A 57671-nucleotide genomic window follows, 5' to 3' on the forward strand; every position below is an offset into this window, starting at 1 on the left:
TTTTACCATGGTCAACGTGGCCGATAGTACCGACGTTAACGTGGGGTTTTGTACGTTCAAATTTTTCTTTAGACACGGCGATATTCCTTACTCTAATGCTCTCTCCCTATGGAGAGAGCACGGGATTTTATTTTAACCCTGAGGCTTATTTGCCACGGGCTTCAATTACGGCCTGAGCAACGTTGTTAGGCGCATCATCGTACTTCAGGAACTCCATAGAGTAAGAAGCACGACCTTTGGTCAGAGAACGCAGTTGAGTTGCGTATCCGAACATTTCAGACAGCGGAACTTCAGCGTGAATCACAACGCCAGTAACGTTGGACTCCTGACCGCGCAGCATACCACGACGGCGGCTAAGGTCACCGATAACGTCGCCCGTATTCTCTTCCGGCGTTTCAACTTCAACCTTCATGATCGGCTCAAGCAGAACGGGTTTTGCTTTCTTGAAGCCATCTTTAAAGGCGATAGAAGCGGCCAGTTTAAACGCTAGCTCAGAGGAGTCAACGTCGTGGTAAGAACCGAAATGCAGACGCACGCCGAGATCAACCACCGGGTAACCCGCCAGCGGGCCCGCTTTCAGCTGTTCCTGGATGCCTTTATCAACGGCAGGGATGTATTCGCCAGGAATTACACCACCCTTGATGTCGTTGATGAACTCGTAGCCTTTCGGATTTGAGCCCGGCTCCAGTGGGTACATGTCGATAACAACATGACCATACTGACCACGACCACCAGACTGCTTAGCGTGTTTACCTTCGATATCGGTAACTTTTGCGCGAATTGCTTCACGATAAGCAACCTGCGGTTTACCCACGTTCGCTTCAACGTTGAACTCGCGCTTCATACGGTCAACGATGATGTCGAGGTGCAGTTCACCCATACCGGCGATGATGGTCTGGTTAGATTCTTCGTCAGTCCATACGCGGAAAGACGGGTCCTCTTTAGCCAGACGGCCCAGAGCCAGACCCATTTTTTCCTGGTCAGCTTTGGTTTTCGGTTCTACTGCGATGGAGATTACCGGTTCAGGGAATTCCATACGTTCCAAAATGATGACATTGTCTGGATCACACAGCGTGTCACCCGTCGTTACATCTTTCAGACCGATAGCAGCAGCGATATCGCCTGCACGAACTTCTTTGATCTCTTCACGCTTGTTAGCGTGCATCTGAACGATACGACCAAAACGTTCGCGTGCTGATTTTACTGGGTTCAGAACGGTATCACCGGAGTTAACCACACCAGAGTACACACGGAAGAACGTTAAGTTACCCACAAACGGATCGGTAGCGATTTTGAACGCCAATGCTGAAAACGGTTCGTCATCGTTAGCGTGACGCTCAGCCGGCGTATCTTTGCCGTCATCCAAAATACCGTTGATCGCAGGCACGTCAACCGGGGATGGCAGGTAATCGATTACCGCATCCAACATCGCCTGAACACCCTTGTTCTTAAATGCAGAACCACAGGTTATCAGGATGATTTCGTTGTTCAGAACGCGCTGACGCAGAGCTTTTTTGATCTCTTCTTCAGTCAGTTCTTCGCCACCCAGGTATTTCTCCATCAGATCTTCAGACGCTTCCGCTGCGGATTCGATCAGGTTCTGGTGCCATTCGTCAGCCAGATCCTGCATGTCAGCAGGAATATCTTCATAAGTGAAGGTAACGCCCTGGTCGGCATCGTTCCAGTTGATGGCTTTCATTTTCACCAGGTCAACAACACCGGTGAAGCCTTCTTCAGCACCAATCGCCAGTTGCAGCGGAACAGGGTTCGCGCCCAGACGGGATTTGATCTGACCGACCACTTTCAGGAAGTTCGCACCCATACGGTCCATTTTGTTAACGAACGCAATACGCGGAACTTTATATTTGTTAGCCTGACGCCACACGGTTTCAGACTGAGGTTGAACACCACCAACCGCACAGTAAACCATTACTGCACCGTCGAGTACACGCATGGAACGTTCTACTTCAATCGTGAAGTCAACGTGTCCCGGGGTGTCGATGATGTTAACGCGGTGTGGTTCAAACTGCTTAGCCATACCAGACCAGAAAGCGGTAGTCGCAGCCGAGGTGATAGTGATACCACGCTCCTGCTCCTGCTCCATCCAGTCCATGGTAGCCGCGCCGTCATGAACTTCACCGATTTTGTGGTTTACACCTGTGTAGAACAGAATACGTTCTGTGGTGGTGGTTTTACCGGCGTCGATGTGTGCACTGATACCGATATTACGGTAGCGTGCAATGGGTGTTGTACGAGCCATTTGTTTCCTCTATATCCTAGGGCGTTCAATTTCGTTAACCCAAGCGGGTTGGCTTTTTGAAGCGCCCGCCTGGTTAGCATAACTACAGCGAAGGGATTACCAACGGTAGTGAGCGAACGCCTTGTTGGCTTCAGCCATACGGTGAACGTCTTCACGTTTCTTGACAGCAGTACCTTTGTTTTCTGCTGCATCAGAAAGTTCGTTCGCCAGGCGCAGAGCCATGGATTTATCACCGCGTTTACGAGCAGCTTCAACGATCCAACGCATTGCCAGAGCATTACGACGAACCGGACGGACTTCAACTGGTACCTGATAAGTAGAACCACCAACGCGGCGCGACTTAACTTCGACAGTCGGACGCACGTTATCCAGAGCGACTTCAAAAGCTTCCAGATGATCTTTACCAGAACGCTGAGCCAGGGTCTCCAGCGCGGTATAGACAATTGCTTCTGCAGTAGATTTTTTACCATCTACCATCAGGATGTTTACAAATTTAGCCAACAGTTCTGATCCGAACTTCGGATCCGGCAGAATTTTACGTTGACCAATGACGCGACGACGTGGCATGGGAATACTCCGTTGTTAATTCAGGATTGTCCAAAACTCTACGAGTTTAGTTTGACATTTAAGTTAAAACGTTTGGCCTTACTTAACGGAGAACCATTAAGCCTTTGGCTTCTTCACGCCGTACTTGGAACGGGCTTGCTTGCGGTCTTTAACACCTGAGCAGTCCAGCGCGCCACGAACGGTGTGGTAACGCACACCTGGCAGGTCTTTAACACGACCGCCACGGATCAGGATCACGGAGTGTTCCTGTAGGTTATGACCTTCACCACCAATGTAGGAGGTAACTTCAAAACCGTTGGTTAAGCGAACACGGCATACTTTACGCAGTGCGGAGTTCGGTTTTTTCGGGGTGGTGGTATATACACGGGTACATACGCCACGTTTCTGCGGGCAGGCTTCCAGCGCCGGAACGTTGCTTTTAGCAACCTTCAGGGAGCGCGGTTTGCGTACCAGCTGGTTAATTGTTGCCATTCAAAAAGCTCCTGGTTTTTGCTTCGTAAACACGTAATAAATCGTCGCATACTTGCGCAGGGCAAAGTATGAGGACGCAGAATTTTAGGGCTGGCAGTGGAAGGAGTCAAGAAATATACAAAAAATCAGCGCTACCAGGCCAGCTGTTGCGGATGTTGAACCGTCAACTGAACAAACTGATTATAGCCAATTAATACGGCACTGCGTGAAATTCGTGCAGTAATACCCCTGGCTTCGGCATCATTCTGAATAACATACAAAGGGATAGCCGATTCATAGAGACGTTTCTCTATATCCGTTTCGGCCAGTGCAGCAATCACCCCGTCCTGCATTAAGACCAACACATCTCCAGACTTCAGACAGCGCAGAAGTGTATCCATGTCACTGTGATAGGGGGAATGTGAAAGCGTGTGCAACATAAATAAGGACGCCTGTCGCTAAAAGGAGAGAACCGAATGATAATCGGCCAGCTTGTCGTGTAATGCTTCGGGGGCAAGCAATTTGATATCCAGAACCCAATCCGTAGCCATATCGATACCACGCTGCCGTATTGATGTTTCGCACGCGTAGCAATGTTCAATGTCGTAAAGAGGCAGCACACCAAAGGTCGCGATATAGTTGCGCATTAGAATCTTTTCAGGCTGCTGTGCTGGCAAAAGTTGCAACACACCATCACCGATAAAAAATACGCCAATGTCTTCGGTGAGCGCGGACATCGCTAAAAGCGCATCCAACCCTTCACGGCCGGAGGCGCTGCCGTGAGGTGAATGACTGAAAACAAAAGCAATACGTTTCATGACGCAGCCTTAAGGACACATTAAAACTGTATGACCCGATCGCATACCAGTACGGACTGAGCCAACGTTCCCAAGCCGCTCAGCGTAAAGCCGGCTTGCAGGTTGGCGCTACCCAGCTTGAGCTGTTCAGCCTGCTGCCGATCGGTGACACCACGCCGCAACGCGGCAGCAATACATACGTTCAGGGCCACGTTATGTTCCTGCCCCAAACGTCGCCAGGCGCGAACAAGATCAAATTCATCGCTTGCCGGTGACGTCAGTTGATTGGCATTCAGCACACCTTCACGGTAGAAAAACACGCTTTCCAACCGATGACCTTCCGTCAATACTGCTTGCGCGAACTGAAAAGCGCTGCTCGCCTGCTGTGTTCCGTAAGCGGGCCCGGTCACCAACAGACAATAACTCAAACTCAGCATCCGCGATCGTGTCCGCTGAAATCGCCGCTTTTAAACTGGCGAATATAGAGATACACCGTGTGTTTGGAAATATTCAGACGCTCGGCGACCTGGTTAATGGCATCTTTAATGTCAAAAATGCCTTTCTCATACAGGTTCAGCACGATCTGGCGATTTTTGGCATTGTTGGAAACGTTGCGATCGGCATTCACTTCTTCAATGGAGAATTCCAATGTTTGAGCCACGAGATCGTCAACCGATGAGGCAAAATTGACCGACGAAGCCACCTCGTGCATTTCGGGTGGAATGAACGTTTGAACAATCTGAGAAAAAGGCACATCCAGATTCATATTGATACAGAGTAATCCAATCACTCGCTGATCGCGGTTGCGAATGGCAATCGTGACTGATTTCATCAGCACGCCGCTTTTAGCGCGGGTGAAATAAGCCTTGGATACACTGCTGTCCTCTCCGGCCATATCATGCAACATACGCAATGCAAGGTCGGTGATGGGCGAGCCGATTTTCCTGCCAGTATGTTCACCGTTCGCAATCCGCACCGCAGAGCATTTCAGATCTTCGAGCGAGTGCAGAACAATCTCGCAATGCTCACCGATTAGCATGGCCAGACCATCGACCACCGCTTCATACGATTTCAGGATCTCATAATCCGTCTGGCTAAACGGACGTTCATCCAGCAAATCAAGGTCATAAGATTCGCTGGATACAAGCGAATTAGACATGGCAGACACCACCCTCAACGTCATCTATTTATTGTATTGACAGGGGACATAGTCTAGCAAATGTCCACTCTCTCGTCCCCGAATTTAACGGCGTCGTTTCCAGACGTTGAACCCACGCATCTTTATTGAACAGATAAAAAAACCGCAGGCATATAACCTGCGGTTGATACGGCGGCGTCATTCAATCAATGAATTATTGCGCGCTTTTTTCATCAGCAGGTTTTTCTGCTTTAGCATCATCCGCTGCTTTCACGTCAGCTTCAGATTTGATATCCAGCAGTTCAACGTCAAACACCAGTGTAGAGTTGGCAGGAATGCCGGGCACACCGGTTTCACCGTAAGCCAGTTCTGGTGGAATAACCAGCTTGATTTTCCCGCCTTTCTTCACGTGTTTCAGGCCTTCAGTCCAGCCTGGGATGACACCATCCAGACGGAAAGAAAGTGGCTCACCACGTTTGTAGGAGTTATCAAATTCACTGTTGTCCACCAGCGTACCTTTGTAGTTCACCACCACGGTATCGCTATCTTTTGGCGCGCTACCGCTGCCTTCTTTCTCAACCTGATAAAGCAGACCGGATTCGGTTTTCTTCACGCCTTTCTCTTTGGCGAAAGTATCACGATACTTCGTGCCTTTATCCGCGTTATCCTTCGCATCCTGCTTCATTTTGGCTTCTGCCGCCGCTTTTACCCGGCCTTCAAAACTTTGCAGCGTTTTCTCGATTTCTTCATCATTCAGTTTGCTCTTATCGGCAAACGCATCCTGAACACCGGCAATCAGTTGATCTTTATCCAGTTTGATACCCAGCTTTTCCTGCTCCTTCAGGGAATTGTCCATGTAACGCCCCAAAGATGCACCTAACGCGTAAGCAGCGGCCTGTTCATCATTCTTGAATTTGGCCGTCGTCGCCGAATCAGACGCCTGTGCCGTCTCTGCCGCCAGAGCCTGACCGGCGTTCAGCGTCAGAGCCATCGTCGTTGCTAACAGCGTTACTTTAAACAGTGATTTCATCCATTTCTCCAGCATCTGGAGCAACGCGCTCCAGCCATCATTAAAAATAAATTCGCGCCTACTATAACTGTGCGAATGAAGACAACACAACGACACGCGCGACAAACCTTTGATAAAAAAACGTCTGGAACGTTTTTTAACGCCGCGGATGGCGGCCCGAAGGGCGACGGGCAGGATAGTCCGCCGTAAAACATCGCTGCGCTATGTTGACCTGAAGAACAAATCCCACTTACAGGGCCGACCCAAATCCTCAGATAGTCTATTGCTCCCTATTCCGACCGTTTTTACTACCAGAAGTTTCCGCTTTCTGACAAACTCTAAGAGAAGAGAAAGTAAGAGGAATAGCCATGTCACCGTTTTTACTTGAAGAACGGCTCGAACTGTTGGAAAGCCGTCAGGCCTTTCAGGAACTGACGATAGAGGAGCTGAATCAAACCATCGTTCAGCACGAGCGAGAAATTAGTCGGTTACGTGAGCAGATGCGCCTGTTAACGGAGAGATTGCGGACTCAGCAAACGTCGTTAATCGCATCACAATCGGAAGAAACACCGCCGCCGCATTACTGATTTCAGACCGCTCAGCGCATCAATACAAAAATCGTCAGCCATAAAAAAACCTCAGAGCAATAGCCGCTGCTCTGAGGTTATCTATACATCCTTCGCTTTGCGGGCAAAACCAATCTTTATCCGCAAAACGATTTCTGTCGGCCGTCGTTCTAAACGGATTAGTGGCAGCCGCACCCGCCATGTCCGCCACAGCCGCCTTTACCGTGTTCATGGTCATGATCGTGATCGTGGCCATGACCGCCACAGCAGCCGTCACCGTGCTCATGATCGTGCTCGCCGTGGACATGTCCATGAGCCAGTTCTTCTTCAGTTGCTTCGCGGATCGCGATAACTTCAACATTGAAGCTCAGATTCTGGCCTGCCAACATATGGTTGCCATCAACCACGACGTGGTCGTCTTCTACTTCCGTGATTTCAACCGGAACCGGACCCTGGTCGGTTTCAGCCAGGAAACGCATACCGACCTGAAGCTCATCCACGCCCATGAAGACATCTTTAGGAACGCGTTGAACCAGGTTTTCGTCATAGTTGCCGTAAGCATCGTTGGAACCAATGTTCACATCGAAACGCTCACCCACACCACGACCTTCCAAGGCGTTTTCCAGGCCGGAAATCAGCGAACCATGACCATGCAGATAGTCCAACGGCGCACTCACCGGAGACTCATCAACCAATACACCATCTTCTGTACGTACCTGATAGGCCAGACTGACCACCAGATCTTTTGCTACTTTCATGATATCTCCTACCGTTGGAAATCAAACTGGCGCAAATTGTAGCTGAAAAAAATCCCCCTGTACCGTCCGGAATCAAAAATCGTCGGGAACGACTTTTAACACCGCTTACGGTAGCCAACCCGCCATCAATCAGGATGAAAAATGCCGATGATTTCCTGAGCCGGTCGTTCCGGCGCAGCTGGCGGTGTATCCCGTTGACTTTGGTGGTAACCACATTTTACGCAAGTTACAATTTCTGTTTCGTCTTCACGCCCTACGGCCAGCGTATCCAGCGCCTGACATTGGGGACAGACGGCCCCCGCGATAAACCGTTTACGCATTGTTCATGACCTATTGTTCCTGCATTCCGCTATTCCACCTCATCCCAATCGTCGGGCCGACGCCGTTCACGCTGCATTTCCCGCTGGAAAATATCTTCCAGCTCGCGACGCGCCTCTTTGACGCGGGATATCTGGGCAACATCGCTTTGCAACTGCGGCATGAGTTCACGCAGCATACGCATATCCAGACGCCGGAAATGCTGCTGGGCGCGAAATGCCTGATGAGGATGCATCCCTAACGACATCAGCGCCTTGCGGCCCAATTCCAGCGCACTGGAAAACGTTTCACGCGAGAAATGCCTGACGCCGGCCTGCAAAAGCTCATGCGCCTCAACGCGCCCGCGCGCCCTGGCCAAGATTTCCAGATGAGGAAAATGCTGTTGGCACAGACGTACAATCTCCATGGTATCTTCCGGCGCATTACAGGTAATGACAATCGACTGCGCTTTCGCCGCCCCTGCCGCCCGCAATAACTCCAGCTCCGTCGCATCGCCATAGTACACTTTATAACCATAGCTTCTCATCAGGCTCACGGCGCTGATATCGCGCTCTAATACCGTAATCCGCATTTTGTTTGCCATCAACAAGCGGCCGATAACCTGTCCGAAGCGGCCAAATCCCACGACAATGACCTGCGGCTCATCGTCTGCAACGTAGGGCTTCTCGTCGGAGACGTCCTGTAGGTTATAACGACGCGCCAGAATACGGTCAATCGCCTGCATTAATAGCGGCGTCGTCATCATGGATATCGTCACCGTCACCAACAGCAGCGGCAGTTGTTCGCCTTTCAGGACGTTATACGTCGAAGCGGCCGAAAACAGGACAAACGCGAACTCTCCGCCCTGGCTCAAAACACCGGCAAACTGCAAACGCTCCGAACGACGCATCCGGTTGAGCCGCGCCAGGACGTAGAGCACCGTACCTTTGACCGCGACCAAAACCAATACTGCAACCAGCACCTTGATGATATGGGTATAGAGAATCCCCAGATTCAACGCCATCCCGACAGAGATAAAAAACAGTCCCAGCAACAGCCCCTTAAACGGTTCAATGGCGATTTCCAGCTCATGACGATACTCACTTTCCGCCAGTAATACGCCCGCAATAAAAGTACCGAGCGCCATGGAAAAACCCAGCGTTTCCATAAAGAGCGCAGAACCCAACACCAGCAACAGCGCGGCGGCGGTAAAAACTTCACGCACGCCGGACGCCGCAATGAAGCGGAACAACGGGCGTACCAGATAGCGGCCGCCAATCAACATCCCCACAAAGGCTGCGACCTTAAGCCCTATATGGTTCCAGTCATCCACTTCGCCCTGAACCCCGGCCAAAATCGGGATCAGCGCCAGAGCGGGAATCACCGCCAAATCCTGAAACAGCAGCACAGAGAAACCAAGCTGGCCTGATTCGCTGCGGTTCATGCCTTTTTCACGCATCAGTTGCAGCGCCATCGCCGTAGATGACATGGCAAGGCCGACACCGCCGATCAAGGCCGACTGCCAGGAGAAATCCGTCAGGTAAAGCGCGCCCCCCAATATCACCGTACTCAGCCCGACCTGCGCCGCCCCCACGCCGAAAATGGAACGCCGCAGCGTCCACAGCTTGGTCGGATTTAGCTCCAGGCCGATGATAAACATCAGGAAAACCACACCCAGTTCAGAGAAATGCAGGATCGCCTCGACATCCCGGATAAAACCCAGTCCCCAGGGGCCAATGGCGATTCCGGCGATCAAATATCCCAATACCGCACCGATCCCCAATCGTGCCGCAATAGGTACGGCTACCACCGCCACAAATAAAAACAGCACCCCGGCGGTCAGTAGCGCAGAACTCTCCATAATTATCGTTCCTTTTTATCGAGAGGGGATGCCAGCCATTCACCATAAGCCCGGGCGTAACTTGCCAAAACATCAGGTTGCAGACGACGCGCCCAGTAAACAATCATCGGTTGCATCCAGTGCATACGGCACATTCCCGCCGTCAGCTCAAAAGGATGCAGCAGATCCCCGATAGGGAAACGGTTATTACCTTCAGCCCGATAGGCATACTCAGGCTCTCCCGTGGTAATCACCGAACGCCAGTATTTTCCTTCCAGCGCATTGCCGCCGATACCATTGGCAAAACCGCGCGACAAAACCCGATCAAGCCATTCCTTCAGCAAGGCTGGGCAACTATAGGTATAAAGCGGGTGTTGAAAAACAATGACGTCATGCTCACGCAGCAGCCGTTGTTCATGGTGAATATCGATAAAAAAATCAGGATAGTGCGCGTACAGATCGTGCACCGTTACATTATCCAACTGCTGTGCCGGTTGCAGTAAAACCCGGTTGGCTACCGAGTCCTGTGATTCCGGATGGGCATACAGCAGCAAAATCTTCGGTGGCTGCAACATCATTCCCCTCCAAGGCGTCGTCATGGTAAGCGTTTTCCGTTACCATGCAGCGCAACGACTACAAACAGGACGCCGTGAGTCCTGCTATCATGTCCATAATTTAACATACTCTGAACATATGGCGCTTTATGATTGTTTTCTCTTCGCTGCAAATTCGACGTGGCGTGCGCGTTTTATTGGATAACGCGACAGCCACGATTAATCCAGGTCAGAAAGTCGGTTTGGTCGGTAAAAACGGCTGCGGCAAGTCTACGCTACTATCATTACTGAAAGGTGAAATCAGCGCCGACGGCGGCAGTGCCACGTTCCCTCAGAATTGGGCGCTGGCATGGGTGAATCAGGAAACCCCGGCGCTGGATGTCCCGGCGCTGGACTACGTCATTGATGGCGATCGCGAATTTCGTCAGTTGGAAGCCGAACTGCACACCGCCAACGAAGAGAACAACGGGCACGCCATTGCAACACTGCACGGTAAACTGGACGCCATTCAGGCATGGACCATCCAGGCCAGAGCCTCAAGTTTGCTGCATGGACTCGGCTTTTCTCAGGAACAACTACAGCAGCCCGTCAGCGCGTTTTCCGGCGGCTGGCGCATGCGCCTCAACCTGGCACAGGCGTTACTTTGCCGCTCGGACTTGCTGCTGCTGGATGAACCAACCAACCACCTCGATCTCGATGCCGTCATCTGGCTGGAGAAATGGCTGAAAAGTTATTCGGGTACGCTGGTGCTGATTTCTCACGACCGTGATTTCCTCGATCCCGTCGTCAATAAAATCCTGCATATCGAGCAGCAAACGCTGAACGAATACACGGGCAACTACTCCTCTTTTGAACGCCAACGGGCAACCCGGCTGGCGCAACAGCAATCGCTGTATGAGCACCAGCAGGAAAGAGTGGCGCATTTGCAACACTATATTGACCGTTTCCGCGCCAAAGCAACCAAAGCCAAACAGGCGCAAAGCCGGATAAAAATGCTGGAGCGGATGGAGTTGATTGCCCCGGCCCATGTGGATAACCCTTTCCGTTTCAGTTTCCGCCCGCCGGAATCGTTACCAACCCCGCTGCTGCGCATGGAAAAAGTCAGCGCCGGCTACGGTGATAAACTGATTCTTGAGTCAATCAAACTGAATCTGGTACCTGGATCGCGTATTGGACTACTCGGTCATAACGGGGCGGGCAAGTCCACGCTGATCAAACTGCTGGCGGGAACGCTTGCCCCGATACACGGTGAAATCGGCCTGGCTAAAGGGGTAAAACTGGGATATTTCGCCCAGCATCAGTTGGAGTTTTTACGCGCCGATGAATCGCCATTACAGCATTTGGTGCGTTTAGCGGAACGGGAAACCGAACAGCAGCTGCGTGATTACCTCGGCGGTTTCGGTTTTCAGGGCGATAAAGTCACGGAAATCACCGAACGGTTTTCCGGGGGTGAGAAAGCCCGGCTGGTACTGGCGCTCATCGTCTGGCAGCGTCCAAACCTGTTGCTGCTGGATGAGCCGACCAACCACCTCGATCTGGATATGCGTCAGGCACTGACCGAAGCGTTGATCGATTTCGAGGGCGCGCTCGTTGTGGTATCGCACGATCGACACCTGATCCGATCGACGACGGACGATCTTTATCTGGTCCATGACCGTAAAGTCGAGCCTTTCGATGGCGATCTGGAAGACTATCAGCAATGGCTGGGCGGCCTGCAACGTCAGAATAATGCCGCAGACGAAACGCCGAAAGAGAATACAGCCAACAGCGCACAAGCCAGAAAAGAACAAAAACGGCGAGAAGCAGAGCTGAGGACGCAAACGCAGCCGCTGCGTAAGCAGATCGTCAGGCTTGAACAGCAAATGGAAAAACTGGGCGACGCTTTAAGTGCGATCGAGGCACAGCTGGCGGACAGCGAACTTTATGATATCAGCCGCAAAACAGAGTTGACCGATTGTCTGCAACAGCAAACCAAAATCAAAACGGATCTGGAAGAAACGGAGATGGCCTGGCTCGATGCTCAGGAACGGTTGGAGCAAATGAATCAGTCGTTGTCATAGTTGCTCCCGGTTGCGAGCCGGTAAGGCGGTTATCAGCTCGCAACTCTCGTCTCAACAACAGGCGGCTAATGCCAAATCAGTAGTACACAAGCCGCAGTCAGCAGACCCATCGATACATTAAAAATCACCCAGGATTTCTTACTGCGGAGCAGACGGCCAATCAAGGTACCAAATCCCAGCCATATGACGCCCGCCACGGCATTCACCAGTACCATCCCAATGCTGATCGCAATGACTGACTGGTTATATTCCTCGCCCGCCAGACTGAAACTGGCGACGGCACCCAGCGCCATCAGCCACGCTTTCGGATTCAAAAACTGTAGCAGCCATCCCTGATAGAACCGTACCGGCTGAGGCGGCGCAATGGATGTTTCGAGTTTCTCGTAGGCCGCCGTGGCAATTTTCCACGCCAGCCAAAGCAGATAGGTACTGCCGAGCACCTTAAGACCCCAGTGCAAAGAGGGGTAGACCAGAATCAGACTACCGACGCCAAAAGCCACCATCAGCAAAATACTCTGCATCCCCAGCATGATCCCCAGCATCAGCCACATCGAGCGAAGAAAACCAAAGTTGGCGCCAGACGTAGTCAGCAACATATTATTCGGTCCGGGCGTAATCGCAGCAACCCAGAGAAAGCCTAACATCGAGAGAAATAAACTCAGTTCCATGGAGTGGGCGCCCCTCGCCCGACAGCATTGATTTGATACCGTTTTTGGCGTGTGCTTTTCAAGCACCTCAATTTTTAGCAAATCACGATCTTCAGCTTCAACAACTATCGGCTTCACCACATGATGGTTTCTGACAAATAGTCGTTTTTAAAAAAGAGTGATTAACTGGCAGCATCGAAGCTAACAGTGTGATATTGATCGCACAAGATCTGACAACAAGATTTTATTTACATTATGTACGACGTTTTTCGCCCGCTTAGCGGCGCCAGTAACCCTCATATTCAAACGCTGCTGCCAAGGCTGGTGCGCCGCAGAGCATTGCTACAGCCTATCTGGCAACGGCTTGAACTGCCTGACGGCGACTTTGTCGATCTGGCCTGGAGCGAAGACCCGACTCAGGCCCGGCATAAACCCCGAGTGGTGCTGTTTCACGGTCTGGAAGGCAGTTTCCATAGCCCGTATGCGCATGGTCTGTTACATGCCTGCCGACAACATGGCTGGCTGGCCGTTATCATGCATTTTCGCGGGTGCAGCGGTAAGCCCAATCGAATGAAACGCATCTATCACTCCGGCGAAACGGAAGATGCCAGCTACTTTCTGCATTGGTTGCAGACCACGTTTGGCGAAGTTCCTACCGCAGCGATTGGTATTTCTCTGGGCGGCAACATGCTGGCCTGCCTGCTGGGCAAACAGGGCGAGCGGTGTCTGTTATCCGCCGCCGTGATAGTGTCTGCCCCATTGATGCTGGAACCCTGTAGCAGGCGTATGGAACAGGGGTTCTCCCGCATTTATCAGCGCTATTTGCTGCGTTTGCTGAAGCAGAATGCGGCCCGTAAACTGGTCGCTTACCCCGGCACGCTGCCCGTTCAGCTGTCACAGCTGAAAAAAATCAAACAGCTGCGGGAATTTGATGACGTGATTACTTCACAGGCGCACGGATTTAGCGATGCCGCCGATTATTACCAGCGCTGTAGCGCCCTGCCCCTGCTGCCGCAGATACGAAAGCCGCTACTGATTATTCACGCAAAAGACGATCCGTTCATGACCGAAGATGTTATTCCCGATTTTTCCCAGTTACCGTCTAATATTGAATATCAACTGACGGATTATGGCGGACATGTGGGTTTTGTCGGCGGATCGTTTCTGAAGCCGGAAATGTGGCTTGAGCAGCGTATTCCGAGTTGGCTTACCCCGTTTCTGGATAATGTTTTTTCTGGATCTCTTTATTTTGGAAAAGAATCGTGATTATTCCCTGGCAACAACTCGATCCTGAAACGCTGGATAACCTCATCGAATCTTTCGTGCTGAGAGAGGGAACCGACTACGGTGAGGAGGAACGCTCGCTGGCGCAAAAAGTCGCTGACGTACGCCGGCAGTTGGAATCTGGCGAAGTCGTGATGGTCTGGTCTGAATTGCATGAAACCATCAACATCATGCCTCGCGGCCAATTTAACGTCGGTGAGCATCACTCGTATTGAACGAATAAACATGCTAAAAGCCATGTATATAAAACAATGGATATCTGTTCCCTTTTTTGATGACGCTCGGTCTCCGTGACGGAGATGCGGATGAGCGCCGCCATCACGGAGTTACGCGTCTCATGTCACATAAACATCCAATTATTGCTGTCACCGGCTCCAGCGGTGCGGGAACCACTACCACCAGTCTGGCGTTCCGTAAAATTTTTCAGCAGTTAAACATGCGGGCCGCCCAGCTTGAAGGGGATAGTTTTCATCGTTATACCCGTCCGGAAATGGATATGGCCATTCGCAAAGCGCGCGATCTTGGCCGGCATATCAGCTACTTTGGCCCTGAAGCCAATGATTTCAGCTTGCTGGAACAGTCATTCATTGAATATGGCCAGCATGGTCAGGGGCAGACCCGTAAATACCTGCATACCTATGACGAAGCCATTCCCTACAACCAGGTTCCCGGCACATTCACGCCATGGGAACCCATGCCGGCACCGACCGATGTGCTGTTTTATGAAGGCCTGCATGGCGGAGTGGTTACTGACCAGCACAATGTGGCTCAGCACGTTGACCTGCTGGTGGGCGTGGTGCCCATCGTCAACCTCGAATGGATTCAAAAGCTGATTCGTGATGTCAATGAACGCGGCCATTCACGCGAAGCCGTCATGGATTCTGTCGTGCGTTCCATGGAAGACTACATTACCTACATCACGCCGCAGTTTTCACGCACGCATATTAACTTCCAGCGCGTTCCCACTGTGGATACCTCCAACCCGTTTGCTGCCAAGTCCATTCCTTCACTGGATGAGAGCTTCGTCGTGATTCACTTTCAGGGACTGGATAATATTGATTACCCTTATCTGCTCGCCATGTTGCAAGGGTCATTCATTTCTCATATCAATACGCTGGTTGTCCCTGGTGGAAAAATGGGGCTGGCGATGGAGTTAATCATGGCGCCGCTGGTACAACGGCTGCTGGAAGGGAAAAAGATCGAATAAACCCGCGGTGGCACGATAAACGAAACGCATCGCGCCACCACGATCGCAGGCATATCTGTCAGGGCGAATCTTACCCCCCAACTTCATGACTGTGCGTAACTTCAACGGCCTGACCCAACATCAATGCAACAGAGCAGTATTTCTCGGCTGACAGCGCCACGGCTCGTTCTACCGCTTGATCGGTCAGCCCTTTTCCCGTCACGATGAAATGCAGATTAATATGGGTAAACAGACGCGGGGTTTCCGTTCTCCGTTCTGAAGTCAATTTCACTTCACAATCGACAACATCGTGACGTCCTTTCTGCAAAATCGACACGACATCGATCGCGCTACAACCACCAACCGACATCAAAACCATTTCCATCGGACTCGGCGCCTTATCACCCGCATTACCATCCATCAGAATCTGATGCCCTGATGAGGATTCGCCAAGAAACGTTAAGCCGTCAACCCATTTAACCCGTGCCTGCATGGTGCCTCCATTAAAAAATTTTTGAAAATTTATACTGTTACTATACAAAAACATCCAATAACCGGAGCTTTATCATGCTGAAGCGAGACAACACAAGACACTTCCTTCAAGCTGTGTTAAAAACGAGAATAGAATCTGCCTTTTCTGGACAAACTCAGATACAAGGAAGATGATGGCGTCGCCAGATATCAGGTTCCAGTATATTCCCTGACGTCATTCTGCTCACACGGATTTTGATTTTTTAGCAGTAACCACGCCGTACAGGGAACTCTGAGCCCTGTGATTTGCGCAGTGAATTACAACAGAGGATGATAGCGAATGGTTCTCGGCAAACCGCAAACAGACCCAACTCTCGAATGGTTCCTTTCTCATTGCCATATCCATAAGTATCCATCGAAGAGCACGCTTATTCACCAGGGTGAAAAAGCAGAAACGCTTTACTACATCGTGAAAGGCTCTGTCGCAGTGCTAATCAAAGATGAAGAAGGCAAAGAAATGATTCTCTCTTATCTCAATCAGGGAGATTTTATCGGCGAGCTTGGCCTGTTTGAAGAAGGTCAGGAGCGCAGTGCCTGGGTACGGGCAAAAACGGCTTGTGAAGTCGCTGAAATTTCTTACAAGAAATTCCGGCAGCTGATTCAGGTCAATCCAGATATCCTCATGCGTCTGTCCGCACAAATGGCGAGCCGTCTGCAGGTTACGTCGGAAAAAGTCGGTAATCTGGCTTTTCTTGATGTGACAGGCCGTATTGCTCAAACGTTGTTGAACCTGGCGAAACAACCCGATGCCATGACTCATCCGGATGGCATGCAAATAAAAATTACCCGTCAGGAAATTGGACAAATTGTTGGCTGTTCACGTGAAACCGTGGGCCGCATTCTAAAAATGTTGGAAGACCAGAATCTGATCTCCGCACATGGCAAAACGATTGTCGTTTACGGCACTCGCTAAATCATACTTAACCCGACAGACAAAAAAAGCGTGAAGGCAACTTCACGCTTTTTTAATTATTTTCAGGGCAATGCTACATTAACCTGCGGCATTAACCACTTGCTCAACGGCTTTCGCAAACTTCGCCATTCCTTGTTCGATATCCTGATCCTCAATAATCAGCGAAGGTACAAAGCGAATCACATTTGGTCCCGCCATCAGCACCATCACCCCTTGTTCCGTTGCTGCGGCTAAAAAGTCACCTGCCCGCCCATGCCATTCCGGTTTCAGTTCAGCGCCCAACAATAAGCCCATGCCACGAACCTGCTCGAAAATACCGTACTGCTGGTTAATCTTTTCCAACGCACCGATAAATCGATCGTGACGCTCCGCCACCCCCGCCAACACGGCTGGCGTATTGATCGTATCCAGCGCCGCTTCCGCCACGGCGCAAGCCAGGGGATTACCGCCATAGGTCGTACCGTGTACGCCAACCGTCATCACAGAGGCAACGTCTTCGGTCGTCAGCATCGCGCTGATCGGGAAACCGCCGCCCAACGCTTTCGCCGTGGTCAGAATATCCGGCATAATACCGTAATACATATAGGTAAACAGTTTGCCCGTTCTGCCCATTCCACTTTGCACTTCATCAAAAACCAATAGCGCCTTATACCGATCGCACAACTCACGCACGCCTTGCAGAAACTCCGGCGTGGCGGGCATAATTCCGCCCTCGCCCTGCACCGGTTCCAGCACCACCGCACAGGTGTGGTCATCCATCACCGCTTTGACCGCCGCCAGATCGTTAAAAGGCACATGCACGATATCCGCGGGCTTGGGTCCAAAACCGTCAGCATATTTGGCCTGCCCGCCAACCGAGACGGTGAATAACGTTCTTCCATGGAACGCGTTATAAAACGCAATAATCTTGGTTTTGTATGGGCTATGGCGTTTGATGGCATAGTGGCGCGCCAGTTTAAACGCCGCTTCGTTTGCCTCGGCCCCGGAGTTAGCAAAAAATACCCGATCGGCAAAGGTCGCCTGAATCAGCTTGCTGGCAAGACGCAGCGCCGGCTCATTGGTAAAAATATTGCTGGTGTGCCACAGCTGTTCTCCCTGCTGTTTCAACGCGGCAACCAGAGCAGGATGGCAATGGCCAAGCGCGGTAACCGCAATACCACCAGAGAAATCAATATATTCCCGCCCTTGCTGATCCCATACCCGGCTTCCCTTACCTTTCACCGGCACAAACTGCGCTGGTGCATAAACCGGCAGAATCACTTTATCGTGAGTTTCTCTCGTTACTGCTTTGTTATCTGTTGCCATTTGCTGCCCCGCTCTGATATCCCATTGTTCCGAATGAAAATATAGTCATTAAATATGCATAAAAAATCAAATTCAGGCAATATTAAATCACCAACACCGGGCAATTACTTTCTATACGATTAGATTTTAAGGAAATTATCCAGAAGCTGATGTCCCTGCTGACTAAGTATGCTTTCAGGATGGAACTGTACTCCTTCCAATGGCAGTGCCCGGTGTCGGATTCCCATGATCTCATCGCGTTCACCGTCGCACTCGCTCCAGGCCGTCACCTCAAAGCAGTCAGGCAAAGAGTCCGCCTCAATGACCAGCGAGTGGTAGCGCGTCACCGTCAGTGGCTGAGACAACCCGGAAAAAACCCCCGTCTTGTTATGGGTGATGAGAGAGGTTTTACCATGCATGACCTGTCTTGCCCGCACAACGCGCGCGCCAAATGCCTGCCCCAGCGCCTGATGACCAAGACAGACGCCCAGAATCGGTAATTTATCGGCGAAATGGCGGATCGCCGCCAGTGAGATACCGGCTTCATCCGGGGTACAGGGCCCCGGGGAAATCACCAGCCGATCGGGCCGAAGCTGTTCGATATCTGCCAATTTCAGCTCATCGTTACGTTTGACCAGAACGTCGGCGCCCAACTCACAGAAATACTGATACAGGTTATAGGTAAAGGAGTCGTAGTTATCGATCAGTAACAGCATGCTTCGCCTGAAATCCTCATTTAAAAAACGCCCTCACGTCTACATACCACCACAAAGTGACGTTAATCATACATGTCAACTATGATACCTGACTCTCCACCGGGATGGCTTATTTATTAGCAGACATATAATTAATCAAGAACCAATCATTAATTTATTAAATAATAAGTCATCATTAATAGGTCATGTTTATTATTCAGGAAAGAATGATATGAAAATAGAAAATCACTTTTCAAACAACCGTAACAGTTCCTTACAAACCCATAACCCCCACCAAAATCCAATATTAACGAGTGAGTAAATTAAAATTTTTAGTTAAATCTAAAATAATTTTATAAGCTGATCAATATTATCATTTAGAATAATATTAATTTCTTATAAAATCAGAAACAAAACCAATAAACTATGTTTTAAGATATTCCAAATAAACATATTTTATTGATTTTTAATCAAATTAACAGAAAATCAGTTTCTAAAAAAACACAAATACATAATAAATTATTTTTATCAACAGTAAATAAAAAAATATTTAATAACATCTCTTGCATTGTTTTATTTTTGTGATAACAATTAATTCGGCCAATCAACAGACCATGATTTCATTTTTATTGAAACAAGCATCATCAATCACATCGGACATATGGAACAGGAAATGTCCGAACAATAATTATATCCAAGGAGATAACCCGAATGAAATACCTACTGCCTTCTACAGCCGCTGGGCTGTTATTTTTCGCTTGCCAACCGGCGATTGCAGCTAATACGGGTGGTTACGCGACAACGGACGGTGGCAACGTCTCTGGTGCAGTTAACAAGACCGCTCGCTCAATGCAGGATATCATCGACATCATTGAAGCAGCGAAGCTTGATTCGGCTGGTAAAAAAGTAAAGGGAGGCGCCTATCCACTCGTCATTACTTATAACGGGAATGAAGACTCGCTGATTAAAGCCGCCGAGGCCAATGTCTGCGGACAGTGGCAAAAACCGGCACGTGGTGTACAAATCAAAGAATTCACCAAGGGGATTACCCTCCTCGGAACCAATGGTTCCTCAGCCAACTTCGGTATCTGGATCGTCAATTCATCGGATGTCGTTGTCCGCAATATGCGTTTTGGCTATATGCCTGGCGGTCCAGAGGATGGCGACGCCCTCCGCGTTGATAACTCGCCGAACGTCTGGATTGACCACAACGAAATTTTCGCCAAAAATTTTGAATGCGCGGGAACCCCCGATGGCGATACCACCTTTGAGTCCGCCGTGGATATCAAAAAAGGGGCAACCAATGTTACGGTTTCCTACAACTACATTCATGGCATCAAGAAGGTTGGCCTGAGCGGTTCCAGCTCCAGCGATACCGGTCGCAACCTGACTTACCATCACAACATCTACAGCGATGTGAACGCACGTCTTCCGCTACAGCGTGGTGGACAGGTTCACGCCTATAACAACCTGTATACCGGCATCACCAGTTCCGGTCTGAACGTTCGTCAGAACGGCATTGCGCTGATTGAACGTAACTGGTTTGAAAATGCGAAAAATCCGGTGACATCACGTTACGATGGTTCCAACTTCGGTACCTGGGATTTGCGTAACAACAACATCACGAAACCGGCTGATTTCACAACCTACAACATTACCTGGGATAAAGATTCCTCCCCTTACGTCAATGCGGAGGATTGGAAAAGCACAGGCACTTTCCCGGCAGTCCCTTACAGCTATTCGCCGGTAACGGCGCAGTGCGTGAAGGATAAACTGGCGAATTATGCTGGCGTAGGAAAAAACCTTGCGGTGCTGACGTCAGCCGCCTGCAACTGAAAACCGTCGGTTCTTTCCTGTCAGGGCCGGATAAATCGCAGGGCTGGTAACGTCTGTCACCAATCAGTTGACGTCGGGTTACAGCAACGGGCGGAGTTCACCTGAATAAGTGGGTTTTGCGATGACCAATGTAAGAAAGGCCAGATTCTGGCCTTTCTTCATATTCTGTATTCTTTACCGATCCAATATGTCGTTCGGCTCAGGGCAGCACTTTCGCTGACTGAATAACGATAGGTTTGGTTGGCACATTCTGATAAGGGCCGACGTTTTCAGTCTGCACCTGAGAGATCTTATCCACGACGTCCATGCCTTTCACCACCTTGCCAAAGACGGCATAGCCGAAATCGCGCTGACCATGATCGAGAAAGGCGTTATCAGCCACGTTAATAAAGAACTGGCTGGTAGCGCTGTCTTTTTCTGCCGTACGCGCCATAGAAATGGTACCGCGCAGGTTACGCAAACCGTTGTCCGCTTCGTTCTTGATCGGAGGATTAGGGGCTTTCTGTTTCATATCACTGCTAAAACCCCCACCCTGAACCATGAAGCCCGGGATCACACGATGGAACGTCGTACCGTTATAGAAACCGCTGTTAACGTACTCAACAAAGTTTTTCACCGAGACCGGTGCTTTTTGATTATCCAACGCCAGTTCAATATCCCCAGCCGACGTAGTCAGCTGTACGTGCGTGGTGCCAGAAGCGGCCAATACCGGAGAGAGCGCGGTCAGTGAAATAAAGGCTGCTGCCGCAACCAGAGTACGTTTGAACATTGAGAATTCCTTTTTGAAGAGGCCAACTACAGAAAGCGTAGTGATTGTAAATACCCACTCTCTTCAAAGCCACCCATTTACCTTTTTTTACGTAGTAAATTCCGATTGTAACGAGTGGTTAAGCACAAAACCCATGAGTTCCCGGTACAGCCAATAAAAAAACGCGAGTGCGTTTTCAACGTCGCCTGCGACAGCTCAAAGGGTGGCGGGCAGGATAACCCGTGATAAAAAAGAGCTGACACGAAAGCCAGCTCCAGACGTTTTATTACATGATATGAAAAGAATTACCCCATACGTTCCGAACGCACGGCCAAATCGCGGCTGTACTGACGGCTGGCATCCACCAGCATCGCGGTATAAGCGTTCTTTGGCGTATCCCGGGTTAAATCGCCAATATCCAGCGTTTCGAGTATGCGGCCGTATTGCATCACCGCGACCCGATGGCATAAATGAGAAATAACGCCCAGATCGTGCGTGACCAACAGATACGTTAATCGCTCCTGCTGTTGCAATTCAGCCAGCAGATTAAGAATTTCCGCCTGCACGGAAACATCCAGCGCAGAGGTCGGCTCATCCAGCAGCAACACCTGAGGCTCCAGAATCAAGGCGCGGGCAATCGCCACACGCTGGCGCTGGCCGCCCGAAAGCTGATGCGGATAGCGGCGACGAAAGTGCGTTCCCAGGCCCACTTTCTCCAGCAGCGTATCAATACGATCGTCACGGTCGTTAAACCGGTGGATTGACAGCGGTTCTTCCAGAATCGCTTCCACCGTATGACGAGGATGCAGAGAACCATAGGGGTCCTGAAAGACCATCTGCACTCGACGGCAGCGATCCTGATCGATACGGTGCGCCAGTTGCTGACCATCAATCAGTAAACGTCCTTGCCAGTGATTAAACAATCCGGCCAGACATTTCAGCACGGTCGTTTTACCCGAGCCTGACTCACCGACCAGACCGAAAATATCACCATCGTCAACGGTAAGATTCACGTCATACAGAACCTGATTCTGTGTACTTCCCTGACCAAACGACAGATTAAGGTTATTCACTTCAATCATGGGTCTGTTCATATTCGTGGACTTGTTCATCGTCGCCATACCGGCTCCTTACTCATTAATCCAGGCGGGATCGCGGTTCATCACCGGCAGGCGTGGACGCGGATGGTCAATATCCGGCAGCGAATTCAGCAAACCACGGGTGTAAGGATGCTGTGCATTATCCAGATCGGCGGCGGCGATGGACTCCACCACCCGTCCGGCATACATCACCAGCACCCGATCGCAGAAGCTGCGAACCAGATTGATGTCATGGCTGATAAAAATCAGCCCCAGTCCACGTTCGCCGACCAGATCGTCGAGCATTGCCAGCACCTGTAAGCGCACAGAAACATCCAGCGCCGACGTCGGTTCATCAGCAATCACCACTTCCGGTTCGGTGATTAACATCATCGCAATCATGATGCGTTGCCCCTGTCCGCCTGAAATTTCATGGGGATACAGGTTGTATACCCGTTCCGGCTGGCGAATGCGTACCACATCCAGCATCGTCATTACTTTTTCCTTTGCTTCGCGGTGTGAAACGCGATGATGAGCCAGATAGGCTTCTGCGATCTGATCGCCAACGCAGACCACCGGATTCAATGAATATTTGGGATCCTGCATAATCATTGAAATGCGTTTCCCGCGGATCTGACGCATCCGGGCCTCATCTGCTTTTAGCAAATCCGTATCGCCGAAACGTAGCCGATCCGCCGTAATACGCGCGCTGTGCGGGTGTAAACGCAGCAAAGCGCGCCCCACGGTTGATTTACCCGAACCGGACTCGCCAACAATGGCCAGCTTTTCACACCCCAGCGAGAACGAGACGCCGCGCACGGCATCGGTGACTGCCCCGCCATTGACAAAGCTCACCCGCAGATTTTCGACGTCCAGCAGCGGGGCGCGCCGGGAAAGATTATTCAGTTCTGGGATCGAGGATGTCACGTAGGCCGTCTCCAAGGAAATTGAACGCCAGGCTGTTGATCAAAATTGCCAGCCCCGGAATAGTCACTAACCACCAGCACTCCATCATGTAACGGCGACCGGCCGAAATCATGGCTCCCCATTCCGGATCGGGCGGCTGAGCCCCTAATCCCAGGAAACCCAGTCCGGCGGCGGTCAGAATAATACCCGCCATGTTCATGGTGATGCGGATAATCACCGATGGCAGGCACAGCGGTACAATGTGATGCAGCAGAATGCGAAGAGAGGATGCCCCTTGCAGTTTCACGGCGGAAACAAAGTCGGCATGGCGCAAAGACAGTGTTTCGGCCCTTGCCAGACGGGCAATCGGCGGCCAGGCGGTTAGCGTAATCGCGATAACCACATGCTCCAGCCCGGGGCCAAGCGCGGCTACAAACGCCAGCGCCAGCACCAGACTGGGGAAAGAGATGAAAATATCGGTGATACGCATCAGGATAGTATCGACGATGCCGCCGTAATAACCCGCGACCACGCCCAGCAGCAGACCAATAGGCCCAACGGTTACCGACACCAGCGCCACAATATACAGCGTGATGCGCGAACCATAGACCAGGCGGCTAAAAACATCGCGGCCAAACTCATCGGTGCCAAACCAATGGGCGGCGCCCGGAGCCTGTAACGCATTGGCCAGGTCCTGCACCAGCGGATCGTGCGTGGCGATCCACGGTGCGAAAATCGCCACCAACAGCAGCATCAGCACAATAGCGGAACCTATCGCGGTCAGCGGGTTACGCATCATCAACAGCAGAAACCCGGCGATCCGTGCACCGCGCAGCCTCAGACGGCTCACTCGCTTTTCGGGTGGCGTGCGCACGATCTCACGAACTACCGGCGGCTCAGAGGAAATATTCATGCGTTCGTCCTCGGATCAAAAATTTGATACAGCATGTCCGACAGCAGGTTGAGAGTGACGAAAATCAGCCCCACCAGCAGCACGCATCCCATAACCGCGTTCATATCTCCCAGCAGCAGACTGCCGGTCAGATAAGAACCAAAACCCGGCCATGAGAATACGGTTTCGATCAGCACCGCCCCTTCCAGCAGTGAACCATAAGCCAGCGCCACGACCGTCAGAAGCTGTACCAGAATATTGCGAAACGCGTGGGCCCAGACCACCCGGAATTCAGACAGACCTTTAACCCGCGCGGTAATGATGTATTCCTGCGAGAGCTGCGCCAGCATAAAGCTGCGCGTCATGCGGCTGATATACGCCAGAGAATGGAACCCCAGAATGGTGGCAGGCAATACCAGATGGTTCAGCGCGCTGCGAAAAACCGCCCAGTTTCCTTCCAGCATCGCATCCAGCAACAGCAGGCCGGTACGATGTTCCACCAGTCCGTCATACGCCATGTCCACCCGTCCAGCGCCGCCGACCCAGTTGAGCCAGGCATAAAACACCAGCAACCCCATCATCCCGACCCAGAATATCGGCGTGGAATAGCCAGCCAGACTGATAAAGCGCACAACGTAATCCGCCCATTTGCCGCGTCTTGCCGCCGCCAGCACACCAAGCGGCACGCCTAAACCGGCGCCGACGATAATCGCCATCGTGGCAAGCTCGACGGTGGCGGGGAAGACCCGGATAATGTCGTCCATTACCGGTCGCCCCGTCAGCAGCGCATTACCGAGATCGCCGTGCATGAGCGAATTGAAGTAGATAAAGAACTGCACATACAGCGGCTTATCCAACCCCAGTTGCTGATAAACCTGTTGATAAGTACTTTGGTCGGCATCCTGTCCGACAATCGCCAGAACCGGATCGATTGGCATCACGCGGCCAATCACGAAGGTCAGGATTAATAATCCGAACAGCGTGACGACAACCTGAAACAGACGTTTTGCCAATCGACGCAATATCCCACCCGGCTTGATCCAGTCAGAGAAAACCATGTTCTTTCTCCTGATATCCCGTTAACGGCGACGTTCAGTCCCCACTAACGCGGTTATGTCGTTTTTGACGTTCCCGAGCGGGATGATTAGCCGGCAGCAACCCGGCCAATCATCCGCGGAAAGAGTGGAAACTAGCGCTGTTTATAGACCTCGCGCAGCTGTGTCGTAGAGGACGGATGCGGCACATAGCCTTTCACGTCTTCCCGCAGCACGATGGAATCGATCATCTGCGACACCGGAATGATGGCCGGAAACAGTTCTTCATAACGGTTCTGGATGTTGATATACATCTGCTTCTGTTTCTGAGGATCTTTCTCCAACAGCGCCTGATCAATCATGTCGTTCAGGGGTTTATCGTAGAAAGAGGTGCGCCAGCCCTGGAAGTTGGTCAGTTTGGCCTCATCGCTGTTATCCGGGTTGTAGACAACGGAGCGCAGGCTGGAGTGAGGATGCGGATCGACGCCGCCGCCGCCGCGGCCAACCAGCATATCGAATTTACGATCGCGCATTGCGCCATAAACCTGATTACCGGTACCGGAGATAATTTTGGCTTTGATGCCGGCCTGCGCCAGCGTTGACTGTACCGACGTCGCCAGATTCAGGAAAGGCTGATCCGACAGCACACGCAGCGTAGTTTCAAATCCGTTCGGATAGCCCGCTTCCGCCAGCAGCGCTTTTGCCCTCGTCACATCCAGCTGGTAGCCGGGATCCGGCAGCGTGGCATCCATCCCTTGCTGGATGGGGCGCTGGTGATAGAAACCGTAACCGGGCATCACCGTTTTGTTAATACCATCGTAATCAATGAGATAACGAACCGCTTCACGCACCTTGGGTTTCGCGAAGTATTCATTCTTCAGGCTCATCGCAACGTAATACAGCGTGCCTTTTTTCACCTCATTCACGACAACGTTCTTGTCCTGTTTCAGGGCGTTAATATCCGGCACCGACATCCCGGAAGCGACATCAATATCGCCTTTTTCAATCATCAGGCGCAGCGCCTGCGACTCGGTCATATGGCGGAAAATGACGCGTTTCATTTTGGCATCACCGTGCCAGTTGTCCTCAACCCGACTGATGCGCAACACATCTTTCGCCTGCCATACATCCAATTTGAACGGGCCAGATCCCGCTTCGCTAGTGGTCAGCCAGCCGTTGCCCCAGTCGCCGTTTTTCTCATGCGTCATCACCGTTTTGCTGTCCAGCACCGATCCGCTGCCCAGCGTTGCCAGCGAATAGATAATCAGTTTGGGATCGTTCGGTTTGGGCAATTCGATTTCGATCGTATGGTCATCTTTGGCGCGGATCATTTTCTCCACGTTTTCCGCCGTGAAGCCATAGGATTTCCAGGTCGTGGCCTGCGCCATGTTGAGGTTGAGCAGCCGCTTCATCGACCAGGCGAAATCTTGCGCCGTAACAGGGTTGCCGGAATGAAATTTCGCGTTGTCCACCAGATTGAAGGTAATGACGTTGCCGTCATCGCTCACGCTCCAACTTTTCGCCAGAGAAGGCTGGACGCTACTCAGGTTTTCCGGATCGAGCACCACCAGCGAGTCATACAGATTGACGATAATGCCCACCACCTCGTTTCCCGTCATCGCGGCCGGATCGAGCGAGAGCATATTGTTCATGTTCATACCGACGATCAGCTGATCGTCCGGCGTTTTGGCTGACAGCATGGCCGGCGTTACGGCCATACACAGGGTACTTAACAGTAGGGTACGGAGTATTGCTCGTGCTTTCATTATTCTTCTCCAGGTGTGGAAGTATGGAAGACGACAACTTTTTATTTTTTAAAGGGTTCGTTCTTTCAGATCGGACGAAAAATTTTATTCTTTGCTTAAGGTATGCCCCTCAATCCAGTCAAAGTTGATGTCTTCCCCCAGTCCCGGACGCTGGGGCAGATGCACAAAGCCCTCGTCATCCATCGGATCGACAATCGAATTCAGGTAAGCGGCAGGTTTGTCGTAATCAAGGAAGGGGTGCAACAGTCCGCGCTCATACCAGCGGCAGTTCTTGATTGCGCCGACCACCGCCAGATTCGGCGCGCCGTTGCCATGAATTTCGCAATCCATACCAAAGGCTTCCGCCAGGCTGGCGACCTTCATACATGGCGAGAGGCCGCCCACGCCTTGTACGCCCGCGCGCAAAATATCGCATGCGCCTTCCTTCACCCAGTCGGCACGGCTGAAGTACTTGCCTGACAGGCTTTCCGGTCCAATCACATCAATATCCAGACTTTTGGTCAGCCAGCTGTAAGACGCCATGCTCTGTTCTTCCATCGGCTCCTCAAACCAGGTGAAACCCAGCTTCTGGAGCTCACGGCCGATATACAGCGCATCGCTGCGGCTGTACCAGTGGTAGCCATCCAGCATCAGGCAAATATCCGGGCCGACGGCTTCACGCACCGCGGCGCACGCCCTCACGTCCATCTTCGGGCTCGGCGCAAACGACACTGGCGGCATCCAGGTGTGCAGCTTGATCGCTTTATAACCGCGTTGCACCAGTTTCTCGGCGAACCGGCCGTACTCTTCCGGCGTGGATAAACCGCCTTCCAGCTCATCGCCGCACATCGTGCTGCCGTAGGCAGGCACTTTTTCACGATAGCCGCCCAACAGCTTATGAACCGGCATATTCAGCACGCGGCCTTGTAAATCCCACAGCGCGGATTCGGCGATCGACAGTGCGCGATCGGTCAACTGGTTGGCGCTGCCGCGCTGCCAATGCACCAGATCCTGCCAGAGACGCTCACGATCAAACGGGTTTTGCCCGATCAGGACCTTACGGAAAAATGCATTCACGATATGCGGGCGAATCACTTCCGGCGGAGCAAATGCATAACCCTTATGCCCCTCATCCGTGCCGATGGTCAGCAGGGCCATTCTGGCCTGATTTTCGGCCCCCGGATGCGAATGCCCCGCGCTGTCGGACACCCGGCGAGTAGGGTAAGTAAAGACGGTGACATCAATTGACTCTATTTTCACGTTGTTACCTGCCTTGATATTTAATACGACTCATGTACATGATTTGCAGCGAGAAACTGCATTAATTAAAGGATAACGTCGCGGTACGTGCCCGGCCCGGATAAGAGCAAAAGCACATATCTGTCTGGTTAGACCAAACAAAGCGATCAACATCACAAAAAGAAACTACGTGTTAATAAAAAAAAAATAGCGTTTTATTTTTTAATTATTAAGGTTGTTTCCGCGTTAGTCATTAGGCATTTTCTTTCATATGAAGAAATTATGTTATGGATTATTGGGCAAATGCCCATATCCTTGTGAGCATTATCACTAGAAAAATGGAAGACCACATTTTAAGAATGGGTAAAATTCATACGGACAACGGCTCTCACCCTCTGGATCGATAGCCCATTCAACCGACTTTCCAACCGTACAGCGGGTAAGAGCCCGTCCGTCGTTATCAATGGCGACGCACAAATTAAACATTTATCCATCGCAGAAAGCGTAACCGCCGTTGATAATATGCCGTCATTAACATCATGCAACGCGCCCTGCCGCAACGGCTGGGCGCTTCTGCCGACCTGAATTTATTAAGAGGCGCCACATGGATTACCTGCCAATATTCTGCCAGTTACGCGATAAACATTGTTTGTTGGTAGGGGGAGGAGAAATCGCCGAACGAAAGGCGCAGTTGCTACTGGACGCAGGTGCGATTCTCACGGTGAACGCGATCGGCTTCAATGAACAATTTCTGGTCTGGCAGGAAGCAAGCCGGGTAACCCTGGTGCCGGGTAGCTTCCATTCGGATTTACTGAATGGCATCTGGCTGGTCATTGCCGCGACCGACGATCGCGAGGTCAATAAGCAGGTTTACGATCGCGCCAGCAAACTGCGGATCTTCTGTAATGCGATCGACGACGCACAAAATGCCAGCTTTATCATGCCCTCGATTATCGATCGCTCTCCCCTGATGGTCGCCGTGTCATCCGGCGGCACCGCGCCGGTTCTGGCTCGCCTGCTGCGTGAAAAACTGGAGGGGATCCTGCCCCAACACCTCGGCAAACTGGCTGCATTGGCGGGTGAATTACGTCAGCGCGTTCAGAGCCGCTTCCGGCATGCCGGAACGCGCCGCCTCCAATTCGAAAAACTGTTTACTCACGATAGGCTGGCTCAGGCGCTGGCCAATAACGACAGCATCAGCGAACAGCAGCTAACCGAACAGCTTTTTTCAGCACCGCTGGATGACAAAGGCGAAGTGGTTCTGGTGGGCGCCGGTCCGGGGGATGCCGGGTTATTGACGCTGAAAGCCTTACAGCAGCTACAGCTGGCAGATATCGTGGTCTACGATAGACTGGTCTCCAGCGATGTACTGAATCTGATCAGGCGTGACGCCGAACGAATCTTTGTCGGTAAAGCATCTGGCTACCACACCATTCCACAAGAGCAGATTAACCAACTGCTGGAAGAAAAGGCGCTGGCCGGCAAACGGGTCGTACGGCTGAAAGGCGGCGATCCCTTCATTTTCGGCCGTGGCGCCGAAGAGCTGGAACATCTGCAACTGGCGGGGATCCCTTTTTCCGTCGTTCCTGGCATTACCGCCGCCTCCGGCTGTGCGGCGTACAGCGGCATTCCCCTTACCCACCGCAACCATTCGCAAGGAGTAAGACTGATAACGGGCCATGTCCGGCATGACGCCGAGCTCGACTGGTCCAGTCTGGCGGGCGAAAAACAGACGCTGGTGTTCTACATGGGGCTTCAGCAGGCGGAATATATCCAGCGCAAATTGCTGGAACAACAGTTACCTGAAACCGTACCGGTGGCGCTGATCGAAAACGGCACCTCAACCACGCAGCAGGTCTTTACCGGCCAGCTTTCGCAACTTGGTGAACTGGCAAAACAAGCGATAAGCCCGTGTCTGATTATCGTTGGCAACGTTGTCAGTCTGAGAGAAAAACTGAACTGGTTTGCCCGTCAGCCCAAATAACCCGCCGATTATCCTTTCGTTATTAAACCGCCGTCCAATACCGGATGGCGGTCGCCTTGCACCATACAAAAGCAATGCACTATAAAAGAGCATAAAAATGCACTTTATTGTCACATTTCCTTGCAAAGCGGAAATTTGGTGCTTTACCACCCGCCCTATCTAGCCTATTTTGAAGACTTCCGCATTAATTAATAAGCAAAATATATGAATAAATAGTCAATCGACGAACAGGTAAAATATGGCCTGGATATTGCTTTGCATCCTAAGCACTTTAGTGTGAGAACCATGGCGCATGTCGAATAACCGATCATCTGTTACTACCTGATCATGTCTCTTTGCTTTATGGGCAACACGTTCTCTACCTGAGTTATCTATCTGCATCGTCGTTCCCGAACAGGATGTGCGGTCCTCTGATCACAAAAACCGTTCTGATCACCTCGTGTTTAATGACAGAACAATAAGAAGTTGGGAGCTATTCGTGGAAGAAATAACTTTCTGGCAACTCATCAGTTTTGGTGAACATGGCTGGGGGAAATTATTACTGATTGGTACCGGCATGACGCTCGCGCTGGCAAGCTGTGGTTTTCTGCTTGGCGCATTCATCGGTACGCTCGGCGCATGGTCAAAAATCTGCGGTAATCGTCCGATTCGTTATCTGGCCGATGGTTATACCACCATCACGCGCGGCATCCCGGATTTGCTTATTATCTACCTGCTTTATTTTGGCGGCAGTTCCGCGTTAACCATGCTGGGCAATCTCTTTGGCAGCGAGGGCTTTATCGGCTTCCCCGGTTTTCTTGCCGGGGTGTTTGCCGTTGGCGTCTCTTCCGGAGCACAGCAAACGGAAGTTTTTCGCGGCGCATTCTATGCCGTATCCCGCGGTGAAATCGAAGCCGCCAAAGCCTGCGGGATGCCAACGCTGCTACGGCTTCGGCGTATCATTGTGCCGCTTTTGCTGCGTCATGCTATTCCGTCGCTGGGTAATGTCTGGCAGCTGGTGCTGAAAACCTCCGCCCTGGTATCGGTTACCGGCGTCGCCGAACTCCTGACCCAGTCACAGACCGGCGCGGGCTCAACGGGCAAACCGTTTGATTTCTTTATGGCCGCGGCCATTCTGTATCTGGTTATCTCTATCTGCTCTGGCTGGATCATGCGCAGGGCGGAGTCCTATTATTCCCGGGGTGTGAAACGCTGATGGATTTTCCTTTTATTTATGAAACGTTTCTGGAGATTATTCCCGGTATTCCGCTCACGCTGCAACTCGCCATCGGTTCCGTATCATTAGGTTTCTTTCTGGCGCTGGGACTGGCGTTAATGCAGCTTTCCACTTACCGGATACTGCAATCCATTGCACGGACCTATGTGCTGTTTTTCCGCGGCACGCCGCTGCTGGTACAGCTCTTTCTTATCTATTACGGATTGGGGCAATTTACCTGGGTGCGGGAAAGCGTTCTATGGCCGGTACTGCGTGAGCCCTATTGGTGCGCGCTGCTGTCACTCAGTTTATGTACCGGAGCTTACGCCAGTGAAATCATCCGTGGCGGACTACAATCCGTACCCGACGGACAAATCGAAGCGGCCCGCGCCTGCGGCATGTCCAGACGCATGATTTTCAAGCGCATCATTTTCCCGCTGGCGATCCGTCAGGCGTTGCCCGCTTACGGTAATGAATTGATCTCCATGATCAAATCAACCTCGCTGGCATCCATTATTACGCTGATGGAAATTACCGGCATTGCCGCGCGCATCATTGCGGAAACCTACCGGGCACTCGAAGTTTTCCTGGTTGCCGGGGCTATCTATTTATTTATTAACCTTATCCTGACACGTCTGTTGATGTGGGCTGAATTTACCATGACCCCGCATTTACGTGCGCCTGGCGCATCATCGACTGCAAAAAAAATTAAGAAACTGGGAGATCTTCAATGACCACACCCGCCATCAGCCTGCGCAACATTCACAAAAGCTTCGGTTCTCTGGAAGTGCTGAAAGGGATCTCTTTTGAAGCCAGTCAGGGTGAAGTGATTTCTATTCTTGGCTCATCCGGCTCCGGGAAGTCCACCCTGCTGCGCTGCATTAATATGCTGGAGCTTCCCGATCAGGGAGAGATCGTCGTCGCCGGCGAATCCATTGAAATGAAACCCAACCGCAAAGGACAACACCGACCGTCGAATCCGAAACAGATTGACCGCATACGCAGCCAGCTCGGGATGGTCTTTCAGAACTTCAACCTGTGGTCACACAAAACGGTTCTGGAAAATATTATTGAAGCGCCGGTCCATGTGTTGAAGCGTCCACATGCTGAATGCGTGGAGCATGCCGAGCAACTGCTGGAAAAAGTGGGATTGGCGGACAAGCGGCATTACTACCCTTCCCATCTTTCCGGCGGCCAGCAGCAGCGCGCCGCGATTGCCCGCGCACTGGCCATGGCGCCCAAGGTTATGCTGTTCGATGAACCCACATCGGCGCTCGATCCCGAACTGGTCGGCGAAGTGTTACGCGTCATGCGTACGCTGGCAGACGAAGGCATGACCATGCTGGTGGTCACGCATGAAATGGATTTCGCCCGAGAAGTCTCTAACCGCGTGGTGTTCCTGCATCAGGGTGAAATTGAAGAGCAGGGTACGCCGGAGCAGGTTTTCACCGCCAGTCAGTCCGCCCGTTTCAGGCAATTTATCGCCAGCTGGTAAATCATCTACTTAATAGATAGTCAAACTATAACACCGGGAGAACACCATTATGATGAAGTCAAAATTAAAAACGATCGTCTGTTCACTGTGTCTGGCAGGCACGCTGGCCGCTTCATTCGGCGCATCGGCTGAAGAGAAAAAATGGACGACGGTCCGTATCGCCACTGAAGGCGCTTTCCATCCTTATAATTTTACCAAGCCAGACGGTACGCTGGATGGCTTTGAAATCGATATGTATAAAATTCTGTGCGATAGCATGCAGGTGAAGTGCGAAATCATCGTGCAGCCTTTTACCAGTACCATTCCGGCACTGAACGCCGGCAAGTTTGACGCCATCATCTCCGGCATGTCCGCTACAGACAAGCGCCGGGAAGTCATCGATTTCAGCCAGCCCTACTCGCAGACCGGACAAACTTTCGCCGTGCTGAAATCCAGTACGTTAGCCAAGGAATTCCCTGACGAAGGCAAACGCTTTTCCATGAAACCCGAGGATGAAGCGGCATCCATTGCGGAAATTGAAAAACTGAAACCGCTGCTGAAAGGCAAAACCATTGGCGTGCAGTCCGCTTCAATCGCCAGCACGTTCCTGGATAAGTATTTAAAAGGCGTCATGACCGTACGTGAATACAAAACCACACAGGAACACGATCTTGACCTGAAAGCCGGACGTGTCGATCTGGTTATTGCTTCCGCCGCCTACCTGAAAGGCGTGACTGAAAAACCCGGCAACACCGACATCGTCACGCCCGGCCCGCTGTTTATCGGCGGCATCCTGGGGAGCGGATCTTCCGTTGGCCTGCGTAAGAGCGATCCTGAATTAAAAGCCATGTTTAACGCCGCCATTGAGAAAGCTAAAAACGACGGCACGCTGAAACAGCTGAGTGAGAAATGGTTTGGCATGGATACGTCACCACTCTGAGTCTCTCAGAACACGAAGTCCACGCCTTGTCATAACAAAATGAAGAGCATATAGCGCATGAACCTAACACAGACTGAAAAGATACTGCCGCCAGTCGACCGTCAAACCGTGGAAGAGATCTGCGGATTAATTGCGGCCAAACGGCAACAGTTTTTTACCCTGAGTGATGGCATATGGGATACGCCAGAACTGAACTATCAGGAATACCGTTCCGCCGCACAACATGAAGCGGCGCTGAAAGCGGAAGGTTTTCACCTGACGAAAGGCATTGCCGGTATGCCCACCGCATTACTGGGGGAATTTGGCGAAGGAAAGCCGGTCATTGCGATCCTTGGTGAATATGACGCGCTGCCGGGATTAAGCCAGCAGGCGAACGTTGCAGAACCCGCACCGTTGGAAAACGGCGGTAACGGGCACGGTTGCGGACATAATCTGTTGGGCACGGCCGCATTACAGGCCGCAACCGCCGTCAAAGACTACCTGCAAAAACACGCGATGCCGGGAACCGTGCGTTTCTATGGCTGTCCGGCAGAAGAAGGCGGATCGTCAAAAGGCTTTATGGTAAAAGCCGGTGTGTTTGACGACGTCGATATCGCTATCTGCTGGCATCCGGCGACGTTTACCGGCGTCAACAGCCCGGTATCACTGGCCTGCAACGAGCTGAATTTTTACTTCAAAGGCCGCTCCGCCCATGCGGCCAGCAGCCCGCACCTAGGACGCAGCGCGCTGGATGCCGTCGAACTGATGAACGTTGGCGTTAACTATATGCGTGAGCATATGCCCTCTTCCGCCCGCGTACATTACGCCATTACCGACAGCGGCGGTCAGGCGCCTAACGTCGTTCAGGCCAATGCAACCGTCAGATATCTGGTACGTGCGCGGCAATTGCCTGAGCTGCACCAACTGGTCAATCGGGTGAAAAAAATCGCCGAAGGCGCCGCGTTGATGACCGAAACCGAAGTCAGCCACGAAGTGCTTAGCGGCGATGCCAACCTGATTGGCAACCCGCCGCTGGAACAGCGCATGCATGAACACTTGCTGACGCTGGGGCCAATTGAGTTTGACGAACACGATCGCCAGCTCGCCGCTAACTTTCAGACCGCGATGACAGAGGAAGACATTGCGAACTCTTACGCACGGTTTGGTGTAAAACCACAGCCGGGTCTGGCGCTGCACGACGATATCTATCCGCTTTATAGCCCCAATGAAGCCTTTATCGGCTCCACGGATGTGGGAACGGTAAGCTGGGTGGTACCGACCGTCCAGATCCGTAGTGCAACCTATGCTATCGGCACGCCGGCACACTCATGGCAGTTGGTCGCGCAGGGTAAAACGGAAGCGGCGCACAAAGGTATGGAATATGCCGCCAAAGCGATGGCGTCACTGGCTATCGATCTGATGTTGACGCCGGATTTGATCGCTCAGGCCAAAGCCGACCATCAAGCCAGGCTCCAGCAGACGCCGTTCGAGAACCCCATTCCGGATGATGTGTTTCCACCGCTGCCGCAGTAACTGAATAAAAGCCGTAAGGCTATTAGAGAAAGAAGGGTAATCAGGAGGCAAAAGCCTCCTGATTATTATTTAACCTTTACGGACGAGGGACAAATCCAACCGCGTTATACACTTTCTTCAGCGTTTCCTGGGCACGGGCGCTGGCTTTCTCCGCGCCTTCACGCATGACCTGCTGCAAGAAGGCCTCGTCATTACGGAAGCGATGATAACGTTCCTGTAGTTCTGTCAACATGCCGGATACCGCATCGGCAACGGCGCCTTTCAGGTGACCATACATTTGGCCGCTGAATTCCTGCTCCAGCTCGGCGACGGTTTTTCCCGTCACGGCAGAGAGAATATCCAGCAGGTTAGATACCCCGGCTTTATTCACGATGTCGTAGCGCACGACAGGCGGCTCATCGGAATCCGTTACCGCACGTTTGATCTTCTTCACCACCGACTTCGGATCTTCCAGCAGACCAATCACGTTGTTACGGTTATCGTCCGACTTGGACATCTTCTTGTTCGGGTCCAATAGCGACATCACGCGAGCACCTGACTTCGGTATAAACGGTTCAGGGATTTTGAAAATGTTATCGCCGTACAGGCTATTGAAACGCTGGGCGACGTCCCGGCTCAGTTCCAGATGCTGTTTCTGATCTTCCCCCACTGGCACCTGAGTGGTTTGATACAGCAGAATGTCAGCCGCCATCAGTACGGGATAATCAAACAAACCCGCGTTGATATTTTCTTCATAACGCGCTGATTTATCTTTAAATTGCGTCATGCGGCCCAGTTCGCCGAAATACGCATAACAGTTCAGCACCCAGCTCAGTTGGCTATGTTCCGGTACATGTGACTGCACAAAGATAGTGCTTTTCTGCGGATCAATCCCGCAGGCGAGGTAAAGCGCCAGCGTATCCAGCGTCGCTTTGCGTAACTGCTGCGGATCCTGACGCACCGTAATGGCATGCAAATCAACGATGCAATAGATGCAATCGTAGTCATCTTGCATATTAACCCACTGACGTAACGCCCCCATGTAGTTACCAATGGTTAATTCGCCAGACGGCTGTGCACCGCTAAATACGATGGGTTTGCTCATGCTAATGCTTCCTGATTTTTTAAAGATGACGGCCCGACAAGGGGCAATAGATCGGCAAAACGATCCAGCACGACGTCCGGATGACTCAATTCGATCGCTTCACCATAGTTATATCCATAAGTCATGCCGACGCAGGGGCAGCCGGCCGCCTGAGATGCCTGAATATCATTACGCGAATCACCCACAAACAGCAATTCGCTGGCGCGGAGTCCCAGCTTGCCCAGGACCAGATACAAGGGCGCGGGGTGCGGCTTTTTGGCCACCACATCGTCGCCGCCGATAATCAGCGAAAAGTATTCGCCAATGTCCAGCGACGCCAACAACGGCGCAACGAACGGCGTGGGTTTGTTGGTGACCACCGCCATTGGCAAGCCTTGCTGCGCCAGCGCCGCCAGCGTCTCTTTCACCTGAGGAAAAAGCGTACTGCCGCTATCCACGGTTTCAGCATAGTAGCGGTCAAACCATTCCCGGGTCTCACTCAATCGCGGCGCGGTTGGTTCAACACCCGCCCAACGCAGCGCCCGTTCAACCAGTACGTCCGCACCATTACCAATCCAGGTCGCCACTCGCGCTTCACCCGCCGCGGGCAATGATTGCGCCTGTAGCGCTAAATCAACGGCGGCGGCCAACCCCGGAGCACTGTTAATTAGCGTGCCATCCAAATCAAATGCCAGCCCGCGAATCGACGCCATGTCAGCCATGCTCCACCCTGCTCAATTCACCGCGCATCTGTTCAATGACGGCACGATAGTCCGACGCACCAAAAATAGCCGAACCGGCCACGAACATATCGGCACCCGCCGCCGCGATATCACCAATGTTATCCACTTTGACGCCGCCATCCACCTCAAGCCGGATGTCATAACCGCTGTCATCAATCAGCTTGCGTACCTGACGCAATTTATCCAGCGTCCCCGGAATGAAGGATTGGCCGCCAAAGCCCGGGTTGACGGACATCAATAGGATAATGTCCAGTTTATCCATGACGTAATCGAGGTAGCTGAGCGGGGTTGCCGGATTGAAAACCAGACCCGCTTTACAGCCATGATCTTTAATCAATTGCAGAGAACGATCGACGTGTTCCGACGCTTCCGGGTGGAACGTAATAAAACTCGCTCCCGCTTTGGCAAAGTCGGGAATGATACGATCAACCGGCTTCACCATCAGATGCACATCAATCGGGGCGGTAATGCCATAATCCCGCAAGGATTTCAGCACCAGAGGACCGATGGTCAGATTAGGGACATAGTGATTATCCATCACATCAAAGTGCACCACATCAGCGCCAGCGGCCAGTACGCTAGCCGTATCTTCACCAAGCCGGGCAAAATCAGCCGACAGAATAGACGGGGCGATTAAAAACGGTTTCATTTGCTTCTCCAAACGATAAAGTCTGAATTTCTGCTGCCGGAGCTTCCGTTTACCCGTCCTCCGCTCAGCGAGAATTATTGAACATAGTTATTGAACATAGTTATTGAACAATACGACTGTCCAGCCAATCATCTTTCCGTTTCCCGGCACCTTGCGTTGCTTAGCGTCGGCAAATTAACAATACAAGGCCAATAGCTCGTTTACTTTACTACGTCCCAGAATATTACGGCTAATCGTTCGACGCGCCTTGACCACATAAAGTGAAGCATCCTGATACCATTCACGAGTCAACACCGTATCATGATTGGAAATCAGCACCGGAATCTGACTTTCAACCGACAAACGCTGCGCCAATCTGGCCAGGTTCTGCTGATCGACATAATTAAAATTATTGGTGTGATACGCCGTAAAATTCGCGGTTGCCGACAGCGGGGCGTAAGGAGGATCGCAATACACAACCGACCCCGGCTCCGCTTTAGTCAATGTTTGCTGATAATGTTCGCAGACAAACGTTGCACTTTTGGCCTTAAACGCAAACCAGCGAATCTCTTCTTCCGGAAAATAGGGTTTCTTGTAACGCCCGAACGGAACGTTGAATTCACCGCGCATGTTATAGCGGCACAGGCCGTTATAACAATGGCGGTTCAGGTAAAGAAACAATACCGCACGACGGTAAGCATCTGTACAAAGATTAAACTCTTCACGCAGCAGATAAAACGTCGTTGACGTATTGACTTCCTCCGTAAACAACTTACGAGAGTCACGTACAAATTCGTCAGTGTTTGACTTGACGATATTATACAGGTTGATCAGGTCGCTATTAATATCTGCCAATATGTAGCTGTCGTACTCTGTATTCAAAAATACAGAACCCGCGCCAACAAAGGGCTCGATAAGGCAGTCTCCTGCGGGTAAATAGCGACGAATCTCTTCTACCAGCGGATATTTACCACCAGCCCATTTTAAAAAAGCGCGGTTTTTCTTCATGCCGTCGTTAGTTACTCATACGTTTCAGAGCCGCGGATTGTACTCTGTGTCAGACAGCACATCAGGGCTAAAATTGGTGTTACTTATTCAAGTCCTGCTTCACCTGACGGATCGGCTTAACCCATGGTTTTTTCGCTTGTACATCAGCAGGCAGTGTTGCAATAGCCTGTCTTGCTTCGGCAGGGGAAGCATAGACTCCGGTCACTAACACATACCAGGATTTTCCGTCACGTTTAGTTTCATAGACCCACGAATGGCTAAGATTATGCTGTTTGGCGTAGGCTGCCAGCGTATCTGAACGAGATGCACTGCTCAGTTGCAAAGTAAAATGGCTGTCAGGTGCGGTCTGTATCGAACGGTCTGATGCAGGGGACGCATTACCCGCATTGGCAGGCTTGCTGGTTACTGCGGGAGGCGCCGCCTTCGGCGTACCCGTGGTCGCAGGTCTGCTGCTGTGAGTATTTTTTTCCACCGCTGGCGTCTTCGCCGCCGGTGCAAGCGTAGCGGGAGCCGACGGCAGCGTGGTCCCCGTCGCGCCTTGAGAGAATTCGTCGACACGGCCCTGCTGCTGAGAAAGCGCATCCGTAATATTACCCGGTAATTCAATGCGCTGCTGACCGCTCGGCGGCGGCTGGACGGCGGCTTCCGTCGGCGTGCCGGAAATAGGCGGCGCACTCAGCGTCTGCGGCGCATGAGTTGCCTCACCCGGAACCGCGGCAGGATTTTCAGTGGATGTAACGGGCTGTGAATCTTGCGTCATCGAGGACGATGCAGAGAGATCGATGCTCTTTTCATCGCCGCTTTGGCTTTGAGCCTGAGACGTCTCGGGACGAGAAGGTGCCTTTAAAGCAGAACCAATCCCAATAATCAGCAATACCAGCACCACAATCCCGATGCCAATCATCAGGTGTTGTCTGGAAAGCGTGATTTTCGGTGCGGAAAAGCGGCTGCTTTTTTGCTGACGTGTGGGTCGACGGTCACTGGTATCAGGCTTCAGCTCATCTTCCGGCTTAAACTCATCCATTTAAAACCCCCCAACTGAAAGGCTAAAATCCGCAACATTATCCTCGTTACGAATTGTTAAATCATAATGCATTGTATTTTATTAACCATAAACCATCGGCGCTCATCTGTCGTTAACACGACAGTGAAACACTCAGGCAAGACAATCAGCTATCGACGCCAGCACAATATCATGTGCCACGCCACCACGGACTTCTGAATGACCAATAGATGTCGGCAGCACCAGACGCAGCTCACCTGCCAGCACTTTTTTATCACGCATCATATGGGGAAGATAAGAGTCCGGCGTCATCTGCGCCGGCCCATTCACCGGCAAACCGGCCCGAACCAGTAACGATTTGATTCGTTCAATATCGTCGACAGCAAACTGTCCGAGACGCCGGGCAGTATGAGCCGCCATCACCATACCGGCAGCAACCGCTTCGCCATGCAACCAATTACCGTATCCCATTTCCGCTTCTATCGCGTGACCGTAGGTATGCCCAAGATTCAGCAACGCGCGCACGCCGCTTTCGCGTTCGTCAGCGGCGACCACCGCCGCTTTCAGTTCGCAGCAACGGCGGATACAGTAAGCCAGCGCATCATGCTGTAGTGAACGCACCGCTTCAATGTTCTCTTCCAGCCAGAAAAAGAAATCACGATCCAGAATAATGCCGTACTTGATGACCTCTGCCAGACCCGACGACAGTTCGCGTGCCGGTAAGGTATTCAGGCAGTCCAGATCAATAACAACGGATACCGGCTGGTAGAACGCGCCAATCATGTTTTTACCCAGCGGGTGATTCACCGCGGTTTTACCGCCGACAGAGGAATCAACCTGCGACAACAGTGTAGTCGGCACCTGGATAAAACGGACGCCTCGCTGATAACTCGCGGCGGCAAAACCAGCAAGATCGCCAATCACACCACCGCCCAAGGCAACAATGGTGGTATCACGGCCGTGTGGCTTGGCAAGTAATGCGGTAAAGACCTGATCCAATACGGTCAGGGATTTATATTTCTCGCCATCCGGCAAGATGACCTGATCAACATGGACACCGTTTTGTTCAAGCACACGGCGCACACGTTCAAGATAGAGAGGGGCCAATGTCTGGTTGGTGACCAGCATGGCCTGATCCCCGGCCTGCAACGGCATAAAAGAAGCCGAATCATTAAACAATCCGGCGGCTATCGTAATGGGATAACTACGTTCCGCTAATGTTACGGTAATTCTTTCCATGCTCGCTCAATTGCCTGTTAAAAATCAGCATGATACAAAAATCATGCGTTACAATCAGTTGCTTTCCAGCATGTTGATGATCTGGTTGGCAACTACCTTGGCGCTTTGTTCGTCAGTTCGGATAGTGACATCGGCGATTTCCTCATACAGCGGATTCCGCTCTCTCGCCAACTCTTCCAGCACTTCGCGCGGCGGTGATTCAACCTGAAGCAACGGACGCTTTTTATCACGCTGTGTACGGGCGAGTTGTTTCTCGATCGTCGTTTCCAGATACACGACGACGCCACGCGCGGAAAGGCGATTGCGTGTCTCACGAGATTTGACCGAACCACCGCCTGTTGCCAGAACGATACCTTGCTTTTCCGTCAATTCATTAATGATTTTCTCTTCTCGATCGCGGAAGCCTTCTTCGCCTTCCAAATCGAACACCCAGCCCACATCAGCTCCGGTGCGTCGCTCAATTTCTTGATCGGAGTCGAAAAACTCCATATTGAGTTGCTGAGCTAACTGACGGCCAATAGTGCTTTTGCCGGCACCCATAGGCCCAACCAGAAAGATATTGCGTTTCTCTGCCATGTTTTTTGGTATTACTAAGACAATTCGTTAATGATAACCCGCCCCGCCAATCAACCCAGCGACGGGACCTAAACTGAAACCTCATGAGCGATAGTGCGAGAATCAGACAAAAAATTATCTCAATACTCAGGGTAGTTTGGCAACCGAATAAAATGTCACACCTTAGCCAAGCGGATAATATAGTGTGTTTTATCGACATTTTCGGTGGAACAACACTTCAGTGCTCAATTCGCTAACCCTTGTAAGCTAAATCCGCCGCAGCGTCAAACTTAGAAGCCATGAATCAATCAAAATATTACACCGTTGTCATGAAAACACGACGTTGCTCTGCAAATAAGAAGCCAGATGAATTCAGCACGAGCCCATTCCCCGCCTTATGACAGAGTGGTTGAGCGCAACAAGACTGGCCGCTATTCGCTTTTTACCACGAGGGAATTAGCGTCGGCGTGATAAAAATCACCAACTCCCTTCGGGTATGTTGCTGCGTATTGTTTTTGAATAAATGCCCCAACACCGGAATATCGCCTAAAGCCGGCACCTGACGACGACTGTTCTTCTTCTGCTGCTGGAAGATCCCGCCCAAAACGATGGTTTCACCATCGGCCACCGTGACCTGCGTTTGTATTTCCTGTTTATCAATCGCCAACGCTTCACCATTGTCACTCTGCTTTATCGTCTGTCCCGGCATATTCTGGCTGATTTTCAAATTTAACGTGATGCGCCCGGCCCGCAGAATACTGGGGGTCACTTCCATCCCCAAAACAGCCTCCTTAAACTCAATCGACGTTGAGCCACTGGCGCCGCTGGAAACCTGATAAGGGATTTCCGTTCCTTGTTTAATGCTGGCCGTCTGCTGATGCGCGGTGAACAGCCGGGGACTGGCGATGATTTCGAGCTGATTTTCCTGCTCTAACGCCATTAACTCCAAATCAAGCAATCGGCCATTCAACCGGGCCAGATGAAACCCGGCATTTACCGCCGGCGTTTCGACAGGAAGGCTGACATTGAAATTGTTTAGCCTGAGCGCCTTGTTCGCCATCTCGCTGGTTCCCAGCCCCCAGCTCACCCCCAACTCTTGCAGGTTCTCACTGCTGATCGTCACAATATGTGCAGCCAATTGCACCTGCGACAAAGGTAAATCCAGTTCACTTATCCAGGGTTTGAGCTGTGCTAACGCGGATTCCGTATCGCGAATCAATAGCGTGTTGGTTCGCTTGTCCACCGTCACGCTACCGCGCGCCGTCAGCAACGTCCCTCTTTGCGCCTGCACGCTGGTTGCCACCTCGGTTGCATCCGCATACCGCAACGAAACAGAAAGGTTCTGTAGCGGTTGCTTTTGCGTTTGCTGAGCAAGCGATTCTTCTTTTTGACGTTCGACTGCCTCAAGATGTCCGGCAGGATAGACCAGCAATACACTGCCATCACGTTCTACTGTCAATTGCCCCATGCGCAAAACGATATCCAACGCCTGTTGCCAGGGAACCTCTGCCAGCCGGACATTCAGTTTGCCCTCTACTCCGGGAGCAACAACCAGATTTAACTGTTGATGATCCGCCAGCGCCTGAAGCACCCGTTGAATAGCCGTATCTTCAAACGCCATAGATACCCGCTCCGCTGCCCTTGCCGGGGCCAACAGGCTGATAAACAGTAACGTTAGCACCATCATTTTCTGTACAAACACAAACCGACGCTTCATAACCTTCCTTGTTGTAGACAGCCGTTGCTAAACCGAACCGTGCGCCTAGTGAGCGACGAGCTTATTAATGAACGGGGATGCCAGAGAAACCATCGCTGGCAAGCCATCACAGCTTCCGGTCCTTGCCACCGGCGTTAATTGCATTCCCGATTTATCCAGTTGGCTGACCTGCCAGCTGCCCGGCGGAATCACTTCGCCTCGCTTCAGTTTTATCCATTGGTCGTCTGACTGCGCCAGCCATCCCACCCAATGCTCGCCAGTACCGATCACACCTTTCATTTGCCATTGCTGCGCCGCATTGATTTGGGAGCAGGCGGCGATAGGTAAGGGGTGAAAAGGATCGCGCCGAATTTCCAGCGCATTACCCGGCGCCGGGGCCAGGGTACATAAGGCAATGGGCAACAGCGCCATACGGATGCTACCGTTCGCCTTATTCAACTTTCTTACTCCGCCCGATTGTGGGCCTCATTACGGTCATTTCGACATGCAACGCCCTGTCCGTATACGATGGACTTTCCGTTGATTTCACAACCAATTGATCCATTCGCAGCACATAGGGCAGCGCAATAAACTGACGTACTACGTTTAACAGCCCCTGATAATCTGAACGGAAGGTCAATATCCAGGCGGTTTCCTCAGCGATAAGCGTTGATTTCCGCACCGCGGGCTGCCAGGAAAGCAGTACGGCGCCAGACCGGGAAAGCGGTTCCGTCGCCAATTGCGCCACCCTATCCACATGAAATGGCGTCTTACCCGTTGTCCATGCGGTTAACTGCGTTTGCATGTCGGCAAGCGACGGCATTGTGGCCAATTGCTGTTGAATATTTTGTATACCGAGAGAGTGCTCGCCAATCTGCTGTTCGACATCCGCCATCTCCTGCCTGACCTCCCCCAATACCAGCCAGTTCCCCAGCAAAATGAAAACCGTCATCAGAGCAACTTGCGCTATCGCCAGTATCCAAAATGGCTGACTTATCCAGACGGTCCAGTTAAGCATCGGGTTAGTCATGTGTAACTCCACTGCCAGCAGGCTCATCGGTTTGCCAGTCAGCCTGAAGGGCAAAATGCAAGAGCGAACGCCCGTTCTGCTGTCTGAGCGCATTGAGAATACGCACTCTCCCCATCGAAGGATGACGACCCAACGCCCGGTTCAGGTTGACAATGTCGGTATAGTTTTCACTCATCCCGGCGATCGACAGGTGTGTTCCACGATCGGCGATCTCCGTCAGCCAAAGACGTTCCGGCATCATCAATGAGAGCTGTTCCAGCAGACTGAGATAACGTTGATTGTGGCGATTCCCTGCCGCGTCAACCTCATGCTGTGCCTGATAATGCTGTAGCTTTTCCCATATCTGGCGAGCCTGTTGATATTGTGCAACCCATTGTTGCCGCTGTGTGGATACGTCGCCGAGCTCGCGCAGTAACAACGTATATTGCCGATGCCAGAGCGAGTAAACGATCCCGAATAGAACGGCGGCCAACAATAGTTGTAGCAGCAGTACCATCAGCCAATTACGTGCGCGATGCCATAAACGCCGCTGACGCCAGGGTAAAAGATTGACCAGCAGCATATTCAGGCATCTCCGGGGCGTAAAGCCAGACCACCCGCAATAACAAAAGCCGGGGGAAAATCAGGTAATGGAGGCTGCATGTGGTTAAACGCCACCAGCGGCGACCATGACAGTAACGCGTCAGACTCGCTCCCCGTCGTAAAAGAAGAGGAGGTACTACTGTAATAAGCGACATCGTCAATCTGCTGCCCGTACCGGGCGCTGACCCACGGCAGAATCGCGCTCTCCTCCGTCCATTCATCGCCGTGAATCATGCCGAAATGAAAGGCATGATTCAGCGGAGAGACCCAAAGCCATCCGTCTACCAGCCGATGCAGGAAAATTCGGTTGTTTTTGAGTCCGGCAAGGGTCGCCATACAGCGAATGGCGCAAGCCGAAATATCAACGACCTCAGGATGCAGATCCACGGCATGCAGACATTCAAGCCAACGCGCCAGTTCGTTTCGCCGCGCGGCGGTAATTAATAAAGAACCGGGCGCGTGCGGATCCTCACGGTAATCCATTGATAGCGAGTCACTGCTTATCGGCAGTTTGCGAGCCGCCATACTCTCGATGTACCAACGGCGTTCAGGCTCCCGCAATCGGTTATCCGGCGCAGACAGGCGCTGCTGCAATACCTGTTGGGCAGGAAAAGCGACACGTAGTGAAATATGACGGGGCAATAACCGACGCCATTTCAGCAAGACCTCACAAAGTGCCTCAGTATGGTGTAAACTACCCGAGCGTAACGTGTCATCCGGCAATGGGAACTGCCACCAGTGGCGCAGTTGCCAGCCGTGGCGGCGATGCTGAACCGCCAGCGCGCGCATGAAACCATTTTGTATATCCAACCCAACCCGCCAGATGTGATAAGCCATGTTCAACCCGATATCCTTATTTAATGTACCCAATCGCTTTCAAGCCGCAGGGTATAAAAGAACGTATCCACAGTGCTGGCTTACCTTTATACTAGCGCGCGATTGTTTATAAACTGTCCAAACGCTATTGAATGGAAAATCTCAGGTGAAGTTCGTAAAGTATTTACTCATCCTTGCAGTGACTTGCATCCTGTTGGGAGCAGCCTCGATATATGGTTTGTACCGTTATATCGAACCACAATTGCCCGATGTCGCCACGCTGAAAGACATTCGGCTGCAAACCCCTATGCAGGTATACAGCGCCGATGGTGAGCTGATTGCTCAATTTGGAGAGAAACGCCGCATCCCGCTGAAACTGGATCAAATTCCTCCGGTGATGGTTCACGCCTTTATCGCAACGGAAGACAGCCGTTTCTATGAGCATCACGGCGTCGACCCGGTGGGGATTATTCGTGCCGCTTCGATTGCGTTAACATCCGGCCACGCTTCTCAGGGGGCCAGTACCATTACGCAACAGCTTGCCAGAAACTTCTTCCTGAGCCCGGAACGCACGCTGATACGTAAAATCAAGGAAGTCTTCCTGGCTATCCGTATCGAGCAACTGCTTACCAAAGATGAAATTCTTGAGCTCTATCTGAACAAGATTTACCTCGGCTACCGGGCTTACGGCGTCGGAGCCGCGGCACACGTTTACTTTGGCCGCCCTGTCGATCAGTTGACGCTGAGTGAAATGGCGATGATTGCCGGCCTGCCGAAGGCGCCTTCAACCTTTAACCCGCTCTATTCCTATGACCGCGCGATAGCTCGCCGTAATGTGGTGCTGGCCCGCATGAGAGATGAAAACTACATCACTCAGGCTCAGTATGACGCTGCGCGTAGCGAGAAGCTGGAAGCCGACTATCATGCGCCGCAGATTGCCTTCTCCGCACCGTATATCGCCGAGATGGCACGTCAGGAAATGGTGAAGCGTTATGGCGACGACGCTTATAACGACGGCTACAAGGTCTACACCACCATTACCAGAAAATTACAGCTGGCGGCACAGGATGCTCTGCGTAATAACGTCATCGCCTACGACATGCGCCACGGCTACCGCGGTCCGGACAAGGTGTTGTGGAAAGTGGGCGAAAGCGTCTGGGATCAGGCGAAAATTGTCGCCACGTTGAAAACGCTGCCGGTCTACGGCCCGATGTTCCCCGCCGTCATCATCAACACCACCGCCGATAAAGCCATTGCGGTGATGTCTGACGGCAGCAACATTTCTCTGCCAATGGCCGGTATGCGCTGGGCTCGTCCTTATCGCTCCGATACCCAACAAGGACCGACACCTAAACGCGTCACCGATGTCGTGCAAACCGGTCAGCAAGTGTGGGTGCGTAAAGTAGATGATGACTGGTGGTTGGGACAGGTGCCGGATGTTAACTCCGCGCTGGTCTCCCTCAACCCAACCAACGGGGCGATTGAAGCGCTGGTCGGCGGTTTTGATTTCAACCAAAGCAATTTCAATCGTGCGACACAGGCGCTGCGCCAGATTGGTTCTAACATCAAGCCCTTCCTTTACACCGCCGCCATGGATAAAGGTCTGACGCTGGCAACCATCCTCAACGACGTACCGATTACACGCTGGGATCCGGGCGCAGGTTCGGATTGGCGGCCTAAAAACTCGCCGGCGACCTATGACGGCCCGATCCGGTTGCGTCAGGGCTTAGGGCAGTCCAAGAATGTGGTCATGGTCCGTGCCATGAGGGCCATGGGCGTCGATTATGCTGCTGATTACCTGCGGCGTTTCGGCTTCCCTGAACAGAACATCGTTCATACCGAATCGCTGGCGCTGGGGGCGGCGTCTTTCACCCCGTTGCAGGTTGTACGCGGTTATGCCGTGATGTCTAACGGTGGCTATCTGGTTGATCCGTATTTCATCACCAAAATCGAGAGCGAAGCCGGCGGCACCATCTTTACCGCCACGCCGAAAGTGGTCTGCGATACCTGTAATTTGCCGTTAGTGTATGGTGAAACATCGCGTTCTTTGATGTTGTCTGCCGATAGTATGGAAAACGTCGCGACCTCTCGGGAAAATCCGCAGGGTGTACTGCCGATGCCGCAACTTGAGCCGGTTACGCCACAGGAAGCACGGCAAAATACCGCGCAGCCTTATGCTCCACATGTGATCAGTACACCGTTGGCCTTCCTGATCAAAGACGCGCTGAACAGTAACGTCTTCGGTGAACCGGGCTGGATGGGGACGGGCTGGCGTGCCGGCCGTGAACTGAAGCGTCGTGATATCGGCGGAAAAACCGGCACAACAAACAGTTCCAAAGATGCCTGGTTCTCTGGCTACGGCCCGAATCTGGTTACCTCTGTCTGGATCGGCTTTGATGATCATCGCCGGGACCTCGGCACCAGCAGCGCGTCTGGCGTCATTAAGGATCAGATTTCAGGCTATGAAGGCGGCGCAAAATCCGCTCAACCCGCCTGGGACGACTTTATGAAGGTCGCACTGGCTGACGTACCCGAACAACCTCTGACGCCGCCGCCCGGTATCGTCAGCGTGACGATCGACCGCAGCAGCGGCAAGTTGTCCAGCGGGGGGGGAAACAGTCGCTCCGAATACTTTATTGAAGGAACGCAGCCGACCGAATATGAAGTGCATGAAGTTGGCACGACACTGATGGATAACGGACAAAGCGAAGAACTGTTCTGAGGCCCCTCAGAACACAAAAAAGGCGCAGAAATCTGCGCCTTTTTGCTTATCATACGTCGATTAACGCGATGAACGGTTCAGCCAATCCTGAGCCAAAAACAGGGCGCTAACGTTACGCGCTTCCCGGAAGTCGGGGTCCTGTAGCAGCGTCATCATGTCGCTTAAAGGCCAACGCACTTTCGGCATCGGTTCCGGCTCATCGCCTTCCCGGGTCTGCGGATATAAGCCGCGGGCCACCACGATATTCATCTGACTGGAAAAATAAGAAGGCGCCATCGTCAATGTCGCCAGCAGTTCCATTTGTTCTGCACCAAATCCGACTTCTTCCATCAGTTCACGGTTGGCCGCCTCAAATACCGTTTCACCTGGATCAATCAGCCCTTTTGGGAAGCCAAGTTCATACTGTTCAATCCCCACGGCATATTCGCGGATCAGCAACAGTTCATCGTCGATGATCGGCACAATCATCACGGCCTGACGCCCGGAAGGTCGCATCCGCTCATAAACCCGGCGTACGCCGTTGCTAAACTCCAGATCGATGGATTCAACATTAAACAGACGTGAACGCGCAACCGTCTCTACCTTAAGGATTTTGGGTTTTTGCAGGTTATGACTCATAATGGCCCCATAGGAATATTACGACCAGACCGACACCTTAATCCAACCTGGATGAACGATAGCCACTACCTTCACCCCGCATGCTGGCGTGCCGTTAATGAAAAGAGATCGTTAATATTTTTTTGATCTTGCTCACATTGTGCGTTAACAACCCTCTCGCTGCAACTACTGCGATTGTGAATTACTTTTCCGTAACATGCCATATACATTAGCGAATTTAAAATAATCGCCAAAAGTCAATATCGTGGTGAAAAATCAGATGATCCTTATTTTAGCGGCTCCCTCTGCTTGTTACTATCATCTCCTTACGCAGTGAGTTTCCGTTGTTTTTTAATTATTAATCCAAAAAAACAAGACCATACGGGTTATCATCGATTGCATAGGTTTGTTAAACTCTGGCAACGACAAGGAGCAGGCTGCTTTGGAATGGAGATAAGATGAGCACAATATTTACCATCCTGGCTATATTGTTTGCCTGTCTAATCGCTGTCGGTGTTTTTATTATCTACCGTATGCGCGAGCGTTTGCCATTCGTTAAGCCACTGCCTGCGACACAATCGTTACCTCGCCAGCTGACTCAGGAAGAACGTCAGGTTGTTGAACAGTATCTCGCTCAGGAAAACACGCAGAAAACGGCGCCGCTTGATACGCCCAATGCGCAGCCGCGACTTCCCCGTTCATTACAAAGTAATCGGGTTTATCCGATTACCCATACCATCACGCGCTATGGTCTACGTACTGATTCACAAAATAAGTGGCGTTACTATATTGATACGCAGGAAATTCACCTGCCCCCCAGTTGGGAACAATATATTACCGAGAATAATAGCGTTGAGCTGATCAAAACCCGTTCCATCCCCCTGGTCATTTCCCTGAATGGACATTCGCTGGCAGAATGCATAGACGCGCCCGAAGCCATGTCCGTGCCAAATATTCCGATGCTTAACGCATCCATCAGTCAGGAAGAAAATGAACACGCCGAGCTGATTACCATCCGCAAGGAAACCCGGGAGGAGCATGCCATCCACCATTCCGGTGGTCTGAAAGAAGCCGCCGTGCTATGCCTGTCGTTTTTATTGCTATTTATCAGCCTGAACAGTCCCATTCCCCTGCTGCCCTGGCTCACCGGCACCGCCGCTTTACTGGCGGCCTGGGCTATCTGGCAGCTTTTTCGCTCGCCTTCCAACAAGGAATTGCGCGATGTTCACTGCCTGCACGGTACACCGCAGAGCCTCGGACTTTTTGGCGAATCCAATCAGGGGTTAGGTAATATCTCGCTCGGCAATATCGACCTGATTTATCCGCCACATTGGCAACCCTATATCGGTAACGATCTGGGACAAAAAACCGATGTTGATATCTATCTGAACCGGCAGGTCATCCGACAAGGCGAGCATCTGTCATTGCATGATGAAGTGAAACACTTTCCCTTACAGCAGTGGGGGAGAAATCTGCTGCTGGCGGCAGGGTCGTTCCTCAGTCTGATCCTGTTAATCACTAATGTTCCACTGGAATTGCCTTTGAAACTCAGCATGGCATGGCTTCAGGGAGCGCAACATATCAAAGTGGTTCAGGTGGATGAGTTGGAAAAGATACCACTCAAAATCGGTGATACGCTGGAAGTACAAGGATCGGGGATGTGCTATGTCCCTGCCGGGATCCGTCCCGCGGCAACGCCGCAGAGTTATGCCTTTACCCCTTTTGATTGTTCCGCAATTTACTGGAATCACGCGGATCCATTGCCGCTGCCGGAATCAGACATTATTGAAAAGGCGTCCGCATTGCTGAAGACCGTGAATAGCCAACTACATCCGCAGACGGATAAAGACGGGCAGATAAATTCGCAGCTTGCTTCCGCCATTCAGAAATCAGGCATGATTCTGCTGAATAACTTTTCGGATATCGTACTGAAAACACAGACCCTTTGTGAACAGGAAGGCGATTGTGTCCGTCTGAAAAATGCCCTCATCAATTTGGGCAACGTCAAAACCTGGGATGTCCTGGTAAAACGGGCCGATTCTGGGGCGCTGAAAGGCATGAATGTACTGTTGCGCCCGGTTAGTGCGGAAGCGTTGGAATCACTCGTCAACAGCTCAACCGATTTTTTCTTTTATCAGGAAATCAATAACGCGGCAGACTCACTGAACAGTCCGCCGCCGGGAGGGTTCCTGATTCGAAGCGATGAAGGACGCCAGTTGGTCAGCCATCCTTTGCCGCCGATGCCGCTGAGCGAGTATCGGGCTTCAGACCAATGGCAAGAGCTGCAACGACTGTCCGCCATGTTGCTGCACACGCCGTTTAATGCCGCCGGCGTGATTACCCAACTCAGTACCGACGCCAACGGCACGCAGCATATCAGCCTCCATAGTGAGCCGGATATGATTACGCTATGGCGCTATCTGGGCAGTTGCCTGCTATTGCTGCTTTTCTCTGTGATTCTGCTCGTCAATCTGGCGCTGCTCGTCACCAAAATACGCAAGAGTCAACAGCGGATAACCAGCATTCAGCGTTACTATGCCGAACGTTTTCATACGGCAGGGACATTGCCGGACAATCGTTCCCCCTTATCCTGATCGTCATCCCTGCCAATTATCATCAAGGGTTATGTTACCCTGACAAACCTATGCATTAGTTTTTCCGCCATACACCCGCGTCGTTATATGATTATCGGGTTTTATTTTTATCGGTAATCGTTCTGCATCTGGAGTAGTTATGAGCCCTGACTTCGACTGGCCCAACATTGATACCGTCATTCTGGATATGGACGGCACCCTGCTGGACCTGGCTTTTGACAATTATTTTTGGTTGCAGCTCGTGCCGCAATCTATCAGTGATAAACGCGGTATCAGCGTTGAGCAGGCAAAGCAGGTGATCGCACGGGAATATCAGGCCGTACAACACACGCTGAACTGGTACTGTTTTGATTACTGGAGCGAACGGCTGGGGCTGGATATCTACCAAATGACGACGGATATCGGCGCCCGTGCCCGCCTGCGTGAAGACACCACGCCGTTTCTGGCGGCCCTGCGCCATAGCGGAAAACAGACCATACTGCTGACAAATGCCCATCCGCATAGCCTGGCGGTTAAAATTGAACATACCGGGCTGGATCAGCACCTTGATTTATTACTTTCTACCCACACTTATGGGTATCCGAAAGAGAATCAGCAGCTATGGCAGGCTGTGCAGCAACAAACCGGGTTTAATCCTGCCAGGACGTTATTTGTTGACGACAGCGAGCCGATTCTGGATGCCGCGAAAACGTTCGGTATTCGCTACTGTCTGGGCGTCAGCAATCCCGACTCCAGCCAGCAGGAAAAATCATTCCGGCGATATCCATCCATGAATGATTATTTTGCGCTGCTGCCGTCGCTGCACCGCTCGGTGAAGCTCGGAGAATAGGCTGAGTAGCGTCACAAAGCAGTAATCAGGAGGATTCATGATGAAAGCAACCGACAAGACTGACGATGCCGTTCGTCTGGATAAATGGCTATGGGCCGCACGCTTTTACAAAACCCGGGCTATCGCGCGCGAAATGATCGAGGGCGGCAAAGTGCATTACAACGGGCAGCGCGGCAAACCGAGCAAGCTGGTTGAGCTGAACGCCGAGATCAAGTTGCGTCAGGGGAATGACGAACGCACCGTCATTGTGCTGGCGCTCAGCAGCCAGCGCAGAACCGCGGCAGACGCTCAGGCGTTATATCAGGAAACGGACGGCAGCATTGAGAAAAGGGAAAAGCTGACTCTGGCGCGAAAAATGAATGCGCTGACCATGCCACACCCGGATCGTCGTCCTGACAAGAAAGAACGACGGGATCTGATTAAATTTAAATACAGCGATCGGGAATAACCTTCACTGTCGCCACAGCGAGAAAATATTATGACCACTCATGACCAACTACATCGTTATCTGTTTGAAAATTATGCCGTTCGTGGCGAGTTGGCGACAGTAAGCGATACCTATCAGCACATGCTGGCCAATCATGACTACCCGGCGGAAGTACAGACTTTACTGGGAGAAATGTTGGTGGCAACCAGCCTGTTGACGGCAACGCTGAAATTCAGTGGTGATATTACCGTCCAGCTCCAGGGTGACGGTCCGCTCAAACTGGCCGTGATTAACGGTAATCATCTACAGCAAATGCGCGGAGTCGCGCGCCTTCAGGGTGACATCGCCGCCGGGAGCTCACTCAAAGAGATGGTGGGCAATGGCTATCTGGTCATTACCATCACGCCGACCGAGGGCGAACGCTATCAGGGCGTGGTCGGCTTAGAGGGAGAAACCGTTGCCGAGTGTCTGGAAAACTATTTCCAGCAATCAGAACAGCTTCCAACCCGGCTGTTTATCCGCACGGGTCAGCACGACGGCCGTATGGCGGCGGGTATGCTGTTGCAAGTGCTGCCAGCGCAGAATGCCGGTCGCGACGATTTCGATCACCTCGCGCAGCTCACTGCCACCGTCAAGGCGGAAGAGTTGTTTACCTTGTCTGCACACGACGTGCTGTACCGTTTGTACCATCAGGAAGAGGTTACGGTCTATGAACCGCAGGCGGTCTCTTTTCAATGTCACTGCTCACGCGAGCGTTGTGCGGATGCATTAATCACGCTGTCCGATCAGGAAGTCAACCACATTCTGGAACAGGATGGTGAAATCGACATGCACTGTGATTATTGCGGTAGTCATTATATTTTCAATGCGAATGATGTTCAGGCGCTTCGACAGCATTCATCAGATAATCTTCTGTATTGATCGCTTTACGGGTACGTTGTACCCGTTTCATTTATTAATATGTCGCTAGATCAGATTGGTTGTTTTTTCAACACCATAGGCAAACAAAGTTATTAATGAATTTATTTAACTTTATGATTGCTATCGCGGTTAAAATAAGCTCACTCCCCTACAATCGTTGTCAGTACGAATATGAATATAACAATTGAGGAGTAGCTATATGACTGTCAAAGGTATAACCCCACAAGCCCTCACTACTTATGGAATCCAAGACGTTCGCGATATTGTCTACAATCCCAGCTATGAGTTGCTTTTTAAGGAAGAACTCTCCCCTACCCTACAAGGTTACGAGCGCGGCATAGAAACCCAGCTGGGTGCCGTTGCCGTCGATACCGGTATCTTTACCGGCCGTTCCCCCAAAGATAAATACATCGTTCGCGATGATGTTACCCGCGACACGGTGTGGTGGTCCGATCAGGGGAAAGGCAAGAATGACAACCATCCGCTGAGTCAGGAAATCTGGACCCACCTGAAACAGCTCGTCACCCAACAACTCTCCAGCAAACGTCTGTTTATCATTGATGCCTTCTGCGGCGCCAATCCGGATAGCCGCCTGAAAGTCCGTTTCGTCACTGAAGTCGCCTGGCAGGCGCATTTCGTCAAAAACATGTTTATTCGTCCAAGCGATGAAGAATTACAGGGTTTCGAACCTGATTTCATCGTGATGAACGGCGCCAAATGCACCAACCCACAATGGCAGGAACAAGGGCTGAACTCCGAGAACTTCATTGCTTTCAACCTGACCGAGCGCATCCAGCTGATTGGCGGCACCTGGTACGGCGGCGAAATGAAGAAAGGGATGTTCTCCATCATGAACTACCTGCTGCCACTGAAAGGCATCGCCTCCATGCACTGTTCGGCGAACGTGGGCGAACAGGGCGATGTAGCCGTGTTCTTCGGTTTGTCAGGCACCGGGAAAACCACCCTGTCGACCGATCCCAAACGTAAACTGATTGGTGATGACGAGCACGGCTGGGATGACGACGGCGTGTTTAACTTTGAAGGCGGCTGTTACGCCAAAACCATCAAATTGTCCAAAGAAGCGGAGCCGGACATCTATGGCGCGATCAAGCGGGATGCCCTGCTGGAAAACGTCACCGTGCTGGCCGATGGCAGCGTTGATTTCAACGATGGTTCAAAAACCGAAAACACCCGCGTGTCTTATCCGATCTACCACATTCACAATATTGTTAAGCCGGTATCCAAAGCCGGACATGCGACCAAAGTGATTTTCCTTACCGCGGATGCGTTCGGTGTATTACCGCCGGTTTCCCGTCTGACGTCAGACCAAACTCAGTACCATTTCCTGTCTGGCTTCACCGCTAAACTGGCCGGTACCGAGCGTGGCATCACTGAACCTACGCCAACGTTCTCCGCCTGCTTTGGCGCGGCATTCCTGTCGCTGCACCCAACGCAGTATGCCGAAGTGCTGGTCAAACGTATGCAGGCCGCCGGCGCACAGGCGTATCTGGTCAACACCGGCTGGAACGGAACCGGGAAACGTATCTCCATTAAGGATACGCGCGGGATTATCGATGCCATTCTGAATGGCAGTATCGATGATGCAGAAATGCATACGCTACCGATCTTCGATCTGGCGATCCCAACCTCGCTGCCGGGTGTGGATCCTGCGATTCTTGATCCGCGCGATACCTATGCCGATCGGGCGCAATGGCAGGAGAAAGCGGAAGATCTGGCGCATCGGTTTATCGCTAACTTTGATAAATACACTGATGCGCCAGCAGGCGCGGCGCTGATTTCAGCAGGTCCCAGGCTGTAACTGCACGAAAAACGACAAAAGGCGCGGATTACCGCGCCTTCAGGCCATTAACAACGTTAAATTTTAAGGAAAACACGGGGATGAGGTTCCCGCAGGGACGCCTCGCCCCGTGTATCTCAGGCTTACAGACGACGTTGTCAGTAATCTCTTTTTTTATCTGGAAAATATCACTCTTTACTGGCGCTATTCTCTGCGGCGGAAATATCAAACGGCAGCGGCAGATAAGCACGAACACATAGTCCGCCACGCTCGCTGGTGCTGACATCCAATGCGCCGTCGTGAGCATCAATAATCCGCTGCACAATCGCCAGCCCCAGCCCCGTGCCACTGGTGGTACGCGCACTGTCGCCGCGCACAAAAGGCTGGAACAGGTGTTTCAGTTGCGCAGGTTCGATACCTTCGCCATCGTCTTCCACCTGGAACCAGGCTCGCTGTAATTCCCGTCCCGTACTGACTTTAATCCAACCGTTGCCATAACGGGCCGCGTTGACCACCAGATTCAGCGCCGCGCGCTTGATGGATAACGGACTGACGCGAACTAACAGCTCGCCCGCGGAAAAATCACTGTCGATATGGCGTTCATAACCACTTTCAGCCGCGACCACTTCGCCCATAATCGCGTTCAGATCGGCCACCTCGGTCTGCATCTCCTGGCCGGTGCGCAAGTAGTCAATAAACTGCTCAATAATGGCATTACACTCTTCAATATCCTTATTGATCGACTCTGCCAGATAGTCGTCATCCTTGTTCATCATCTCCGTCGCCAGACGAATACGCGTCAACGGCGTGCGTAAATCATGACTCACCCCAGCCATCAGCAAGGTACGATCGTCGGCCAGCAGCTTCACGCCGGAAGCCATCTGATTAAAGGCACGGGTGACGGAGCGCACCTCCGAAGCGCCGTATTCACGTAACGGAGGGGGAATAATCCCTTTACCGACCTGCAAGGCCGCATGCTCCAGCTCCACCAGCGGACGGTTCTGGACGCGGATAAACAACCAGGCGCCGCCGATCACCAGTAACATGATCGCCAGCGTATAGCGGAAAAGCGGGGAAAAATCGCCCTGGTGAATTTCTGTCAGCGGCACGCGCACCCAGATATCCGGCGACAGCCAGGTTTTCAGCCAGACAACGGGGGTATTTTTGCTGACCTCGACCCGGACATCCGTCGGACCGCCCAGCTGTTGCGCCATCTGCTGGCTCAGAAACTTATAGTGCTGAGCCCATCGCAGGCCACTCTCCTCCGCCGCCGCGTTGGTATATAACGATATACCCAGTTCGCGGTAAATCTCACGCCGGAACGCCGGTGGCACCTCAAGCGTGGTGCCATCCTCCAATTGCAGGCTGTCGGTCATCAGCATTCGGACTTCGTACGCGAGTACCTTATTAAACTGCTGTAAACTCGGCAGGATCGCGAAATTCAATACCACCAGATAGGTGGTGACCAAACTGACAAACAACAGCGTCACAATCAGTAGTAACGTCCGGGCAAATGAGCTGCGCGGAGAAAAGCGCCATCGCATCATGCCTTACTGCCGTCCGGTACAAAGACATAACCCAGTCCCCAGACGGTCTGGATATAGCGTGGGTGCGCCGGATCTTCTTCCACCATGCGTCGCAGACGTGAAATCTGTACGTCGATGGAACGCTCCATCGCACTGTATTCCCGTCCACGGGCCAGATTCATCAGCTTGTCACGGGACAGCGGCTCACGCGGATGGCTGACCAGCGCTTTCAGAACGGCGAACTCACCGCTGGTGAGCGGCATGGGTTCGTCATCGCGGAACATCTCACGGGTTCCCAGATTCAGTTTGAATTTGCCAAAAGCGATAATGGCCTCTTCCTGCGATGGCGCGCCTGGCAGTTCATTCGCCTGACGGCGTAACACGGCGCGGATACGGGCCAGCAGTTCACGCGGGTTGAACGGCTTGGGAATGTAGTCATCCGCGCCGATTTCCAGCCCGACGATACGGTCGACT

Annotated in this window: 58 protein-coding genes (1 of these 58 running past the window's edge); 19 read left to right on the plus strand and 39 right to left on the minus strand. The window is 51.9% G+C overall.

All coding sequences use genetic code 11. The annotated features are described in order from the left end of the window. The 9 genes from DDT52_RS21290 to fkpA all read right to left on the minus strand — a co-directional run. Window positions 1-76, minus strand: a 76-nt coding sequence (locus tag DDT52_RS21290) for a hypothetical protein (RefSeq protein WP_010436276.1), incomplete at its 3' end; no start/stop codon positions are given. 69 nt (window positions 77-145) lie between these two features. After that, window positions 146-2260 carry an elongation factor G gene (fusA, locus tag DDT52_RS17385; RefSeq protein WP_136157475.1) on the minus strand — a complete coding sequence of 705 codons (2115 nt, stop codon included), beginning with the start codon at window positions 2258-2260 and terminating at the stop codon, window positions 146-148. A gap of 96 nt (window positions 2261-2356) precedes the next feature. Continuing rightward, window positions 2357-2827, minus strand: a complete 471-nt coding sequence (gene rpsG / locus DDT52_RS17390) for a 30S ribosomal protein S7 (protein ID WP_009111198.1) — start codon at window positions 2825-2827, stop codon at window positions 2357-2359. A gap of 96 nt (window positions 2828-2923) precedes the next feature. Beyond that, a complete protein-coding gene (rpsL, locus tag DDT52_RS17395; protein WP_109054693.1) occupies window positions 2924-3298 on the minus strand; it encodes a 30S ribosomal protein S12 in 375 nt (124 codons plus the stop codon). Window positions 3299-3429: 131 nt separating this feature from the next. Next, the gene (tusB, locus tag DDT52_RS17400; protein WP_136157476.1) at window positions 3430-3717 is read right to left on the minus strand and encodes a sulfurtransferase complex subunit TusB; all 288 of its coding nucleotides are present in this window, start codon (window positions 3715-3717) and stop codon (window positions 3430-3432) included. Between the two features lie 18 nt (window positions 3718-3735). Beyond that, complete coding sequence (tusC, locus tag DDT52_RS17405) at window positions 3736-4095, minus strand: sulfurtransferase complex subunit TusC (RefSeq protein ID WP_136157477.1); 360 nt, start codon at window positions 4093-4095, stop codon at window positions 3736-3738. A gap of 20 nt (window positions 4096-4115) precedes the next feature. Next, window positions 4116-4511: a sulfurtransferase complex subunit TusD gene (gene tusD / locus DDT52_RS17410; protein WP_136157478.1), complete on the minus strand. Its 396-nt coding sequence runs from the start codon at window positions 4509-4511 to the stop codon at window positions 4116-4118. Further along, complete coding sequence (locus DDT52_RS17415; protein ID WP_168709801.1) at window positions 4505-5233, minus strand: helix-turn-helix transcriptional regulator; 729 nt, start codon at window positions 5231-5233, stop codon at window positions 4505-4507. Before DDT52_RS17415 ends, tusD begins: the two co-directional genes overlap by 7 nt. Window positions 5234-5426: 193 nt before the next feature. After that, window positions 5427-6242 (minus strand): FKBP-type peptidyl-prolyl cis-trans isomerase, encoded by an 816-nt coding sequence (gene fkpA / locus DDT52_RS17420; RefSeq protein WP_136157479.1) that lies wholly within the window; start codon window positions 6240-6242, stop codon window positions 5427-5429. A 347-nt stretch (window positions 6243-6589) separates the two neighbouring features. On the opposite strand from fkpA, the gene DDT52_RS17425 reads away from it, so the two are divergent. Further along, window positions 6590-6808, plus strand: coding sequence for a SlyX family protein (locus tag DDT52_RS17425; RefSeq protein ID WP_109054699.1), 219 nt, complete (start codon window positions 6590-6592; stop codon window positions 6806-6808). 158 nt (window positions 6809-6966) lie between these two features. On the opposite strand, the gene slyD is transcribed toward DDT52_RS17425, so the two are convergent. From slyD to kefG, 4 genes are all read right to left on the minus strand, one after another. Then, complete coding sequence (slyD, locus tag DDT52_RS17430; protein WP_109054700.1) at window positions 6967-7545, minus strand: peptidylprolyl isomerase; 579 nt, start codon at window positions 7543-7545, stop codon at window positions 6967-6969. Window positions 7546-7670: 125 nt separating this feature from the next. Then, on the minus strand, window positions 7671-7865 hold the full coding sequence (locus DDT52_RS17435) for a YheV family putative zinc ribbon protein (protein ID WP_136157480.1): 195 nt from the start codon (window positions 7863-7865) through the stop codon (window positions 7671-7673). Between the two features lie 29 nt (window positions 7866-7894). Next, entirely contained in the window at window positions 7895-9703 is a 1809-nt protein-coding gene (gene kefB / locus DDT52_RS17440) for a glutathione-regulated potassium-efflux system protein KefB (protein ID WP_136157481.1), read from the minus strand. Window positions 9704-9705: 2 nt separating this feature from the next. Beyond that, window positions 9706-10257, minus strand: coding sequence for a glutathione-regulated potassium-efflux system ancillary protein KefG (gene kefG, locus DDT52_RS17445; RefSeq protein WP_168709803.1), 552 nt, complete (start codon window positions 10255-10257; stop codon window positions 9706-9708). Between the two features lie 128 nt (window positions 10258-10385). On the opposite strand from kefG, the gene DDT52_RS17450 reads away from it, so the two are divergent. Beyond that, a complete protein-coding gene (locus DDT52_RS17450; protein WP_136157482.1) occupies window positions 10386-12296 on the plus strand; it encodes an ABC transporter ATP-binding protein in 1911 nt (636 codons plus the stop codon). Window positions 12297-12361: 65 nt separating this feature from the next. On the opposite strand, the gene DDT52_RS17455 is transcribed toward DDT52_RS17450, so the two are convergent. Next, window positions 12362-12964, minus strand: a complete 603-nt coding sequence (locus DDT52_RS17455; RefSeq protein WP_136157483.1) for a LysE family translocator — start codon at window positions 12962-12964, stop codon at window positions 12362-12364. Window positions 12965-13198: 234 nt separating this feature from the next. Here DDT52_RS17455 and DDT52_RS17460 point away from each other — a divergent pair, with 234 nt between their 5' ends. The 3 genes from DDT52_RS17460 (at window position 13199) to DDT52_RS17470 (ending at window position 15434) form a co-directional block, all read left to right on the plus strand. Next, window positions 13199-14209 carry a hydrolase gene (locus tag DDT52_RS17460; RefSeq protein ID WP_136157484.1) on the plus strand — a complete coding sequence of 337 codons (1011 nt, stop codon included), beginning with the start codon at window positions 13199-13201 and terminating at the stop codon, window positions 14207-14209. After that, window positions 14206-14442 (plus strand): YheU family protein, encoded by a 237-nt coding sequence (locus DDT52_RS17465; RefSeq protein ID WP_136157485.1) that lies wholly within the window; start codon window positions 14206-14208, stop codon window positions 14440-14442. The genes DDT52_RS17460 and DDT52_RS17465 overlap by 4 nt, the downstream gene beginning before the upstream one ends. Before the next feature lie 122 nt (window positions 14443-14564). Further along, complete coding sequence (locus DDT52_RS17470) at window positions 14565-15434, plus strand: phosphoribulokinase (RefSeq protein ID WP_109054708.1); 870 nt, start codon at window positions 14565-14567, stop codon at window positions 15432-15434. Between the two features lie 70 nt (window positions 15435-15504). Here the strand turns inward: DDT52_RS17470 and DDT52_RS17475 are convergent, their stop codons facing one another. Beyond that, complete coding sequence (locus tag DDT52_RS17475) at window positions 15505-15906, minus strand: OsmC family protein (RefSeq protein WP_136157486.1); 402 nt, start codon at window positions 15904-15906, stop codon at window positions 15505-15507. A 318-nt stretch (window positions 15907-16224) separates the two neighbouring features. Between DDT52_RS17475 and crp the strand changes: the two genes are divergently transcribed. Then, the gene (gene crp, locus DDT52_RS17480) at window positions 16225-16857 is read left to right on the plus strand and encodes a cAMP-activated global transcriptional regulator CRP (protein ID WP_004090925.1); all 633 of its coding nucleotides are present in this window, start codon (window positions 16225-16227) and stop codon (window positions 16855-16857) included. A 78-nt stretch (window positions 16858-16935) separates the two neighbouring features. On the opposite strand, the gene argD is transcribed toward crp, so the two are convergent. Together argD and DDT52_RS17490 are read right to left on the minus strand one after the other, a co-directional pair. Then, window positions 16936-18162 carry a bifunctional acetylornithine/succinyldiaminopimelate transaminase gene (gene argD / locus DDT52_RS17485; protein WP_136157487.1) on the minus strand — a complete coding sequence of 409 codons (1227 nt, stop codon included), beginning with the start codon at window positions 18160-18162 and terminating at the stop codon, window positions 16936-16938. A 119-nt stretch (window positions 18163-18281) separates the two neighbouring features. Beyond that, on the minus strand, window positions 18282-18857 hold the full coding sequence (locus DDT52_RS17490) for an aminodeoxychorismate synthase component II (protein WP_136157488.1): 576 nt from the start codon (window positions 18855-18857) through the stop codon (window positions 18282-18284). A 690-nt stretch (window positions 18858-19547) separates the two neighbouring features. Here DDT52_RS17490 and DDT52_RS17495 point away from each other — a divergent pair. Beyond that, window positions 19548-20672 (plus strand): polysaccharide lyase, encoded by a 1125-nt coding sequence (locus DDT52_RS17495; RefSeq protein ID WP_136157489.1) that lies wholly within the window; start codon window positions 19548-19550, stop codon window positions 20670-20672. A 199-nt stretch (window positions 20673-20871) separates the two neighbouring features. Here the strand turns inward: DDT52_RS17495 and ppiA are convergent, their stop codons facing one another. The 7 genes from ppiA to DDT52_RS17530 all read right to left on the minus strand — a co-directional run bounded on the left by ppiA (window position 20872) and on the right by DDT52_RS17530 (window position 28336). Further along, on the minus strand, window positions 20872-21441 hold the full coding sequence (ppiA, locus tag DDT52_RS17500; RefSeq protein ID WP_136157490.1) for a peptidylprolyl isomerase A: 570 nt from the start codon (window positions 21439-21441) through the stop codon (window positions 20872-20874). A 284-nt stretch (window positions 21442-21725) separates the two neighbouring features. After that, on the minus strand, window positions 21726-22502 hold the full coding sequence (locus DDT52_RS17505) for an ABC transporter ATP-binding protein (protein ID WP_210732740.1): 777 nt from the start codon (window positions 22500-22502) through the stop codon (window positions 21726-21728). A gap of 48 nt (window positions 22503-22550) precedes the next feature. Beyond that, window positions 22551-23426, minus strand: coding sequence for an ABC transporter ATP-binding protein (locus DDT52_RS17510; protein ID WP_210732737.1), 876 nt, complete (start codon window positions 23424-23426; stop codon window positions 22551-22553). Next, entirely contained in the window at window positions 23398-24204 is an 807-nt protein-coding gene (locus tag DDT52_RS17515; protein WP_247595582.1) for an ABC transporter permease, read from the minus strand. The genes DDT52_RS17510 and DDT52_RS17515 overlap by 29 nt, the downstream gene beginning before the upstream one ends. Before the next feature lie 110 nt (window positions 24205-24314). Continuing rightward, a complete protein-coding gene (locus tag DDT52_RS17520) occupies window positions 24315-25355 on the minus strand; it encodes an ABC transporter permease (protein ID WP_136157493.1) in 1041 nt (346 codons plus the stop codon). 131 nt (window positions 25356-25486) lie between these two features. Further along, window positions 25487-27097, minus strand: a complete 1611-nt coding sequence (locus DDT52_RS17525) for an ABC transporter substrate-binding protein (RefSeq protein ID WP_136157494.1) — start codon at window positions 27095-27097, stop codon at window positions 25487-25489. Between the two features lie 84 nt (window positions 27098-27181). Beyond that, window positions 27182-28336 carry a mandelate racemase family protein gene (locus DDT52_RS17530; protein ID WP_136157495.1) on the minus strand — a complete coding sequence of 385 codons (1155 nt, stop codon included), beginning with the start codon at window positions 28334-28336 and terminating at the stop codon, window positions 27182-27184. Between the two features lie 583 nt (window positions 28337-28919). Here DDT52_RS17530 and cysG point away from each other — a divergent pair. From cysG to DDT52_RS17560, 6 genes are all read left to right on the plus strand, one after another. Next, entirely contained in the window at window positions 28920-30299 is a 1380-nt protein-coding gene (gene cysG, locus DDT52_RS17535; RefSeq protein ID WP_136157496.1) for a siroheme synthase CysG, read from the plus strand. A gap of 478 nt (window positions 30300-30777) precedes the next feature. Further along, window positions 30778-31494: an ABC transporter permease gene (locus DDT52_RS17540; RefSeq protein ID WP_136157497.1), complete on the plus strand. Its 717-nt coding sequence runs from the start codon at window positions 30778-30780 to the stop codon at window positions 31492-31494. Then, window positions 31494-32228: an ABC transporter permease gene (locus DDT52_RS17545; protein WP_136157498.1), complete on the plus strand. Its 735-nt coding sequence runs from the start codon at window positions 31494-31496 to the stop codon at window positions 32226-32228. The genes DDT52_RS17540 and DDT52_RS17545 overlap by 1 nt, the downstream gene beginning before the upstream one ends. Continuing rightward, on the plus strand, window positions 32225-32989 hold the full coding sequence (locus tag DDT52_RS17550; RefSeq protein WP_136157499.1) for an ABC transporter ATP-binding protein: 765 nt from the start codon (window positions 32225-32227) through the stop codon (window positions 32987-32989). The genes DDT52_RS17545 and DDT52_RS17550 overlap by 4 nt, the downstream gene beginning before the upstream one ends. Before the next feature lie 49 nt (window positions 32990-33038). Continuing rightward, window positions 33039-33908, plus strand: a complete 870-nt coding sequence (locus tag DDT52_RS17555) for a transporter substrate-binding domain-containing protein (protein WP_136157500.1) — start codon at window positions 33039-33041, stop codon at window positions 33906-33908. A gap of 57 nt (window positions 33909-33965) precedes the next feature. Next, complete coding sequence (locus tag DDT52_RS17560; RefSeq protein WP_136157501.1) at window positions 33966-35420, plus strand: M20 family metallopeptidase; 1455 nt, start codon at window positions 33966-33968, stop codon at window positions 35418-35420. Between the two features lie 76 nt (window positions 35421-35496). Here the strand turns inward: DDT52_RS17560 and trpS are convergent, their stop codons facing one another. The 12 genes from trpS to pilM form a co-directional block, all read right to left on the minus strand. Continuing rightward, a complete protein-coding gene (gene trpS, locus DDT52_RS17565; RefSeq protein WP_136157502.1) occupies window positions 35497-36504 on the minus strand; it encodes a tryptophan--tRNA ligase in 1008 nt (335 codons plus the stop codon). Further along, window positions 36501-37205 carry a phosphoglycolate phosphatase gene (locus DDT52_RS17570; RefSeq protein WP_136157503.1) on the minus strand — a complete coding sequence of 235 codons (705 nt, stop codon included), beginning with the start codon at window positions 37203-37205 and terminating at the stop codon, window positions 36501-36503. Before DDT52_RS17570 ends, trpS begins: the two co-directional genes overlap by 4 nt. Continuing rightward, window positions 37198-37875 carry a ribulose-phosphate 3-epimerase gene (rpe, locus tag DDT52_RS17575; RefSeq protein WP_136157504.1) on the minus strand — a complete coding sequence of 226 codons (678 nt, stop codon included), beginning with the start codon at window positions 37873-37875 and terminating at the stop codon, window positions 37198-37200. Before rpe ends, DDT52_RS17570 begins: the two co-directional genes overlap by 8 nt. A gap of 174 nt (window positions 37876-38049) precedes the next feature. Then, entirely contained in the window at window positions 38050-38862 is an 813-nt protein-coding gene (gene dam, locus DDT52_RS17580; protein WP_136157505.1) for an adenine-specific DNA-methyltransferase, read from the minus strand. 79 nt (window positions 38863-38941) lie between these two features. Then, window positions 38942-39886 (minus strand): SPOR domain-containing protein, encoded by a 945-nt coding sequence (locus DDT52_RS17585; protein ID WP_136157506.1) that lies wholly within the window; start codon window positions 39884-39886, stop codon window positions 38942-38944. 132 nt (window positions 39887-40018) lie between these two features. After that, the gene (aroB, locus tag DDT52_RS17590; RefSeq protein WP_136157507.1) at window positions 40019-41104 is read right to left on the minus strand and encodes a 3-dehydroquinate synthase; all 1086 of its coding nucleotides are present in this window, start codon (window positions 41102-41104) and stop codon (window positions 40019-40021) included. A 54-nt stretch (window positions 41105-41158) separates the two neighbouring features. Beyond that, window positions 41159-41680, minus strand: a complete 522-nt coding sequence (gene aroK / locus DDT52_RS17595) for a shikimate kinase AroK (RefSeq protein WP_109054730.1) — start codon at window positions 41678-41680, stop codon at window positions 41159-41161. A 421-nt stretch (window positions 41681-42101) separates the two neighbouring features. Then, entirely contained in the window at window positions 42102-43343 is a 1242-nt protein-coding gene (hofQ, locus tag DDT52_RS17600) for a DNA uptake porin HofQ (protein WP_425591563.1), read from the minus strand. Window positions 43344-43421: 78 nt separating this feature from the next. Then, entirely contained in the window at window positions 43422-43814 is a 393-nt protein-coding gene (locus DDT52_RS17605; RefSeq protein ID WP_247595581.1) for a HofP DNA utilization family protein, read from the minus strand. Then, window positions 43807-44385 carry a hypothetical protein gene (locus DDT52_RS17610; RefSeq protein ID WP_136157508.1) on the minus strand — a complete coding sequence of 193 codons (579 nt, stop codon included), beginning with the start codon at window positions 44383-44385 and terminating at the stop codon, window positions 43807-43809. Before DDT52_RS17610 ends, DDT52_RS17605 begins: the two co-directional genes overlap by 8 nt. Next, window positions 44378-44947, minus strand: coding sequence for a PilN domain-containing protein (locus tag DDT52_RS17615; RefSeq protein ID WP_136157509.1), 570 nt, complete (start codon window positions 44945-44947; stop codon window positions 44378-44380). Before DDT52_RS17615 ends, DDT52_RS17610 begins: the two co-directional genes overlap by 8 nt. A 2-nt stretch (window positions 44948-44949) precedes the next feature. After that, window positions 44950-45804, minus strand: coding sequence for a type IV pilus biogenesis protein PilM (gene pilM, locus DDT52_RS17620; protein ID WP_136157510.1), 855 nt, complete (start codon window positions 45802-45804; stop codon window positions 44950-44952). Window positions 45805-45949: 145 nt separating this feature from the next. Between pilM and mrcA the strand changes: the two genes are divergently transcribed. Then, window positions 45950-48505, plus strand: coding sequence for a peptidoglycan glycosyltransferase/peptidoglycan DD-transpeptidase MrcA (gene mrcA, locus DDT52_RS17625; protein WP_136157511.1), 2556 nt, complete (start codon window positions 45950-45952; stop codon window positions 48503-48505). Between the two features lie 60 nt (window positions 48506-48565). On the opposite strand, the gene nudE is transcribed toward mrcA, so the two are convergent. Beyond that, window positions 48566-49123: an ADP compounds hydrolase NudE gene (gene nudE, locus DDT52_RS17630; RefSeq protein ID WP_136157512.1), complete on the minus strand. Its 558-nt coding sequence runs from the start codon at window positions 49121-49123 to the stop codon at window positions 48566-48568. 437 nt (window positions 49124-49560) lie between these two features. Between nudE and DDT52_RS17635 the strand changes: the two genes are divergently transcribed. The 5 genes from DDT52_RS17635 (at window position 49561) to pckA (ending at window position 55692) form a co-directional block, all read left to right on the plus strand. After that, window positions 49561-51696, plus strand: coding sequence for an intracellular growth attenuator family protein (locus tag DDT52_RS17635; RefSeq protein WP_136157513.1), 2136 nt, complete (start codon window positions 49561-49563; stop codon window positions 51694-51696). Between the two features lie 139 nt (window positions 51697-51835). After that, complete coding sequence (yrfG, locus tag DDT52_RS17640; RefSeq protein WP_136157514.1) at window positions 51836-52525, plus strand: GMP/IMP nucleotidase; 690 nt, start codon at window positions 51836-51838, stop codon at window positions 52523-52525. Window positions 52526-52562: 37 nt separating this feature from the next. Then, complete coding sequence (gene hslR / locus DDT52_RS17645) at window positions 52563-52973, plus strand: ribosome-associated heat shock protein Hsp15 (protein ID WP_136157515.1); 411 nt, start codon at window positions 52563-52565, stop codon at window positions 52971-52973. 30 nt (window positions 52974-53003) lie between these two features. Further along, window positions 53004-53873, plus strand: coding sequence for an Hsp33 family molecular chaperone HslO (gene hslO / locus DDT52_RS17650; protein WP_136157516.1), 870 nt, complete (start codon window positions 53004-53006; stop codon window positions 53871-53873). A 199-nt stretch (window positions 53874-54072) separates the two neighbouring features. Beyond that, window positions 54073-55692 carry a phosphoenolpyruvate carboxykinase (ATP) gene (gene pckA, locus DDT52_RS17655; protein ID WP_136157517.1) on the plus strand — a complete coding sequence of 540 codons (1620 nt, stop codon included), beginning with the start codon at window positions 54073-54075 and terminating at the stop codon, window positions 55690-55692. A gap of 167 nt (window positions 55693-55859) precedes the next feature. Here the strand turns inward: pckA and envZ are convergent, their stop codons facing one another. Both envZ and ompR read right to left on the minus strand, forming a co-directional pair. After that, entirely contained in the window at window positions 55860-57218 is a 1359-nt protein-coding gene (envZ, locus tag DDT52_RS17660; RefSeq protein WP_136157518.1) for a two-component system sensor histidine kinase EnvZ, read from the minus strand. Continuing rightward, a protein-coding gene (ompR, locus tag DDT52_RS17665; protein ID WP_005969424.1) for an osmolarity response regulator transcription factor OmpR crosses the window boundary here: on the minus strand, window positions 57215-57671 show its 3' portion. 263 nt of this gene lie beyond the right edge of the window; only the last 457 of its 720 coding nucleotides appear in the window; its start codon lies off the right edge, out of view — the gene reads right to left on this strand; the stop codon is at window positions 57215-57217. The genes envZ and ompR overlap by 4 nt, the downstream gene beginning before the upstream one ends.

Source organism: Brenneria roseae subsp. roseae (assembly GCF_003115845.1).
Lineage (GTDB): Bacteria > Pseudomonadota > Gammaproteobacteria > Enterobacterales > Enterobacteriaceae > Brenneria > Brenneria roseae.

Coding starts and splice junctions, on each gene's coding strand:
- DDT52_RS17460 (WP_136157484.1), top strand. CDS start 13,199: ATGTACGACGTTTTTCGCCCGCTTAGCGGCGCCAGTAACCCTCATATT.
- crp (WP_004090925.1), top strand. CDS start 16,225: ATGGTTCTCGGCAAACCGCAAACAGACCCAACTCTCGAATGGTTCCTT.
- hofQ (WP_425591563.1), bottom strand. CDS start 43,343: ATGGTGCTAACGTTACTGTTTATCAGCCTGTTGGCCCCGGCAAGGGCA.
- DDT52_RS17550 (WP_136157499.1), top strand. CDS start 32,225: ATGACCACACCCGCCATCAGCCTGCGCAACATTCACAAAAGCTTCGGT.
- DDT52_RS17425 (WP_109054699.1), top strand. CDS start 6,590: ATGTCACCGTTTTTACTTGAAGAACGGCTCGAACTGTTGGAAAGCCGT.
- hslO (WP_136157516.1), top strand. CDS start 53,004: ATGACCACTCATGACCAACTACATCGTTATCTGTTTGAAAATTATGCC.
- DDT52_RS17505 (WP_210732740.1), bottom strand. CDS start 22,502: ATGATTGAAGTGAATAACCTTAATCTGTCGTTTGGTCAGGGAAGTACA.
- ppiA (WP_136157490.1), bottom strand. CDS start 21,441: ATGTTCAAACGTACTCTGGTTGCGGCAGCAGCCTTTATTTCACTGACC.
- hslR (WP_136157515.1), top strand. CDS start 52,563: ATGATGAAAGCAACCGACAAGACTGACGATGCCGTTCGTCTGGATAAA.
- yrfG (WP_136157514.1), top strand. CDS start 51,836: ATGAGCCCTGACTTCGACTGGCCCAACATTGATACCGTCATTCTGGAT.
- DDT52_RS17475 (WP_136157486.1), bottom strand. CDS start 15,906: ATGCAGGCACGGGTTAAATGGGTTGACGGCTTAACGTTTCTTGGCGAA.
- fusA (WP_136157475.1), bottom strand. CDS start 2,260: ATGGCTCGTACAACACCCATTGCACGCTACCGTAATATCGGTATCAGT.
- DDT52_RS17525 (WP_136157494.1), bottom strand. CDS start 27,097: ATGAAAGCACGAGCAATACTCCGTACCCTACTGTTAAGTACCCTGTGT.
- DDT52_RS17435 (WP_136157480.1), bottom strand. CDS start 7,865: ATGCGTAAACGGTTTATCGCGGGGGCCGTCTGTCCCCAATGTCAGGCG.
- rpsG (WP_009111198.1), bottom strand. CDS start 2,827: ATGCCACGTCGTCGCGTCATTGGTCAACGTAAAATTCTGCCGGATCCG.
- DDT52_RS17415 (WP_168709801.1), bottom strand. CDS start 5,233: ATGTCTAATTCGCTTGTATCCAGCGAATCTTATGACCTTGATTTGCTG.
- slyD (WP_109054700.1), bottom strand. CDS start 7,545: ATGAAAGTAGCAAAAGATCTGGTGGTCAGTCTGGCCTATCAGGTACGT.
- DDT52_RS17455 (WP_136157483.1), bottom strand. CDS start 12,964: ATGGAACTGAGTTTATTTCTCTCGATGTTAGGCTTTCTCTGGGTTGCT.
- envZ (WP_136157518.1), bottom strand. CDS start 57,218: ATGATGCGATGGCGCTTTTCTCCGCGCAGCTCATTTGCCCGGACGTTA.
- nudE (WP_136157512.1), bottom strand. CDS start 49,123: ATGAGTCATAACCTGCAAAAACCCAAAATCCTTAAGGTAGAGACGGTT.
- argD (WP_136157487.1), bottom strand. CDS start 18,162: ATGGCAACAGATAACAAAGCAGTAACGAGAGAAACTCACGATAAAGTG.
- tusD (WP_136157478.1), bottom strand. CDS start 4,511: ATGCTGAGTTTGAGTTATTGTCTGTTGGTGACCGGGCCCGCTTACGGA.
- aroK (WP_109054730.1), bottom strand. CDS start 41,680: ATGGCAGAGAAACGCAATATCTTTCTGGTTGGGCCTATGGGTGCCGGC.
- DDT52_RS17515 (WP_247595582.1), bottom strand. CDS start 24,204: ATGATGCGTAACCCGCTGACCGCGATAGGTTCCGCTATTGTGCTGATG.
- pilM (WP_136157510.1), bottom strand. CDS start 45,804: ATGGCTTATCACATCTGGCGGGTTGGGTTGGATATACAAAATGGTTTC.
- fkpA (WP_136157479.1), bottom strand. CDS start 6,242: ATGAAATCACTGTTTAAAGTAACGCTGTTAGCAACGACGATGGCTCTG.
- DDT52_RS17615 (WP_136157509.1), bottom strand. CDS start 44,947: ATGCTGCTGGTCAATCTTTTACCCTGGCGTCAGCGGCGTTTATGGCAT.
- DDT52_RS17560 (WP_136157501.1), top strand. CDS start 33,966: ATGAACCTAACACAGACTGAAAAGATACTGCCGCCAGTCGACCGTCAA.
- DDT52_RS17450 (WP_136157482.1), top strand. CDS start 10,386: ATGATTGTTTTCTCTTCGCTGCAAATTCGACGTGGCGTGCGCGTTTTA.
- rpe (WP_136157504.1), bottom strand. CDS start 37,875: ATGAAACCGTTTTTAATCGCCCCGTCTATTCTGTCGGCTGATTTTGCC.
- DDT52_RS17470 (WP_109054708.1), top strand. CDS start 14,565: ATGTCACATAAACATCCAATTATTGCTGTCACCGGCTCCAGCGGTGCG.
- DDT52_RS17635 (WP_136157513.1), top strand. CDS start 49,561: ATGAGCACAATATTTACCATCCTGGCTATATTGTTTGCCTGTCTAATC.
- DDT52_RS17520 (WP_136157493.1), bottom strand. CDS start 25,355: ATGGTTTTCTCTGACTGGATCAAGCCGGGTGGGATATTGCGTCGATTG.
- DDT52_RS17610 (WP_136157508.1), bottom strand. CDS start 44,385: ATGACTAACCCGATGCTTAACTGGACCGTCTGGATAAGTCAGCCATTT.
- trpS (WP_136157502.1), bottom strand. CDS start 36,504: ATGAGCAAACCCATCGTATTTAGCGGTGCACAGCCGTCTGGCGAATTA.
- pckA (WP_136157517.1), top strand. CDS start 54,073: ATGACTGTCAAAGGTATAACCCCACAAGCCCTCACTACTTATGGAATC.
- DDT52_RS17585 (WP_136157506.1), bottom strand. CDS start 39,886: ATGGATGAGTTTAAGCCGGAAGATGAGCTGAAGCCTGATACCAGTGAC.
- DDT52_RS17545 (WP_136157498.1), top strand. CDS start 31,494: ATGGATTTTCCTTTTATTTATGAAACGTTTCTGGAGATTATTCCCGGT.
- kefG (WP_168709803.1), bottom strand. CDS start 10,257: ATGTTGCAGCCACCGAAGATTTTGCTGCTGTATGCCCATCCGGAATCA.
- DDT52_RS17490 (WP_136157488.1), bottom strand. CDS start 18,857: ATGCTGTTACTGATCGATAACTACGACTCCTTTACCTATAACCTGTAT.
- tusB (WP_136157476.1), bottom strand. CDS start 3,717: ATGTTGCACACGCTTTCACATTCCCCCTATCACAGTGACATGGATACA.
- dam (WP_136157505.1), bottom strand. CDS start 38,862: ATGAAGAAAAACCGCGCTTTTTTAAAATGGGCTGGTGGTAAATATCCG.
- kefB (WP_136157481.1), bottom strand. CDS start 9,703: ATGGAGAGTTCTGCGCTACTGACCGCCGGGGTGCTGTTTTTATTTGTG.
- cysG (WP_136157496.1), top strand. CDS start 28,920: ATGGATTACCTGCCAATATTCTGCCAGTTACGCGATAAACATTGTTTG.
- aroB (WP_136157507.1), bottom strand. CDS start 41,104: ATGGAAAGAATTACCGTAACATTAGCGGAACGTAGTTATCCCATTACG.
- DDT52_RS17555 (WP_136157500.1), top strand. CDS start 33,039: ATGATGAAGTCAAAATTAAAAACGATCGTCTGTTCACTGTGTCTGGCA.
- tusC (WP_136157477.1), bottom strand. CDS start 4,095: ATGAAACGTATTGCTTTTGTTTTCAGTCATTCACCTCACGGCAGCGCC.
- rpsL (WP_109054693.1), bottom strand. CDS start 3,298: ATGGCAACAATTAACCAGCTGGTACGCAAACCGCGCTCCCTGAAGGTT.
- DDT52_RS17570 (WP_136157503.1), bottom strand. CDS start 37,205: ATGGCTGACATGGCGTCGATTCGCGGGCTGGCATTTGATTTGGATGGC.
- DDT52_RS17495 (WP_136157489.1), top strand. CDS start 19,548: ATGAAATACCTACTGCCTTCTACAGCCGCTGGGCTGTTATTTTTCGCT.